A 57,671-nucleotide genomic window follows, 5' to 3' on the forward strand; every position below is an offset into this window, starting at 1 on the left:
AAAAAACCGATCAAATACATAAAAACATACTGTTTTACCTATTCATTGTTTTCACGTACTATGCATCTATTGAAAGAATTTGGATGCATTGGAGTAAAAACAGATGTTAGATCAAAACATTAAAACTCAATTAAAAGCTTACCTAGAACGTTTAGAAAGTCCAATCGAATTAGTTGCTGCTTTAGATGAATCAGATAAAGCTGCCCAAATTAAAGAATTAGTAACTGAAATCGCTGAGCTTTCTGACAAAGTGACTGCACGTTTTGACGGTAACAATACACGTCGTCCAAGCTTTGGTGTGGCTAAAGCAGGTGAACAGCCTCGTGTGTTCTTTGCAGGCTTACCAATGGGACATGAGTTTACATCTTTGATCTTGGCTCTGTTACAAGTGTCTGGCTATGCACCTAAGGTGTCAAATGAAGTGCTTAACCAGATTAAAGGTTTAAACCTCAAAGCCAACTTTGATGTATTCGTATCACTTAGCTGTCATAACTGTCCGGACGTGGTACAGGCGCTTAACCTGATTGCCATTTATAACCCGAACACTACAGCAACTATGATTGATGGTGCTTTCTTCCAAGACGAAGTGGAACAACGCAAAATCATGGCTGTACCAATGGTGTTCCAGGACAATGAACACATTGGTCAAGGTCGTATGACGCTTGAAGAGATCGTAGCAAAACTTGATACCAACTCGGCTGAAAAAGATGCAGCAGCACTCAATGCCAAAGATGCCTTTGATGTATTGGTGATTGGTGGTGGACCTGCAGGTGCAACAGCAGCAATCTATGCAGCACGTAAAGGTATTAACACCGGTATCGTGGCTGAACGCTTCGGTGGTCAGGTCATGGATACCATGGACATTGAAAACTTCACTTCTGTGCAAAAGACTCAAGGTCCTAAGTTTGCTGCCGAGATGGAAGCACATGTTCGTGAATATGATGTTGATATCATGAACCTGCAACGTGTCAGCAAAATCACGGGTGCCAACCAAACTGCAAATGGTCTGGTTGAAGTTGAACTTGAAAACGGTGCAAAACTTGAATCGAAAACTGTGATCCTTTCAACAGGTGCACGTTGGAGAGAAATGAATGTACCGGGTGAAGCTGAATACCGTACCCGTGGTGTAGCGTACTGCCCGCACTGTGATGGTCCACTGTTCAAAGGTAAACGTGTTGCCGTGATTGGTGGTGGTAACTCAGGTGTGGAAGCGGCAATTGACCTTGCAGGTATTGTTGAGCATGTAACTCTGGTTGAGTTTGACACTAAACTTCGTGCAGACCAAGTGTTGCAAAACAAGTTAAACAGCTTGCCAAACACCACAGTAATTATGAATGCCTTAAGCACAGAAGTATTGGGTGACGGTTCACAAGTAACCGGTCTTAAATATAAAGACCGTGCGACTGATGAAGAGCATGTGGTCGAGCTTGCAGGGATCTTTGTACAGATTGGTTTACTTCCAAACACTGACTTCTTGAAAGAAAGTGAAGTTGAGTTAACTAATCGTGGCGAGATTATTGTCAATGACCGCAACGAAACCAATGTAAAAGGTGTATTCGCTGCAGGTGACTGTACAACTGTACCTTACAAACAAATCATTATTGCTACAGGTGAAGGCGCTAAAGCATCACTCTCTGCGTTTGATTACATCATCCGTTCTGGGCAATAAAACTGGTTAAATCCTGTTATTGAGCGAAAGCCTAGCATTGCAAAATGCTAGGCTTTTTTAATGTTGAAGTTACAACTTTTTAACAATTTTTGATCTTTATTAATCAGTTACTTTATGTTTATATTTTAGACATCCATAATTTTGGATGCCATGAATTAGAAGGAAAAACACAATGAATAAATTACTTGTTGCTTTAGGTCTTGCTGCGACTGTTGCCCTTGTTGGTTGTAATAAAGAGAAAGCTCCAGAAACTGGTGCGACTACAGGTGAACATTTAGAAAATGCTGCTAAACAAGCAACAGCAGATATTAAATCTGCTGGTGACAAAGCTGCGAGCGATATTGCAACTGCTACAGACAACGCTACAGCTAAGATTGATGCTGCTGCTGACCATGCTGCCGATACTACTGCAAATGCTGCTGCACAAACTGAAGCGACTGCGCGTAAAGCAACTGCTGATACAGCTCAAGCTGTTGAACATGCAGCTGCTGATGTAAAAGAAAAAGCTCAACACTAAGTTATATTCAATATTAAAAAAGCCCCTATTGATTAGGGGCTTTTTTAATGCATCTAAAAGCTTATGAAATTAAACCTTCATCACGCATCGCGATTTGTACAGATTGACGTTCTGCAACTTTATTACGTAGTGCAATAATATTTTTATATGGCGTTAGATCATGCTCAATTGAATTTGACCAATTTGTTAACACAAATAAGTATGCATCAGCTGGACCAAAATTATCATTTACCAAATAGTCATAATCTGACTCAGCCAGATAATTATCGATATATTTTAAAAGACGGTCGATTTCAGCGTAAGCTTTGGTTTTTTCTTCGCTTGTTAACGGTGCGCCAAAAAATACTGCATAGGCGTCATGTAATTCAGAGTTCAAATAACCCAACCATTCCAACACTTTCGCACGGCCTAAGCCTGAAGGAGGAATCAAATCTTGTTTAGGATCATGCTGAGCAAGAAACGGTAAAATCGCCACGTTTTCCGTCAAAATCAAACCTGGGTTAATTTCTAAAGCTGGTACATAGCCCTTTGGATTAATTTCGTAATAATCTGCACCTTTTTCTGTTTTATGTGTTTTTAAATTTACTCGTTCTAAATCAAAATCAACATTAATTTCATTTAAAATAATATGTGCAGCTAAAGAACATGCGCCTGGCGAATAATATAATTTCATATCTGATCCTTCTTATCTTACATTAACGTTTTAAATTGCTTCTAAAAAACCTGCAAGGTTTGTACAATTCCTTAATTGTAAAAAAGCGTAAATTTATAAATTACTTACACTACCTAATATTCTTGAAAAAGTTTGACCTTGCAAGTTGTCTTGCGTGACGATTGTTTAAAATATGATAAAACACATTCCCATCACGCATTTTTTACCGTTAATTACGTTTAAAAAGTTGGCTAATCCATTCCACTAATTGGTTTAGGAAATCCAAAATAGGATTTTTGTTGCCATTATCAGGATGACTTGAACCTTTACCATTTAAATCTAGATCGACAATGACAGGATCATGGTCCGAAGAACGATAAGCATCTTCACCATAAAACAGAGCCTTTTGCTCATCAGTTTTATATTCTTCGTTGTAATCTAGAACAGTTGGTTCATCTGCATTGATATGCCAAGCAAAAGTACGCACTACTTTTGGATATAAATCTGCATCGGCAATTGCATGGTCTAAGTTACCCGCTCCCCCATTACCATTTGCATCACTTGCCACACCAAACACATAGCTATATGCCTGAGCGCCTTGTCCAACCTTAGCATCATTGAGGAGAACCTTATAGTTAGCTTTTTCAAAAGCTAAAATTGGTGCTTCTTTTGCATAGCTATTCATGTCTCCAACGAGTAAAGCATTTTGCTTAGGAACTTGAGTTGGATTTTTCGCTAGCCACTGCACAATTTGGTCAACTGCTTTCACACGGGTTGGATTCCAACATCCTTGACCATCATTTTGATCGGCATCAGTAGAGTTCGCATCTACTCCAGTACAACCTTTTGACTTTAAATGGTTTGGAATAACGGTAAACGTTTTATTACCACGAACAGCTTGGAAAGTTTGTGCTAAGGTTGTTCGGTTTTTATCACCCAAATCAAGCACAACAGGTTTGTTTAAAGGCTTAACACGCTTGCTGTTATAAATAATCGCAACAGCAATAACATCACCACCTAAACGATCCAAATTTTCAGGAATAACATATTTCCAATCAGGACCTAATGCACTGGTTAAATGAGCAATTGCGCTGTTTGGACCATAACCATTATTAGCAATTTCCATCAAACCGTATACGTCAGCATCAATCGCTTTTAATGCACTCACAATTTTACGGTGCTGTTTATCAAACTCTGCTTGTGTGTTTGCACCACGCTCTGTTGGGAAACCTGTTGCACCATTGTCATAGTTCAAAACGTTAAATGAAGCTACACGAATATGATTGGCATTTTTTGTAATGACACTCTGGCGTGGATTTGTTTGAGTAACAACTTCTGGTTGCGTACGTCCAAGCACTGGCTGTACTCGCCAACCATTAAAACGATACTCTAAAATCCCTTCAACATTTTTAAGCTGATAGCCAGAACGCAATGTATTGGCAGCACTAAAATTTGTTGGTAACCATGGCGTACGGTTTTGATTGTTATAACCATCATCAAAGATAATTTTCGATAATAAATTTTTCTGAGCTAAAGCTTTCGCTTCTGGCGACAAGGCAGGATATAAGTTGGTTGGAATATATAAACGGCCTAAACTTAACGATAACTCACCATAACGACCGTAATTATAGTTTTCACTTACCGTTAAAGTCTGAGGTAATTTAACCAACATCCCTTGATAGCGCTGTGGAGAATTGGTTGAACCGCCTGTTAAGCTGGTAAATGGTAACTCTAGACTAATTGGCTGAACCTGATTTGCCATATTAGTATTACAGGTCTGAATATCTTGTTGTAATTGGTCGATCTGTAGTTGATTTTGATAGCTTGTTAAACGACCACGTAAGATGACCTCATCACCAACTTGGCCACCTTTTACCGTGCTGCTATTTGGTATATAAACAAAAATGGCATTGCTTACATTTGCACGTGCTTTAGTGTCAGGTGTTTGAACATAAAAGCCTGAAAAACCATTAGCATAACGATAGTCAGCAGTAATTACGCCACGTACTGTATAGGTTTGATTTTGTGTTGAAGATGCTAAATCGGCAATTGGTGTATCTGAGCTTGAACAACTGACCGTTTGCACAGGCGGTTGAGTAGTCGAACCCGATAGATTTGAAAAATCATTTCGGTTTGCCCATGCTGTCCACGAGTGGTCCAAATCAAATGCTGCGGTTGGGTCAATACTTAAAGCTGGATTTTCAGTTTCAATACGCTTAAAACTATTTCCTAAACTTGAAACGGCTGTTCCCCAACCTGTCTCTGGTCGTTCACCAATACGCCCAAAACGATCGACAGGTGTGCCTTTATAAACGAGTACAACTGCATCATCACCATTAAAAGATAATGCAGCAACCTGATTTACTTTACTACCAAGTTCAGTTTGTAGCTCCGAGCGTCCCACTAAAAACTTCTGCTTACTCGCAAGTGTACCTTGTAAACGGAAAGACACCGTTTTTGCAGTGCCACCATTATTAAACTGTTGAATCTCATAATCGGCTAAGTTAACTGTAGAACCATCCGGGTTATAAATCTCTAAACCCTTTTTATTACTACTACCATCAACATACTGACTAAACATGAGCTGCGCCTGAGCAACAGAGCTATATGAAAATGCACCAAATGCACTTAAAAAAACCGAAAGTGTTCTTAACTGAAAAGTTTTCATGAGTAAAATTGTTCATGTGAGTTTTAATTAGTCTCTTAGATTAAATATTGATCATGACATCTACATGAAGAAAAACACCGAAATATTTGACTTGACCACCTGAAGACTTAAAATACCGCATTTGAATTTCAATATTGCCAAGGTTATGTCGATCGATCAGTTAGAAACGCAAATTGCAGACTTAGACAATTTGCCTGAACACCGTGAAATTGTGACGTTTATGCGTCGTTCAGCACCACTTAATACGTCTCAACGCACGGCATTAGAACAACATCGCGATTTAATTTTGGAATATCCTGTTGGTGACTTACGTCAACACTTTGAACATCCAGAGCGCCCTTTAACTGTTGAAATCGGTTTTGGGATGGGCCGCTCTTTAGTTCTTATGGCTAAAGCAAATCCTGAACGTAACTATGTAGGCATTGAAGTACACGTACCTGGTATTGCCCAATGTTTATATGAAGCAGGTATGGCGGAACTTAAAAACTTACGTGTACTCGATGCAGACGCGATTCAAGTTTTACGTGAAATGCCAGACAACAGTATTAACTGTGTACAACTTTACTTCCCAGACCCTTGGCAAAAGAAACGTCATTTCAAACGCCGTTTTGTTATTCATGAGCGTATGCAACTGGTTGAACAGAAACTTGAGCTTGGTGGTACCTTCCATGCAGCAACAGACTGGGAACCGTATGCAGAATGGATGCTTGATGTACTAGACAACCGTCCAAACCTTGAAAACTTGGCGGGTAAAGGCAATAGCTACCCTCGTCCAGACTGGCGCCCAGTGACTAAGTTTGAACGCCGTGGTATTGAGTCGGGCCATAAGATTAATGACTTTATCTTTAAAAAGATTAAGTAAATAATATAAAAGGCTTAGTAATAAACTAGGCCTTTTCTTTTTAATATCAAAAATAAACATATATCTTATCTATTCTATTTCCACTTATTAATTAATGATTGCCAATCTAAACGAATCTAGCTATTTATAGAGACTGGTACTTGCCATACTAAAAATTACTAAGGACAACACATGTTAAAAATTTTAGGGCGTGATAACTCCATTAATGTTCGCAAAGTCTTATGGCTGTGTGAAGAATTAAATCTTGAATATGAGAGAGAAGATTGGGGACGAGGCTTTCGCTCTGCTCAATCACCTGAATATTTACAATTAAATCCAAATGGTCAAATTCCTGTTGTTTTAGATGGCGATTTAGTCCTTTGGCAGTCCAACAGTATTATCCGTTATCTCGCCAATGCTTACGATAAAGAGCATAAGCTTTACCCTACTCAAGCAAAAGAAAGGTTCTTTGTTGACTAGTGGCTTGATTGGCAAGCGATCGAGCTAAATAACAGCTGGACTTATACGATTATGTCTCTACTTAGACATTCACCAGATCATCAAGACCCTAACTTATTGCAACAAGGTATTGAGAACTGGAATCATCATATGCAGATTCTTGACCAACAACTTGCAAAAACTCAAGCCTATGTTGCAGGTACTGAGTTTACTCTAGCGGATATTCCAATTGGTCTATCCGTACAACGCTGGAAGGCCACTCCTTTTGACCACCCAACACTTAAACATGTCGACCAATATTTTGAACTGTTAAATCAGCGTGCTGTCTTCTTAAAATGGGGCAATAACGGCGAACCTTAATTTTTAAATAAGCTTTAAGCCGAGTGATGGCGCTTCACGATGCCATCACTTAAAAGTTGATAGACCTGTTTTAAATCATCCCGTTCTGCTTGGGCTAATAACCCCTGATGCATTGCCAAAATATTTTGGTCACCCCTTACCGCAGGCCCAGTTTGCATTTGTTTCGGATCATTTTCAGTGGCTTTTTTTGCTGTTTCCACAATTAATGGATAAAGCAAGCTAAAGTCGACTTGTTCTGCATCCACAATCTGTTTAGCCATATCAAAACAGTAGTTACTAAAATTACAAGCAAACACAGCCGCTAAATGTAAAGTTAAACGTTGTTTTGAAGTGTATTGATATACTCGATTACTTAGGCTATTTGCTAAATCAGAAAGTATTACTAAATCATCGTTATTGGTCGCCTCTACAAATAATGGTGTGGCTTGCCAATCGACGTCTCTTTCAAAACTAAAAGTCTGTAAAGGATAAAATACCCCAGCTTTTTTATGAATATTACTAATAACTTCAATATTGGTACTACCCGAAGTATGAACCATAAGCGTTTCTGGAAATAACGCGTGTACTTGCATTGCAAGTTCACTAATAGCACTGTCTGAAACAGCTAAAATAATTAAGTCACTCGCTTGAAACTCTTGAAGAGACTGACATGCTTTTGCTTGAATTTGTTCTGCAAATTTCTGGGTTTTCTCAAAATCACGCGCATAGACTTGTGCGATGTTATGCCCCTTAGCCAAAAGTGCCTTTGCCAAATGAAAAGCAACACGGCCACTTCCTAACAAACTGATTTTCATACCAACCCAACAATATTGATGTTTATAAAAAAAGCTTCTCAAAATGAGAAGCTTTTTTCAAATCAGAATTCAATAAAATCAAACTTTTTTGTGAATCTATTGATTATTGAGCTACTGAAAACTCAATACGACGGTTTTTAAAGCGTCCTTCTTCAGTTGTGTTTTCTGCAACAGGGTTTTCTGAACCATGGCCTTGGGCAACAAGTTTAGATGCATCTACGCCTTTAGAAACCAAGTAATCTACAACGGCTTGAGCACGGCGTTGAGAAAGTGCTTTATTGGCAGCAGCATTACCTGTTGAGTCTGTATGACCACCTACATTTAATTTCACACTAGTCACTTTATTTAACAGTGTTGCAGCTTGGTCAAGAATGGCTTTATTGTCTGCTGGAATTTCACTTGAACCACTCGCAAAGTTAATGATTTGCAAGTTAAGCGCTTTAACTAGAGCATTTACATCTACATTGTTCGGGTCAATTGAGCCTAAAGCAGTTTGTGAAGCAGTTAAGCTATTACTTACAGATTGCTCAGCTGTTTGTGGTGCAGCTGAAACAACTTCAGTATGAGGAACGAGTGCTTTTACTTTTGCAGTTAAAGCTTCTAAAGCTGCGGCATCACCTGCTTTCAAAGTGATTTTGTCACCAACCCATTCTAAAGACGCGTTTGGAACTCCTTTTAATGCACCCAGGACACCTGCTAACGCATCTTTATCGGTAAATGCAGCAGCATAAGTTTGACTGGTATCAACATTACAGTCTTTAGTCCCTGAAAGAACTTTTTTAACTTGCGTTTGTAAAGTTGCCAAGAAGCCCTGATCACCAATGCCTGCCTGACATTGACTTACTGCCCCTTTATCGTCCGTACTTAAAGTTAAAGTAGCAGGTGCAGCTGCTGCGGCCGCTACACCACTTGCAGGAGTAGTCTCGGGTACAGGTGTAGCTTCTTTATGCTGGCAAGAGCGCCATAACCAAGCAATTAATAAACCAAGAATAATAAGCGCAATAATCGGTAAGAAACCACGAGATTTACCAGTCGTTTCCGTTGCCGCTGCAAGCGGAGGTGCAGTTGATGTTGTTACTGATGATAAACCCGCACCAATACCCAATGGAGCTAATAAGCCGACTGCCCACCCTGGTAAATATGAACGAATCGTTTCCGCATGTTGACGTAAATAGTTCACAATGCTTTGTTGATCGCTTCCAGCGACTTCAGAAATCGTATTAAGACTGGGTTTGATCGCACTATTGAGTGTACTTTCAATCTCGGCAGATGGTGCAGTGCCACTTAGGTGTGTTAGTACCGTATTTTTAATTTGGTCATTATGAGAAAAAAGATCGGATAATGATGGAGCTAAACTGTTTTTTAACTGTCCAATAAGATCAGGTTTAGCAGCTAATAATGAAAGTAAAATTGGATAAAACTTAGAGAGCGCGTTAGTTTTTTCGCCTAGGAATCCATCCTGATTATTCAATATTGTTGATGATACTTTTTCTTTAAGCAGTTCTATAGGGTTTATCGACATTGTTTATTCTCCCGAATCTTATACGTCGTAACCAGCAATTTTTTGATTATTCAAATACTTCTCTTTGCTGATAGTTTTTTATTCTAATGCGCTCGAAATCTTTTGTTGTCTTTTAAATAATTTATATACAATTTTCCATCTAGTATTTACAAAACAGGCAGATCATTATGATCTGCCTATTTATATTTTGAATAAGCTTTTAACTGTTAGAACTATACAGCAAAAGTCTGTATCACTTTACCAGTAAGGTTTTGACCCAGTAATGGCGTGTTTTTTCCTTGAGACAAAATAGTGTCTTTAGTTAACGTCCAGCTTAGTTCAGGATCGACTAACACCCACCCAGCTTCAGCTTGCCAACGCGCAGTCATGTTTGCTACCTGTGCAGGAGCACTTGTTACTTTAGTAACCCACTCAAGTGGCTCAAATAAGCCTTCATTAATGAGTTGGATACCTAGAGCTACATAAGTATCAAATGCAGTAATACCAGGTTGGGTTTCAGCAAATGGAGCCATTTTCGCTGAACTGCTTAATGGTTCGTGATGCGTACAAATTGCATCAATTACACCTTGTTTTAAACCTTGGCGTAAAAGCTCTTTATCTTGCTCAGAACGTAATGGTGGACGAACATGTGCAAGTGAGTTAAAGCCATCCGTTAATTGTTCAGTTAAATGTAACTGGTGCATTGCGACGTCGGCAGTAACAGGTAAACCTTTCGCTTTTGCTGCACGAATTAATTCAACCGACGCACCGCAAGATAATAAGCCAAAGTGAGCTTTGACACCTGTCGCTTCAATCATAAGCAGGTATTTAGCAATCGCTACAGTTTCAGCAATTGCCGGAATCATTGGTAAACCTTGACGCGATGCGATAAAGCCTTCATGAGCACAGCCATCTTTAGCAAGTTGCGGTTCTTCAGCATAGAACACGACTGTTAAACCAAGACCAGCGGCATACTCTAATGTACGAACAACAACATCATCATTTTCAAAAGCAGCATTTGCATTTGAAACAGCAGTACCCCCCCCCTTTTTAAGCCCTGCCATATTTGCTGGTTGTTTACCATTTAGGCCTTGGGTCTGAGCACCAATAATATGCAGGTGAATACCGCCGTCGTGCCAAGCCTTTTCAATCAAACCATGAATGAGGGCACCATTGTCTTGCACAATTGGCTTTGAGTCTGGTGGGGTAATCACGTGCAAAATACCATTGGCACGTGCAGCCTTTCCTTCAGACTTAAGCGTACCATGCTGCTGTTGACCCGGTTCACGTAAACGTGCACACAAATCAACCATGGTCGGCATTAACCATTTGCCTTGCCCATCAATAGTTTGTTCAACTTGTTCGACTGGAGCAACGAGCTTACCGTCTTGAATATATACAGTTTGTACGCTATCTGTTTTTTGGATTGGGTCTAACACACGTACATTTTCAATTTTTACAATACTCATGTGATCCATTCCTTACAACGCAATCGCTTCAATTAAACCTTGTTCTTGCAGTTGCCCTTGCATAGACAACGCCAGTACAGCCATACGAACTGCAATACCGTTAGTAACCTGTTTTAAAATCACAGACTGGTCACCATCGGCAATACTCGAATCAATTTCTACACCGCGGTTCATTGGTCCCGGATGCATAACAATACAGTCCGGTTTAGCTAAACTTAGGCGCTCTTTGTTTAAGCCATACATTCTATAAAATTCAGATTGCGAAGATAACGCTGGTGAATCAATACGCTCATTTTGAATACGTAGCGCAATAATCACATCACAACCAGTGACGCCTTCATCCATGTTATTGAACAAACGAACATGGTCACCGTATTCTGAAAAGCCAACTGGTAATAATGTATTTGGTGCAATTACACGAATGTCTTTACATCCAAGAGTTTGAAGTGCAGCCACATCTGAACGTGCCACACGGGAATGTTTAATGTCACCAATAATCGCAACACTCAAATCTTCAAATGGTTTTTTCGTCTCACGGCGAATTGTGAGCATATCGAGCATCGCTTGCGTTGGATGGGCATGACGTCCATCTCCGGCATTAATAATTGCGACTTTTGGACATACATCTTTAGCAATGAAATGTGCAGCACCCGAAGATGAATGGCGAACTACAAAAATATCGGCAGCCATTGCTTCGAGGTTCCAAAGTGTATCTCGTAAAGTCTCACCTTTTGACGTGCTTGAACGTGCTATATCAATGTTTAATACATTGGCAGACAAACGTTTTGCTGCTGCTTCAAAAGTAGTACGGGTACGTGTGGAGTTTTCAAAGAAGAGATTCATCACCGTCCGTCCTTCTAAAAGCGGGCGGTTAATTAAATTATTATTATCGTCTAAAAAGCTTTGAGCGGTATCTAAAATCTTAGTGAGGTTTTCTTTTGAAAGGCCCTCAATCGTTAAAAAATGTTTTAAATTTCCGTCTTGATTGAGCTGAACCTGGCTCGGTTGATGCAATGCTGCAATATGCATAATGGATTCCTATGGGTCGAATCGCGAAAACGTGCATAGTGTAGCTGAATTCCATCTTTTTCGCAGAAGAACTTTACAGAATAAGACCCTAAATTGACCAGAAAATTTAGGGCCATGCCGAAATTACCTTAAAGCACCAATATAATGGTGCGGAACTTGTGCCCGATAAATGTCTTCAGCCGTGATTTCTTTTTCTTCGTTTAACTGAACATTTTCCGCGATTTGTTTTTGAGGAAGCTCTGGTATGGTGTCAGTCAATGAATTTAATCGTTCAACATAACGTTTTAATTCATCGTCATCTGTTTCCAAAGCCAGCGCTATTACATACTTTGCGTAATCTTTATTTTGGACCACATACAATGCATCTATGACCCGTCCTGTGACCCTACGCATACGCACATATATTTGTGTGGACACTGAAAAAGCTTCCGCATTGGCTACAAAACCATTCCCCATCATATCTTTCATTTATATTCCCCTATGCTTTCAAATCATAAAATTGGTTAAAAACCATTTAATAAATAAGCTTTACTCATAGAGGTTTAGCAAAATACATACCAGTTTATAGGATTTAAGCTTTAAAAATCAGTTTATTGGTTGCCAAGTGATAGGTTGCAATAATTTAAAAACCTTTACACATCAAAATAAGTTAAACTTTGCATCGTTAATATTTATATGTTTTGGTCAATCGAGTTTATGAATACCTCTTTACGTTTAAACCACTATTGGATTACTTGTGCTGATGGTTTAGAAAGCCTCTTACAAGAAGAAATAGAACAGCTTGGCACCAAAGTGACAGAACGTAAAGCTGGACGTTTAATCATTGAAGGAACACTTGAACATGCTTATCGTATTTGCATGTGGTCACGTCTTGCCTCTCGTGTTTTACTTCCAATCCATACTTTTGAACTTGAACATACACATGATGCACGTGATGTAGCGGAAGAGCTTTACGAAGGTGCAATGAGCTTTGACTGGTCACTTATTTTTGCACCACAAAGTACCTTTGCTATTCGCTTACATGCAGAGCGTGAAATTAAAGTTAATACCCAATTTGCAACGCTTAGAGCAAAAGACGGTGTAGTCGATTCCTTTATGGAAGCTGTGGGCCGTCGTCCAAGTATTGATACTAAACAACCAGAAATTACGTTATATGTACTTGCTGGCAAGACTGAACATACTTATTGTCTAGATTTATCTGGTGACTCATTACATAAACGCGGCTACCGTCGTTACATGACAGATGCACCGATTAAAGAAAACCTAGCTGCCGCAATTTTACAAAAAGCCAAACTTAAAGAACGTAATCCAGAGCTTGTATTCGACCCGATGTGTGGTTCAGGTACATTTATCATTGAAGCATTAATGATTTTAACTGACCGCGCACCTGGTCTTGTTCGCCGTTTTGGCTTTAATGGCTGGCATGGGCATGACCGTGAACTTTGGCTTTCTCTCAAAGCTGAAGCAGCAGAACGTCATGAAAAAGCTCTTGAGCAACCACTACCTAAGTTCTATGCGTTTGATGCTGACTGGGAAGCTGTAAAAGCAACTCGTGAAAATATTATTGCAGCAGGCTTTGAAAAGCTATTAGGCCAAATTCAAATTGAAGAACGTACTTTAGCTGACTGGCCAGATTTTGCTGCTGAAAAGAAAACAGCTTTTATTGTGACTAACCCTCCATATGGCGAACGTTTAGGTGATAAAGCATCAAATCGCTCTCTTTACTTAGGGTTATCGGCACTTTTACAAAAACATTTCCCAAATCAATATGCAGCAATTATTGCAGCTCAAATTGAACAAGCAGATGTTTTAGCTTTTGAAGCGCCTGAAACTTTACGTTTAATGAATGGTAAGTTACCAATTTACATTCGTTTCGGTGCAATCAAACCAGAAAAAGTAACACAGCCATTCTTAGCAACTTGGCAAGCTCAACCAGTTGAAATAGAAGAAGCTCAAGATTTTGCGAACCGTTTGCAAAAAAATATGACTGCTTTGAAAAAATGGGCTACTAAAGAAAATATTTACTGCTTACGTTTATATGATGCTGACTTACCTGACTTTAACGTCGCTGTAGATTTATATGGCGATCGCTTACATGTTCAGGAATATGCGCCACCAAAAACAATCGATCCTGAGAAAGCAAAAAAACGTTTTAATTTAGCGCTTGCTGTAATTCGTGCTGTTACCGGTTTAAACCGCGATGCCATTTTTATTAAGACACGTGCTCGCCAGACAGGTACTAACCAATATACGAAACAAAGCACAGCTTCAAAACGTTTTATCGTTCAAGAAGGTAAGGCTAAAATTTTAGTAAACCTGACTGACTATCTTGATACAGGTTTATTCCTTGACCACCGTCAAATGCGTCTACGTATTGCTCAAGAAGCTCGTGGTAAACACTTCCTGAACTTATATAGTTATACATCTACAGCCAGTTTACATGCGGCTTTAGGCGGTGCTGCAAGTACTACAAGTGTCGACTTATCGAACACGTACTTGAGCTGGTCTAAAGAAAACTTCGTTTTAAATGGTTTAACTGTAGATCATGCAGATGAACAACACATGTTCTTTGCAAGTGACTGTTTTGAATGGTTAAAAGAAGGTCACGAACAATACGATCTTATCTTTATTGACCCTCCTACCTTCTCTAACTCTAAAAAGTTCTACGGTACTTTTGACGTACAACGCGACCATGTTTCTCTTATTAAACGTGCAATGAACCGTTTAACAAGTGAAGGTACGCTTTACTTCTCAAATAACTACCGTGGCTTTGAGATGGATGAAGAAATTGAAGCGCTATACGACGTTGAAGAAATTACGTCTGAAACAATTGGCCCCGATTTTAAACGTAATCAAAAAATCCACCGTGCATGGAAAATTCAGCATTTAGGATTGAACTGATATAAATTTGGCGGGAAGTTATCATTACTTTACGGTAATGATAACTTCACCATGTACATTCTTTGGCTCAAACTCATAACGTGTAAAGCGGTCCGCTCGGTCTGGTAGTGCAACCATTTCTAATTTTTTCTTTTCTTTAATATCTATTACCTGATTTTGTTTTTGTTCTTGATAAGGTGATAACACACTCGACCTTAGTGAGTTCCAACGAACTTCTTGCAAATAGTTATCGCCTAATTCTTTGCGAGCTTGGTGCTGCTCTATTTCAGTTTTTTGTGCATCATCTTGAGCCTTAGCAATAATGACGGGTAAAGATGTGGTTACCGCACCTGTTTGAGTGGCTAGCGCACTTTCTGTCATTGGTTGTGCTGCCCAGGCATTTGATAATAATACAAACACCCCGTTCAAAACTCCCAGCATATACCCTTGCTTATTATTCATTACCTACTTCCTAAAATTGTTATTGTTCGTTATATGAAATCAAACTAGCAACTTTTTAACCTTGTCGCAATGTTATAAAGAAACTTCCCGATAATTAGCATTGATCATTTTAAAATCTGAAATTCTTCACAGGCTTTTTGTGAATATTCAAGTATTTTTATAGATTGTTATCTCAGACTTGCACCATAACTCCACATCCCTTACTGTGATTTTATAATGTATTTGTATTTAGATTTATTCATAAATAAACACCATACGAGGTGGAATAATGCTTCAGCAATGCTGTCAATTATTAGAAGATCTTCAACTTAAAGTTGCATTTATTGAAAGTGCCAGTTCAGGTTACTTAACCAGTCAGTTTTCGATTCATAAAAATAGTGGTGCTGATATTTTACTGGGCGGATTAGTGAGTTATGACCCCAGTATTAAAATCAGTGTTTTAAAAGTTGATCCAAAGTTAATCGAAACCTACACAGCAGAATCACCACAAGTAACTGAAGAAATGTGTAGGCTTGGTCAAACCCTATTTCAACAAGCCGATATTATTGTAAGTTGTACAGGTTTACTCAAACATGGCGGAAGTGAAACCACGGAAAAACCTGTAGGTACTTTTTTTATTTGTATTTCTTATCTAGGACGTATTTATCATTACCATTATTTTTTATCAGGGCATGCCGAACAAAAACTTAAAACTCTCACGCAAAAAGTGGCAGACTCAATTATTGCGCTTATATCTTCAAATCAGCATAAAAGTTAAATATAAAAAAAGAGAATATGTTTCCATATTCTCTTTTCGGTTTTAGCAGAACAAACTTAGCTGAGTTTCATTTTATCAAAGACTAAGTGACCATGCTCACCTTTAACTAAAATGGTATCACCTGCAACAAACTCACCTGACAAGATTTTTTGAGCCAAAGTGTTTTCAACCTGTTGTTGAATTGCACGTTTTAATGGACGTGCTCCGTATACAGGATCGAAACCAGCATCAATCAATAAGTCAAATGCACTGTCATCTACAGTTAAGCTCATATCACGATCAACAAGACGTGAACGTAAACGATCTAACTGAATATCTGCAATACCACGAATCTGTGCTTTTTTGAGTGAATGGAAAATCACAAGCTCATCAATCCGGTTAATAAATTCCGGACGGAAATGCTGACTTACCGCATTCATCACGACTGTACGCACTTCATCATCAGTTGCACCTTCGCCAAGCTCACGTACATCTTGTGAACCCAAGTTCGATGTCATCACAATAACCGTGTTTTTGAAGTCCACTACTCGACCTTGTGAGTCGGTTAAGCGTCCGTCATCCAACACTTGGAGCAAGATATTGAAAACATCTGGATGCGCTTTTTCAACCTCATCAAACAACACCACGCTATATGGTTTACGGCGAACAGCTTCGGTTAAAACACCGCCCTCTTCATAACCTACATAGCCCGGAGGCGCACCAACTAAACGGCTGACAGAATGTTTCTCCATGAATTCACTCATATCGATACGAATCATGGCATCATCACTATCAAACAAGAAGTTAGCTAAAGCTTTAGTTAACTCAGTTTTACCAACACCCGTTGGTCCTAAGAACAAGAATGATCCGCTAGGACGATTCGGGTCAGACAAACCAGCACGCGAACGACGTACTGCATTCGATACCGCAACAACTGCTTCATCTTGTCCTACAACACGGTCATGCAAGAACTCTTCCATATGAAGGAGTTTTTCACGCTCGCCTTGCATCATTTTCGCAACCGGAATACCCGTTGCAGCACTAACGACTTCGGCAATTTCATTTTCAGTCACTTTAGTACGAATGAGTTTTGGCTCTTCGTTTTCTTCAGCAACTTCGTCTTGCTCAAGCTGTTTTTGCAATTCTGGAATAACGCCATATTGTAAACGTGCTGCTTCGGCCAAATCGCCTTCACGCTGAGCTTTCTCAAAAGCAATACGTGCTTTATCAAGTTCAACCTGAGCTTGTTTAGTGCCTTCTACCAAAGTTTTTTCAGATTTCCACACTTCTTCGAGATCGTTATATTCTTTCTGAACTTCAGCGATCTGTTTTTCAAGATGAGTAACTTCGGCCTTACTGCCTGCATCTTCATCTTTTTTCACCGCTTCCAACTGCATTTTCAACTGGATTAAACGGCGATCGAGCTTATCAAGTGCTTCAGGTTTAGAGTCAATCTCCATTTTGATACGAGAAGCTGCCTCATCAATCAGGTCAATCGCCTTGTCTGGTAATTGACGGTCTGTAATATAACGATGAGACATTTTCGCTGCTGCAATAATCGCTGAGTCTAAAATTTGTACACCATGGTGAGTAGCATACTTTTCTTTTAGACCACGTAAAATCGCAATGGTATCTTCAACGCTTGGTTCATCAACCAGAACTTTCTGGAAACGACGTTCTAAAGCGGCATCTTTTTCAATGTATTGACGATATTCATCTAAGGTTGTTGCACCCACACAGCGCAGTTCACCACGAGCCAACGCAGGTTTTAACATATTACCTGCATCCATCGCGCCGTCACCTTTACCAGCACCAACGAGTGTATGTAACTCGTCAATGAATAAGATGATTTCGCCTTCGTGTTTCGCCAAATCTTTTAAAACAGCTTTTAAACGTTCTTCAAACTCACCACGATACTTAGCACCTGCAAGTAATGAGCCTAAATCTAGTGATAAAACACGTTTATTCTTTAAGCCTTCTGGCACTTCACCATTGACAATACGCTGTGCTAAGCCTTCAACAATAGCGGTTTTACCAACACCCGGCTCACCGATGAGTACAGGGTTGTTTTTTGTACGACGTGACAAGACCTGAATAGTGCGTCGAATTTCATCATCACGTCCAATGACCGGATCAAGTTTCCCTGATAAAGCCCGCTCAGTTAAATCAATCGTATATTTATTAAGTGAGTCACGTTGGTCTTCGTGATTATTACTCATGACTTTGTCACTACCTCGAATATGTTCAATTACTTTGCGTAAGCTGTCGGGAGTTACACCTACGGCACTTAAAATATTTTTTGTTTCGCCAGTTTCTGCTAAGCCTAATAAAACCCAGTCAGTCGACAAAAATTCATCGCCAGCTTTTTGCGCATATCGATCTGCCAAGTTAAGCGCTTTAACTGCTTCAGGGTTTAAATTGACATCACCCGTCGGGTTAGCAATAGTCGGAGCATCTTTTAAAGCCTGCTCTAGCTTTTGTTTAAGTTCAGGTAACCGTGCACCTGCTTGTTGCAACAAACTAATATTGGACGGCTCTTCTAATAAGGTACTCAAAATATGAATACCTGCTATAGCCGTATGGTCTTTACCCATTGCTAAGGATTGAGCATCTGAGAGGGCTTGCTGCAAGCGGTTCGTAAATTTTTCAAATCGCATTCTTGTTATTCCTCACAACAAATTCGTACTTGTGTAATAGATGGGAACACTTTTTCGGATTTCAAATAATTTTTTATATATTTTTCATGATCTTATAAAAAATACTATGAGCAAAACTCGATTATAATATGGGTTTGTTTTGTATATATTTCAAGTACACTTCAGCTACATTTTATTAAATCGCTTAAATATTTATATTTGGTTTCGTCTGTTCCACTCTTTTCACAAAGTCTTCATTGAGAATTCCAAAAATAGGAATTAATTTATTAGGCTAATTCCATCCTGTTTTTGAAATTAAAATGCGTTTAAAACATATTATATTAACAACTTGTCTTTTTAGCTCGACTCTAGCAATAGCAGAGTTACCCCAAGACTCAAGAAGACCCGGTGGAATTGCAGTCGTTCCATTATCGACCGATATTACTCAAGTCACTTTTCAACATAAACCCGTTTTAATCAGTCAAGAAGGCCATCAACGTTATGCTGTAGTAGGTATTCCATTATCTACACCACTCGGCAGCATTCAGCTTGATACCAATAAAGCGCCTATTCAAATAGAAGTTAAGTCTTATCCTTATGCTGAGCAAAGGATTAAAGTTACCAATCAAGACTATGTGAACCCCAACCAAAGTCAATTAGACCGCTATGCTCAAGAAGCGAAAGAACAAAATGAGGTTTATAGTTCTTTCACAACAAGTTCATGGCAAAGCTTGCCTAAATTTATACGTCCAACTTCGGGAAAATTTACCAACTCTTTTGGAAGAAAACGTTTCTTCAATGGTGAAGAACGTGCACCTCATTCAGGTCTGGATATTCCAGCACCAATAGGTCAAAAAGTAGTTGCTCCAGCAGATGGTGTAGTCGTTCAAACAGGACACTATTTCTTTAATGGACAAACTGTATTAATTGATCACGGCCAAGGCTTAATTAGCATGTTTTGCCATTTAAGCGAGATAAAAGTAGAAAAAGGTCAGCGTATCCATCAAGGTGAAGTACTCGGCTTAGTCGGTAAAACAGGCCGTGTAACAGGACCACATTTACATTGGGGAATGAGCCTTAACAATGCTCGGGTAGACCCTCAACTTTTTTTAAATCCAGCTCATTAATTTAAAGCTTTACGAAAGTACTTTGGCGCCTCGACATAACCTTCTCTTAGGTAAAATTGATGCGCTAAAGGCCTTTGCAATCCTGAGTGCAGTTCCATCCGGTCACAACCACGTTGCCTTGCCAACCGTTCTGCTTCTTGTACAAGCAAATGCCCCACTCCTTTACTACGCATATTCTCGTCAACACACAAATAACATATTTTGGCAAAGTCCCCTTTTAAGGCAATTTGCGGAATAAAATAAAGTGATAAAACTCCATATACATTTAAATCGTCGGCTGCGACCAATGTAATTGCGTTAGAATCTTTACTTAATCTTTGGAATTGCTCCTCAATCAATCTTAATGGCTGTGAATATCCCATTTGTTTCAGTAAGTGACATATGAATTCGGTATCCTTTGATTGAGCTAAACGAATATTCACCCAACATTCTCCTTTTATTTTTTGAATTGTTCTTATCATAAAAAAAGCCAACATGACTGTTAGCTTTTCTTTTCAGGTGTTCCACATAAAATTATGCAGCTTCAATAATCTCAAAATCGTGGGTAATTTCTACGCCACCATCAGAAAGCATTTTACTTGCTGAACAATATTTTTCAGCTGATAGCTCTACTGCTTTTGCAACCTGTTTTTCTTTTACGGCTTTACCTGTCACTACAAAGTGCAAATGAATTTTAGTGAAAACGGCTGGAATTGCATCTGCTCGCTCAGCTTTAAGCTGACATACGACATTCGTCACATCTTGACGAGATTTCTTTAAAATAGTCACAATATCAAACGAAGCACACCCACCAAGTCCCATTAATATCAATTCCATAGGACGTGGTCCACGGTTTTCGCCACCATACTCAGGTGAGCCATCCATCACTACACTATGACCACTCTCTGATTTCGCTTCAAAAGCAACATTCTCTAGCCAATGTACACTTGTTTGCATTGCAACTACCCAAAAAAAATTATAAATTTAAGCAGGGTCTGTTGACATTTCATCTATGGATTGCGTAATAGCTAAAAATTAATCCAAATAAAAACGCAAAACACAGACAAGGGCAATCCTTTGTCCCGTTTTGTAAAAAAGTTTGTTAAATTTCAGCCAAAATCTGAGGTGCGATTTAAGCATTTTAGGTGCAGCGCAAGACCAGATTTTTTTGTGCGTTTCGTTGTTAAGCTCTATTTATTTAGAATGACTAAATTCCATAGTTCTTGCTTCGTAACGTCTAGAAAAATCGTCTTATGTCGCAACCATCTGTGAAATGTCAACAGGCCCTTGTTTTGTACACTAACATAAAATGAGTTGATAAGGAATTTCATCTCTTCTGTGTAATAGCTCATCTCGAGCTTGTGTGAATTGTTTACCCTATTCGGAACATATCAAGCATGACTTCAAATTTTTCACAACTCAGCACAGATGCTTTATCTCCGGGGCAACTACCTGAATCCGTTAAAGCATTGTTAAAGCGTGCTCACATCAACAGATATCCAAAACGAACCACAATTGTTGATGCCGGAACAGAGTCAAAATCTTTATATTTAATTTTAAAAGGCTCAGTTTCAATTATTTTACGTGAAGATGATGAGCGTGAAATTGTTGTGGCATATTTGAATCCTGGTGACTTCTTTGGGGAAATGGGGCTTTTCGAACCGAACCCTCAACGTACAGCTGAAGTTCGTACCCGTGATGTCTGTGAAATTGCAGAAATTTCATATGACAACTTCCATGAACTGAGCAAACAGTATCCAGATCTCAGCTATGCCGTTTTCGCGCAACTTGTTCGTCGTTTAAAAAATACAACTCGTAAAATGACTGACCTTGCCTTCATTGATGTGTCTGGTCGTATTGCGCGTTGCTTAATCGACTTATCTTCACAACCAGAGGCAATGATTTTGCCGAATGGTCGTCAAATTCGTATTACCCGTCAAGAAATTGGACGTATTGTCGGTTGTTCACGAGAAATGGTTGGCCGTGTATTAAAGACCTTAGAAGATCAAGGTATGATCCAAACCGATGGTAAGGCTATTCTTATTTTTGATGCATCATTAGAAGAAACTCCTGTCACTGACGAAGACTATGATGACGAAGAATAATTATTCGTAATGATTTAATAAAGAGCAAACTTCGGTTTGCTTTTTTTATATGCAACAATGAGTTAATACACAAAGCTTACAAACTATTCTGTTTTTATGATTTAAGTTGAATACATATTTTCCGTTAGGCTAACTTAAAATTTCTCAAGGATTTCGCAGTATGCAATTCAAACCACTTGGTCACACTGGCATTAACCTTCCAGAAATTTGCTTAGGTACTATGACATTTGGTGAGCAAAACACTCAACAAGAAGCTTTCGAACAACTCAATTACGCTTTAGAGCACGGTTTATATTTTTGGGATACGGCAGAGATGTATTCCGTACCCCCTAAACCAGAAACATATGGTGCGACTGAAACCATTTTAGGCAATTGGTTTGCACAACATGGTCAACGTGACAAAGTATTCCTTGCTTCAAAAATTGCAGGTCCCGGCTTTGGTGGAACTCATATTCGAGAAGGTCATACCAAGTTTAATAGTGAACATATTTCACAAGCGATTGATGGTTCTCTTAAACGCCTCCAAACAGACTATATTGATCTCTACCAATTACACTGGCCAGAACGTCATACCAACTTTTTTGGCACGCTCGCTTATGGTAATCAGCAGGCCCAAAATGATTATGATACTACTCCCTTAGAAGAAACATTACTCGCTCTTCAAAAAGAGATTAATCGAGGACGTATTCGTTATATCGGCTTATCTAATGAAACGCCTTGGGGCACTATGAAGTTTTTACAGCTTGCTGAAAATTTAGGTGTAAGTAAATTTGTGAGTGTGCAAAACCCCTATAGCCTGCTTAATCGTACTTATGAAATCGGTATGTCTGAGATTGCTAAATATGAAGATGTAGGATTACTTGCATACTCTCCTCTTGCTTTTGGTTACTTAACTGGTAAGTTTAGAAATGGGGCACGTCCTGCGAATGCTCGCGTTACTCTATTTCCACGCTTTAGTCGCTATAGCAATCCACAAAGTGAATGGGCAACGGAACAATATGCACAGCTCGCTGAAAAGCATGGTTTAAGCCTGACTCAATTGGCTCTAGCCTTTATTAAACAGCAATTCTTTGTGACAAGTACAATTATTGGTGCGACTAGCTTAGATCAGCTCAAAGAGAATATTCAGGCTTTTGAAATTGAGCTTTCACCAGAAATTTTACAAGGCATAGAAGCTATTCATGTACAACAGCCTAATCCTGCCCCTTAAAAACAAAAAAACGGATGCTTAAGCATCCGTTTTTATACTTATATTAAAGTTTTAAAACTTATCTACGGCCATTATAAATAGCTAATGCTGCAGGTAAGTTTTTACGCATATCATTAATACGCTGAGCGTTAGATGGGTGAGTAGACAAGAAAGATGAACCACCAGCACCTTCAAGTTTGTTCATTTTTTCCCAGAGGGTAATAGCAGCATTTGGGTTATAACCTGCACGTGCCATTAACATTAAGCCCCCTTGGTCAGCACGGCTCTCTAAACTACGCGAATATGGTAAGCCCACCCCTACTTGCGAACCTAGTTGTGCAGCAGCCGCTCCTAATTGGTTAACGTTACCACCACCTGCATAGCTTAAGCCAATATTTAATGCCAAATCAGTTAAAGCTTGTGCGCCAATTTTACTTTTAGCATGCTCTTCTAAAGCGTGCGTCATTTCGTGGCCCATAACAGCTGCAATTTCAGCATCCGTTAGGTTGAGCTTATTCACAATACCTGTGTAGAACACGACCTTACCACCTGGTGCAACGTAGGCGTTAACAGTATCTGATTTCAGTACAGCCAACTGCCAGCTAAATGGCTGCCCTGTTTGATTTACTTGGTCAGCATAAGGTTTTAAACGGTTGAAAACAGCATTAATACGGCTATAGGTACTTGAACTTGTATCTAAAGTCCCTTTAGCACGTGCTTCCTGCACCATTTTAGTAAAACCTTGTGCAGACTGCGCATTTAATGTTGCTGTATCTGCCCCAGCCATGTCAGCCATTGTTGCGCAACCAGAGATTGTTACAACACCTGCAGCACACAAGCTTAAAAAAAGTTTCTTATTCATCAACATGGGTCACCTAAATCTTAAAAAAACTGTTTATTCTTTTGCACTTATTATAAGAAATAGCACATAAGCTTTGAATCTCTCATTTCTTCACGATCATAGTATTTATGTAACGATCAAGCAGATAAAGTCATCAAATAAATCCAGAACAGTAAACATATTATATTTAGGACAAGATAGACATGGCTTAAAGGCTTAACTTTCTCTTCAAGAGAGGGACTTGTCCTTTTCCATAAGAGATAACTGTTTTGTATAAAAACGACCGGAATTAAGACACAAGCAATCAAAACAGAAAGACTCATAAATGCTGTCATGAAGAAGTCAGGGTTATAATTTTGGCCATAAATGACTAACATAGCTAACGTTGGCGAACCACCGATCGCAAACAAAAAAGAATAAAAAATGGTTTTTGAAATAGTGGGTTGCAATTTCATTTTAGTTCATCATCCATGACATCACTTATATTTCTGTTTTAATCTGAATTAGACAAAACAGAAACTGCACTTTAGTCGGATATAAAAAAGCCCCCTTTTTCAGGAGGCTTTTATCATCTTTGCAAATTAAGCAGAGAATGGGTGACGTAAAACAATTGTTTCTGCACGGTCTGGACCAGTTGAAACGATATCAATCGGACATTCGATTAATTGTTCAATACGTTTTACATAAGCCAAAGCATTTGCAGGTAATTGGTCAATGCTAGTTAAGCCAACAGTTGACTCGCTCCAACCCGGCATAGTTTCATAAATTGGTTTCAAACATTCAAAAGAAACCGCATCAGAAGAACCTACACAACCTGAATCAGTATTTTCATAACCTACACAGATTTTCACTTCTTCTAAACCGTCTAAAACGTCAAGTTTAGTCAAGCAAATACCTGAAAGTGAGTTAACATCTACAGAACGGCGTAAGATTTCAGCATCAAACCAACCACAACGACGTTGACGACCAGTAGAAGCACCAAATTCATGACCTACTGTACCCAAGTGTTTACCAATTGGGTCACCAGAATCAGTTGCTGCATCGTAAACTAATTCTGTTGGGAATGGACCTGCACCTACACGTGTTGTATAAGCTTTAGTGATACCTAATACATAATCAAGATGTAAAGGCCCCATACCAGAACCAGAGCTTACGCCACCAGCAGTTGTATTTGAGCTAGTCACATACGGGTAAGTACCGTGGTCGATGTCTAAAAGTGAGCCTTGAGCGCCTTCAAACATTACAGGCTTACCTTCTTTGCGGTAGTCATGTAACACTTTAGTCACGTCAATCACTAACGGAGCAAGCACTTCACGCCATTCGTTGCAAAGAGCCAACACGTCTTCAAATTTAACTGCTTCTACGCCGTAGAACTGGGTTAATTGGAAGTTATGTAACTCAAGCATTTCTTGGAGTTTTTCTTCTAACGCTGCACCACCACGAACAAGGTCAGCAACACGCACTGCACGGCGAGCTACTTTATCTTCGTAAGCAGGGCCAATACCACGACCTGTAGTACCGATTTTAGCGTTACCACGTTTCTTCTCACGAGCCTGATCAAGAGCAATGTGGTTAGGTAAAATAAGAGGACAGTTTGGAGAAATACGTAGACGTTCCTTAACTGGAACACCCTCAGCTTCCAAAATTCCCATTTCTTCAATTAATGCTGCTGGTGAAAGCACCACACCATTACCAATTAAGCACAATACGTTTTCACGTAAAATACCTGATGGAATGAGGTGTAATACAGTCTTTTTACCACCTACGACAAGAGTATGACCTGCGTTATGTCCGCCTTGATAACGTACTACCGCAGCCGCTTGATCTGTGAGCAGGTCGACGATTTTACCTTTACCTTCGTCGCCCCATTGGGTACCAAGTACCACAACATTTTTGCCCATAATAGCCTCATTACATCATGCTGTTAAAATTGGAAACCATCAGTAAAAACTTACCGCTGGCGTTTAAATCTTTTCAATATTCCATTGACCGTTTTGCAACACGAGTTGATGTGTCGCATAAGGAATAGAACCTAAATTATCATTACCTAACAATTGGACTACACGTAAGCCTTCTGAACGTGCATTTGCGATTGCTTTAAGTAAATCTGCATCAGTACCTTTAGGTGCCACTACAGTTTCAATTTCGGCAAACTGATTTGCACCTAAGGCATATAAATCACAACTGAAACCAGTAGCAGGACGTGCACGACCGAAGTGTTCACCAATACCATCATAACGGCCACCTTGCGCTAAAGGTGCAGCACGGTTCGGTGCATAAACTGCATACATCAAACCAGTGTGATAGTGGTAACTGCGAAGTTCGACAACGTCAATTCCAACATTAAGTGCTGGCCAACGGTTTTTAATTTGTTCAAGTGTAGTTTTGAGCGCATTTAATGCAGCATCAAATTCAACATCTTTTAAAATATCTGTACTTAAATGAGTTTGTAATGCTTCTAAATCACTTGCATAGCGACCAAGTGCATAAAAGTCTGAACCCATATTTAAATTTTGAGTAAATTCAGCTAACTCAGGTAATGCTTTTCTTTGATAAAGATCAGATAACTCATGCTCTTCATTTTTAGAAAGTCCGGCATATTTTACTAAGCTACGAAATAAGCCTACATGCCCTAGGTCTAAATGTGCACCTTGCAATGTATAAGCATTTTCAATGAGCCCAAGCATTACATCGACCATTTCAACATCAGCTTCAATACTATCGTGGCCATATAGCTCTGCACCTAATTGTAAAGGTGCGCGAGTCGCATTGAAATTTTGTGGTTTTGTATGTAATACAGTCCCTGCATAACAGTAACGTGCAACCCCTTCAACAGGTCTTACATGTGCATCAATACGTGCAACTTGAGGCGTCATATCAGCACGGATACCGAGTAAACGGCCTGAAAGCTGATCAATCACCTTAAAAGTTACTAAATCCAGGTCTTGATTTGATTCTGATAATGAAGACAACGATTCGATGTATTCGATAAATGGTGTATATACCAGTTGATAACCTCTTACTGAGAGGAAATCTATAGCTTCACGGCGAAGTTTTTCAATGACTTGCGCCTGTTCCGGCAATACATCTGCTACCCCGTCAGGCAGCAACCATGTCTCTGAAATGGTCATATTTCAAGCCTAAAATCTGATCAACGTGGAACGACCCCACATAAAAAAATCGGGAACACACCCGATTTCTCTTAGTGTAGCATGATACTTTGTGCCATGCACCTGACAATTTGCATAAATCTTTCTGAATAAACTCTAAAGTCAAAAAGAAGATTTAAACAATTAATAATAAAATTTAATACCTTACTGCGCTTTGCTTATATCATAATCAAAAGTTCTTCAACCAAAGAATGGGCCAATATCTGAACTATCGCCTTGTTTCCAGTTAACCAACCTTAACTGCTGAACAGCTTTCCTAAGTTATTTCAAATTTAGAAAGAATCACACAAGTCTAATAATCGATTTGCATAGCCCCATTCATTATCGTACCAAGCAAATACTTTAGCTTGATGCCCAACAACCATAGTTTGAGTTAAATCAACAATAAGTGAATAAGGCGAATGATTAAAATCACTTGAAACGAGTGGCTCATCAGTCACTGCCATAATTTCCGCATAATCTGTTTGAGACGCCTTAATCAACAATTCATTAATATGATGAACAGTAATCGGAGATTGTGCGATAAAAGTTAAATCAATGGCAGCCACATTAATGGTGGGAACTCGAATTGAATAGCCATCAATACGGTCTTCCATTTTAGGCATTACACGTTTTAATGCACCAAGTGCACTAGAAGTAGTTGGAATAATATTTTGACCAGAAGCTCTGGCACGACGTAAATCACGGTGCGCATGGTCAAGCACAGACTGATCTGCTGTTACGGCATGAATTTCTGTCATGAGCGCAGTTTCAATCCCAAATGCATCATCAATGATTTTTACTAACGGCACTAAAGCCTGTGTCGTACATGACACACTTGATATGATTTGATCAGACGCTTTCACATCGGCATGGTTAACGCCATAGACAATTGCAGCATCGACATGGTCAAAAGGTGCAGCCCCGATAATGACTCTTTTTGCCCCTGCTTCTAAGTGGCGGGTTGCATCAGCATGAGAACGGAACAAACCTGTACATTCGAGTACAACATCAATTTGCAAGCTTGCCCACGGTAAAAGTTCTGGCTGTTTTTGCTGTAAAACTTCAACTTTCAAATTTCTTTGGTTAGATTGAATATTTAAATAAATCTTTTCATTTTCAATCGCTATGTCAACTTTGCCATTAAAACGACCATGGGTTGAATCATATTTAAATAAATGCACTAGTGTCTGTACATCTGCTATATCGTTAATCGCCACGATTTCAAAATGAAATTGTTTCGGGCTTTCAAACCATGCACGTAAAACATTACGTCCAATCCGGCCAAACCCATTAATGGCGATACGTTGCATGACCTATCCTTATCTACAAAACCAGAAACGAAAGAAGGCATATAGTAAAACACGTGAAGGCCAATTGAATATAGATTTTTAGCCAAATCACAGTTTTGTAAGATATTCCCTCTAAAATCGTTGGTTCGGTGGGGTTTTTCCGTTACAATTTAGCGTTTTTTAAAAATAAGCCCCGTATCACATGCAAGATTTGTGAACAAACAAACTTGTGGTGATGCTTTTAGCCAAATTCGAAAATATGGAGTGACTTGGTTGTGAGTACTCGTTTAATGACATCTGCTGAAATTCGTGAAGCATTTTTGCGCTACTTTGAAACGCAAGGGCATACACGTGTTGCATCGAGTTCTCTTGTTCCTGCCAACGACCCAACTTTATTATTTACAAATGCTGGGATGAACCAGTTTAAAGACTGTTTTTTAGGTCTTGAAAAACGTGATTATGTACGTGCAACAACATCACAAAAATGTGTACGTGCAGGCGGTAAACACAACGATTTAGATAACGTCGGCTATACAGCTCGTCACCATACATTCTTTGAAATGTTAGGTAACTTCTCATTTGGTGACTATTTCAAACGTGATGCACTTAAGTTTGCTTGGGAGTTTTTAACCAGCGAACAATGGCTAGCTTTACCGAAAGATCGCTTATATGTAACGGTTTATCATACAGATGACGAAGCTTATGACATCTGGAATAAAGAAATTGGTTTAGCTCCAGAGCGTATTATCCGTATTGGTGATAACAAAGGCGAAAAATACGCATCAGATAACTTCTGGGCAATGGGTGATACAGGTCCTTGTGGTCCATGTTCTGAAATTTTCTTTGACCACGGTGATCACATTTGGGGTGGCTTACCTGGTTCTCCTGAAGAAGATGGCGACCGTTTCATTGAAATCTGGAATAACGTTTTCATGCAGTTTAACCGTACTGCTGATGGCGTACTTCACCCTCTTCCAGCGCCATCTGTAGATACAGGTATGGGCTTAGAGCGTATTTCTGCAGTATTGCAACATGTTAATTCAAACTATGACATTGACCTGTTCCAACACTTATTAAAAGCTGCTGCAAACATTATTGGTATTGAAGATGAAGGTCAGCCTTCTTTACGTGTTGTTGCAGACCATGCGCGTTCTTGCTGCTTCTTAATTGCTGATGGTGTAAATCCAAGCAATGAAGGACGTGGTTATGTATTACGTCGTATTATTCGCCGTGCTGTTCGTCATGGTAACAAGCTTGGTGCAACAGGTACGTTCTTCTACAAAATGTTGCAACCATTAATTGAAGTGATGGGTCAGGCTTACCCTGAGTTAGAAGCTCGTCGTGATGTGATTGAAGCAACTTTAATTCGTGAAGAAGAACAGTTTGCTAAAACACTTGAGCAAGGCTTAAAACTTCTCGAAGGTGAACTTGCTCAGTTAAAAGATAAAACTATTCCAGGTGCGACTGTATTTAAACTTTACGACACTTATGGCTTCCCGACAGACTTAACGGCTGATATTGCACGTGAACGTGGCTTTATTATTGATGAAGCCGGTTTTGAAGTTGAAATGGCTGCACAGCGTCAACGTGCACGTGATGCTGGTAAGTTTGCAGTTGACTATAACAGCATTGTAAAAGTCGAAGGCGAAACTCAGTTTGACGGTTATATCAACACAACTGGTCAAGGTCAGATTGTAGCGATCTATAAAGATGGCGTGCAAGTTGACGAAGTTTCTGAAGGCGACGAAGCACTTATTGTTTTAAACCAAACTCCTTTCTATGCTGAAAGTGGTGGTCAGATTGGTGATACTGGTATCTTCAAAAATGAAACAGGTATTTTTGAAGTTCAAGACACTAAAAAGTCTGGTGGTGCCTTTGTTCATCAAGGTATTGTGACTGTTGGTAACCTCAAAGCAAATCAAAATGTAGAAGCGATTGTTAAAGCAGACATTCGTGAAGCTACTGCGCGTAACCACTCAGCAACCCACTTGTTACATGCTGCCCTTCGTCAAATTTTAGGTTCTCATGTACAACAAAAAGGTTCTTTAGTTGCAAGTGATATCTTACGTTTTGACTTTGCAAATGACCAACCTGTTTCATTTGAACAATTACAACAAGTTGAACGTCTCGTAAATGCTGAAATCATTGCCAATACTCCAGTGACGACTGAGCTTCTCGACATTGAAGCAGCAAAAGCAAAAGGCGCAATGATGCTGTTCGGTGAAAAATACGGCGATGAAGTTCGTGTACTTTCTATGGGTTCAGTTATTGATGAGAAAAACTTCTCAATCGAACTTTGTGGCGGTATTCACGTAAAACGTACAGGTGATATTGGTTTATTCAAAATCACTTCTGAAGGTGGTGTAGCTGCTGGTGTACGTCGTATTGAAGCAGTGACTGGCACTAAAGCATTAGAAGTGGTACAAAAAGCTGATCATGATATTCAGCACATTAATAGCTTACTAAAAGCACAGAAAGACCAAACAGTTGAGCGTGTACAAGCCAATGTAGAATTGGTTTCTGCATTACAAAAGCAGATTGAACAGCTCAACCAGAAATTGGCAAACTTCCAAGCGGCTGATTTGATTGACCAAGTTCAAACCATTGCTGGTCGTCAAACGCTTATTACTACTGTTCAAGGGGTTGATGCCAAAGCGCTTCGCAACTTACATGACAGTGTAAAATCAAAATTAGAGAACGCAGTGATTGTGTTAGCAGGTGTAGAGGGTGACAAAGTCAGCCTGCTTGCATCAGTCGCGTCACAATACACTGCAAATCTAAAAGCAGGTGACATCATCAAACATCTAGCAACTGAACTAGGTGGTAAAGGTGGTGGTAAACCTGACTTAGCACAAGGTGGCGCGCCACTTAACGAGAAGTTTGGACAAGTGATCGCAGCATTGCCTGCATGGCTTGAACAAAAATAAGACTTCACTTTTTGTGTAACTGACCCTGAAAAGCCTCTCAGGGTCATGGCTTATATGGAACAACTATGGCATTAATCGTTCAAAAATATGGCGGTACTTCTATGGGTACCCCCGAGCGCATTTTAAATGTTGCTCGTCGTGTGAAGCGTTGGCATGATCACGGTCACAAGGTTGTTGTGGTCGTATCTGCAATGAGTGGTGAAACAAACCGCTTACTTGCCCTCGCTAAAGCCATTACCGAAACACCTGACCCACGCGAGTTAGACCAAATGGTTTCAACCGGTGAACAGGTGACGATTTCCATGTTAGCTATGGCACTTAATTCGATTGGTGTGGAAGCTAAATCCTATACCGGACGTCAAGTCGGTATTAAAACTGACAGTGCATTTACCAAGGCGCGTATTGAGTCGATTGACACAGATGTCATGACCAATGACCTAGATGCAGGCCGTGTTATTGTAGTTGCAGGCTTCCAAGGCTTTGACGCTAATGGAAACACAACTACTCTAGGACGTGGTGGTTCAGATACTTCTGGTGTTGCGATTGCTGCTGCACTTAAAGCAGATGAATGCCAAATCTATACTGACGTTGATGGTGTTTACACTACAGATCCTCGTGTTGCTCCTAAAGCGAAGAAAATTGATCGTATTTCTTTTGAAGAAATGCTAGAAATGGCATCATTAGGTTCAAAAGTTTTACAAATTCGCTCAGTAGAATTTGCCGGAAAATATCAAGTTCCTTTACGCGTATTATCAAGCTTTGATAATGATGACGACGGCGCATTTGACGACGAATTTAAAGAAAATGTAGGTACACTCATTACTACTGAGGCAGAAGACACTATGGAACAGCCAATCATTGCAGGTATTGCTTTTAACCGTGACGAAGCAAAATTAACGATTTTAGGTGTACCTGATGAACCAGGTATTGCTTCTAAAATTTTATCACCAGTAAGTGATGCCAACATTGAAGTGGACATGATAGTCCAAAATGTTGAAGAAGATGGCACAACAGATTTTACGTTTACTGTAAACCGTGTTGATTTAGCGAAAGCTGAAAAAATCTTAAATGAAACTGCCAAAAATATTGGTGCACGCGAAGTTTCAACACGTGACGATATCGTAAAAGTTTCGATTGTTGGTGTGGGTATGCGCTCACACGCTGGTGTAGCAAGCAAGATGTTTACTGCCCTCGCAGACGAAGGCATTAATATCCTTATGATCTCAACATCTGAAATTAAGGTGTCTGTCATCATTGATGAGAAATATCTTGAACTTGCAGTTCGTTGCCTACATACCGCTTTTGGTTTAGATCGCGAACACGGTGAAAGCAGCGCCCGCGCTTAATTTTACCAACCGGTCAAGAATTCATTAAAAAATGTTTACTTGTCCGACAATAATCAAAGAAAACACAGAGCCGCTATAGTTTTTTTTATAGCGGCTCTGTTATATTAAACGGAAAGTTTTTTGGCAGAGATTATCAAAATATGACTTTGTTCTCATATTTCTGTTAGAATCTGACTGAAAACTGAGGTTGAGCTTTTTATTTGGGTACCAATATTGCAGTTTTAAGCGTTTAGCAAGGAGATAAACATGCTGATTCTGACCCGCCGTGTCGGGGAAACATTAATGATTGGGGATCAAGTCAGTGTTACTGTGCTTGGCGTCAAAGGAAACCAGGTTCGAATTGGTGTGAATGCGCCAAAAGAGGTTTCTGTTCATCGCGAAGAAATTTATCAACGTATTCAACATGAACGTGCAATGCATGAACACCTTCAACATCTTGATCAAGATTATCAAGTTTCATATGAAGATGATAATTATGCACAGAAAAACTTCAATCGTTAGTATGAAGTTATTCTCTCCCTAATTAAAGCGACTTTATAGTCGCTTTAAATTTTTTGGGAGTATATAAATTTATAGCCCTAATGCACGTTTTACAGGTGCATAACTACGACGATGCTGATCGATTACCCCGTGAGCTGCAATCGCTTCAAAATGCGCTTTAGTTGGATAACCCTTATGTTTGGCAAAACCAAATAATGGATATTGCTGATCTAATTCAGTCATTTGGCGATCACGTGTAACTTTTGCCAAGATACTCGCGGCACTAATCTCGGCATGGCTCGCATCCCCTCCGACAATCGCTTCACAAGGAATAATGATGCCTTTTGGAATTTGGTTGCCATCTACAATGACTTTTTGAGGCTGTGTTTTTAGACCATCCACGGCACGTTGCATAGCCAAAAAAGTTGCTTGCAAGATATTCAGCTCATCAATCTCTGCATGGGTAGCTTCTGCTATTGACCATGCCAAAGCTTTTTCCTGAATTTCGATAAACAACTTTTCACGTTTCTTTTCAGTTAATTTTTTAGAATCGTTTAATCCTAAAATTGGATTGTTCGGATCTAAAATAACAGCTGCAGCAACAACTGAACCCACTAGTGGGCCTCGCCCCGCCTCATCTACGCCTGCAACAAACATGTATACTCCAATAAAAAAAGAGGCCGATCAATATGAGTCAGCCTTCTTTGAAACTCAAATTATTAATTACTTTTGCAAAGCTTCTGCTACACAAGCGTTTACAGTATTAGAGACAACCTGATTTACAACTGTTGCACGTGCCGCAGGGTCAAGTGCAGCAGTAGCCAAATCAACTGCTGTAACACTGTTTGGTGCCTTTTCACTTACGCAACCACAAACATTAGTTTGAATACTATCACGTTGTTCAGCAGTCATAAGCTTGGTTGCTGTTTTCCATGCAGCAACATTATTAATTTCTGTAATACATTTCGCGTTTACAGCCACTTTTAATGCAGTCATGCCTAACTGTTGAGTTGCTGTTTCTGTAGAACCTGCACCAGGCGTGGTCGCACATGCCGTTAAAGCTAAAACAACTGGTGCCATAGCAAGCATCAATTTTTTCATCATTTTTTCCTTTGATCGAACGTAAGCAGCGCGTATTTTGCCTAAACTTGTGCTTAGAAGAAACAAATAAATTGATGCATTTGTGCAATCTAACTCTGTTATTTTCCAACTCAAGTTGACTATGTTTCTTCAATTAAAGCGTTCTGTTTATAGCACGCTCCGTTACGAGAACAACATTTCTCAAAATCAACCCTTTCTCATAAAATCTAGCACTAAAATGACAAAAAAATAGGGTCTTTTATGCCTGCCTCATCCTCTCAATACTACACCCGTACTGCACAGATTCTGCATTGGGTCATGGCAATCATTTTCATTACCGCTTGGGTGATTGGCTTTTATAGTGGAAACTTTTTAAGTTACGATGCTGATGGTAGCTTTAAAGGTGATGTCATTACACTACATAAAAACATTGCCACAACCATTATTTTTCTAGTAGTTATTCGCCTTTTCTGGCGTTACACCCACCCAGCCCCACAGCTCCCTGACACCATGTCACCCACTATGAAAACCCTAGCTCACATCGGACATTTATTGCTTTATGTGATTTTAGTGGCTTTACCTGTGACAGGATGTTTATTTAGCTGGAGTGCTGGTCATCCTGCCCCTGTTTTATATTTATTTGAAATTCCACGTTTAGTACAAGATAACCCCGAGATATTAGCGATTGTTAAACCATTACATATTTATATTTCGTGGTTTGCAGGTTTACTTATTGTTGGGCATGTTCTGGCAGCTTTAAAACATCACTTTGTCGATAAAGATAATGTTTTAAACAGTATGACCAAACAGCCTAAATAAATTCTATGTTAAAAAAACCGCCTATCACAGGCGGTTTTTTTATTTAGATTTTTTGGATTTCTGAAATCCACTTTTGCTTCTCTTCATCTGAAATGAAAGAGGCTTCAAAAGAGTTAATTGCGAGTTGCTTCAACTCATCATTAGTTAAATCTAAGGCCTGCTGAATAGCAATAAAGTTATCATTCATATAACCGCCAAAATATGAAGGATCATCCGAGTTAACAGTCACATGTACGCCTTTTTGTAAAAGACGGCGGATGTTGTGATCTTTCATATCCTTAACGACACATAGCTTTAAGTTACTTAAAGGACAAACCGTTAATGGCATTTTTTCGTTAATTAGACGAGCCATTAATTGTTCGTCTTCTTCAGAACGCACGCCGTGGTCAATACGGTTTACTTTGAGCAAGTCTAAAGCTTCCCATACATATTCAGGTGGGCCTTCTTCGCCCGCGTGAGCCACGATTAAGAAACCTTCCTCACGTGCCTTAGCAAAAACACGTTCAAACTTAGCTGGTGGATGGCCTACTTCACTTGAATCAAGTCCAACAGCAATAATGTCTTCTTTAAACGGTAAAGCTTGTTCAAGCGTTTCAAATGCAGCTTCTTCGCTTAAATGGCGCAAGAAACACATAATAAGCTGAGAGCTAATATCAAATTTGGTTTTTGCGTCAGCACATGCACGTCTAAGACCATTGATCACCGTTGCAAACGCAATACCACGGTCGGTATGAGTTTGCGGGTCGAAGAACATTTCTGTATGAACGACACGATCTTCTGCACATTTCTCAAAATATGCCCATGCTAAATCATAAAAATCTTGCTCATGAACAAGAACATTTGCACCAGCATAGTAAATATCTAAAAATGATTGAAGATTATGAAAGTTATAAGCTTGCTTTACTTCTTCAACAGATTTGTAAGGAATCTGAATCTGATTACGCTGTGCAATAGCAAACATTAATTCAGGTTCAAACGTCCCTTCAATATGCACATGCAACTCGGCTTTTGGTAAGGCCTGAATCAGCTCGACTTGATTCATATTAACTCCACATCTAAAGAAAAAAGGGTGTGGTAAGCACACCCTTCTATAATTTCCTTCTTATATCTCTATCACTAAAATAGTTCTAGAAGGAAATTATGAAAAATCATATTAACCGCCAAAAGCGATAAATTTAAATACCCAAAGAGCAGCAATAATCCATACCATGTATGGAACAGTTTTTGCCTTACCTGTGAATAATTTAACTAATGCATAGCTGATGAAGCCCATAGCAATACCATCTGCAATTGAGTATGCAAATGGCATAAATACAATCGTTAAAAAGGCTGGAACAGCTTCTGTAATATCATCCCAATCGATGTGAGTGATCCCTTGGATCATGAGTACACCAATGAACAATAAAGCTGGAGCTGTTGCAAAACCTGGCACAGATTGAGCAAGAGGTGCCAAGAATAAACAGCAAATAAATAAGAAAGCGACCACTACTGCAGTTAAACCTGTACGTCCACCTGCTGCTACACCTGAAGCCGATTCAATATATGGCGTGGTTGATGATGTACCTAATGCTGCACCAGCAACAATTGCAGTAGAGTCAGCAAATAATGCTTTTTTCAAACGTGGCAATTTGCCATCTTTTAAAAGGCCCGCACGGTGTGAAACACCTACCAAAGTACCCGTACTGTCAAACAAGTCAACAATAAAGAATACGAAGATCACACCCACCATACTTGCAGTAAACAGACCTTTAAAGTCCATTTGCATAAATGTTGGTGCAATTGAAGGAATCTGCCCTACTACACCTTTAAATTCATTTAAACCTAAAGCAGTCGCAATTGCTGTCACCACTAAAATACTAATAATGATGGCACCACGGACTTTAAGCTGATGTAAAACAACAATAAGTAAAAAGCCAAATAAAGCCAGTAGTACAGTAGGTTGTTTAATATCGCCCAAACCCACTAATGTTGCTTTATTTGCAACAATAATTCCGGCATTTTTTAGCGCAATAAGCGCCAGGAATAAGCCAATACCACCACCTATCGCAAATTTAAGCGACATTGGAATTGCATTAACAATCGCTTCACGAACTTTAAAGAAGCTGATTGCAAGAAATACAACGCCTGAAACAAAAACAGCAGCTAAAGCTGTCTGCCATGGCACTCCCATACCCATACATACCGAATAGGTAAAATAAGCATTAAGCCCCATACCCGGTGCTAAGGCGATTGGATAATTGGCAATAATACCCATCACTAAACAACCGATTGCTGCTGCCAAACAGGTCGCAACGAATACGGCGCCATGATCCATGCCGGTTTCAGATAAAATGAGTGGATTGACAATGATGATGTAACACATCGTTAAAAACGTAGTTACACCAGCAAGAACTTCTGTTCGAAACGTGGTTTTATTGTCGCTTAACTTAAATAAACGCTCTAACCAGCCTGCCGAAGAATTGGGCGCCGCCATAAGTAGCCTCTATACAAAATCTGAGCTGTGGAATATGTACTTCTATGTAGGTATCTGAGCAATCTTGTTTTTCTGATCAGATCTCTAGACAAAAATCTTCAATAGACGAAGCAACAAATATGCCACTCATTCGATTTCTGCTGTCATACACAGAAAATAGCCACAGCTCCTCTTGAAACACAAAAAAGCTGCATAACCCCTATGCAGCTTTTTTACTATACGTTCAATAAGTTTAACAGATTCAAAAGCAACATGATCAAAATTTATGAAAAGATATGATCAATGGCACAGTTTTTAAAGCAAATAATAATGACTACTTTGCTTAGAAAAACACTTTTTTATCGCTAATATATTTTTGCAAATTATATGAAGCTAAATTGCTATGACTAATACGATTAGGATTGCGCTCAATTGTTTGCAAATTTTTTTCAGCTTCCTGAATAATCCTCATGAGCTCTTGATGTCTTTTATTTTGGGTATCTAAATACGCCCAGTACCCTAGTACAAACACGATACTCACACACAACACTATTAATACTTTATTGATCATTATTATTATCTCTATGTTTTTAATGTTAATGATCTTAACAAAAAATAACCAGTTTGTGAATATTTTCACATTTATTTACAATAATTATTAATCACTCAAAATATTGATATAAAAAATGTTTTCTAATTTGCAATTTTAAAAAAGAGTAAAAAATAATACTTTTCACTTAAAAATTCATTTTTAAAAATAACTATATTTTTTTAACAAAAACTTATATAGCCTTATTCACCTACTTTTATTTTTAAGTATATTTAAATTTATTTTTCAATTTAACTTCATTAAATTATTTGTCGAATTTTAATTCATTGTTCAATCTATTAAATAATAAAAAGCCCATTTCAATAAATTAAAATGGGCTTTTATAAAGTCATTAACCAGCAACTTCTTCAGCTTTAGGTTTTGCCTTTATCAAATCAGCTTCATAAATCACATCATATTCTTCTAACTTTAAATGATGTAAACGCTGTTTAAGCTTTTTTAACGACCATGGCCATGCCGCGAAGTTGCGACCATTTGCATCGAGATAGTAACTTTTACATCCCCCGCTATTGAATACTGTGGTTTGTAGATGTTTTTGTACCAAGTCGTTGTGCTTTTTAATCACTTCTGATTTCACTGAAAGCTTAGCAATACCTTTTGCCTTCATTTGTAGCAAACCATCTATAATATATTGCAGTTGTGCTTCGGCAAGACCAATAAATGAGTCATAGACCAAAACATTTGGCCCAAGCATAAGAAATGCATTAGGTACATTTTCAATATTGGTTCCTAAGTAAGCTTCTGGTGAAGAGTCTTTCCAAAGCTCAGCCAAACATTCCCCTTTTTCGTTATGTACACGTTTACCAATAGGAGGATGAGACACTTCAAATCCAGTACCCCAAATAATCACATCAACTTCGTGGCGTTCACCATTGGCAGCAATCACCGTATTGCCTTCAACTTTAACTAGACCATGTGGAATAAGCGTGGTATTCGGTGCTTGTAATGCTGGATAATAATTATTGGCAAATAAAATACGTTTACAGCCAATATCAAAATTAGGCGTTACGTTTTTACGCAAGACTGGATCTTTAATTTGCAGCTTTAACAATTGTTTTGCAGCAAAATTGACAGGCTTTAAAGCTTTTGGATTGCGTAAGCCAAAATTAATGACATTTAAAGTACCCGCCACAGTCTGTCGCCAAGTCGCTTGAATAGCTGGATATTTGGCAATGACAGATTTACTCAACTCGCCCAAGTCCGTATCGGGCTTCGGTAGTACCCAAGGTGCTGTACGTTGGAATACAAACAACTCTTTGGCTTTAGGTTGAATTTGTGGCACAAACTGAATAGCAGATGCACCAGTACCAATTACAGCAATGCGTTTTCCAGTTAAGTCATAGTCATGGTTCCATTTTGCCGAATGGAACATTTCACCAGTAAAGGTATCTAAACCTTCAAGACGTGGTATCTGGGCTTCAGTAATTGGACCTGTAGCAAATAAAACTGTTTTAGCGATATACAAACCAGAGCTTGTCTCTAGCTTCCAGATATTTTTTTGGTTATCCCACTCTGCTTTTAATAATTCGGTATTGAATTCAATTAAGGACTCAATATCAAACTCACGACTAACATCTTCTAAATAACTTAAAATTTCCGGTTGGCGTGCAAATAAATGGCTCCATTTTGCACTTGGGGCAAAGGAGTAAGAATAAAGTGACGAAGGTACATCACAACCACAGCCCGGATACGTATTTTCACGCCAAGTGCCACCGACGCGGCTGGCTTTTTCAATAATTTTAAAATTGGTTAAGCCTGCTTCGTTTAGCTTAATTGCTGCAGCTAAGCCAGAAATACCTGCACCGACAATAAAAGTGTCATAAACATGTGCAACTTCTTGGGTTTTACGTGTGCGAGTATTTGTTCTAGGTTTAGTGACCATAATTTTTCTGCCTATACAAAATTTTATTTAAATAACTGATACGAAAGCCCAAGGAACTTTGCATATAGCGTTGGAGACGTTCTTTTCATAAGCCAGAATAATTTGGCGTCGATCTGTGGCGTGGTATAGAGCTGCCCTCGATCTAATCGATTTAATGTTAAAGCCGCAACTGCGTCACTGGTTGTCATGGCGTAGTTCATGAGTGCATGGTCTGCAAGCTTGGAATAACGGCCCGGAATACGACCATTTTTAATGATATTGGTAGGTACCAAAGTTGGGCACAGCACATTCACTTTAATATTGAATTTGCGTAGCTCGGCTGAAAGGGTTTCTGATAATGCCAATACACCGGCTTTCGTTACATTGTAGACACTCATTTCTGGAGCAGCCGTGTACGATGCTGCAGAAGCTACATTAATAATTGCACCGTAACCTAGTTTTTTGAGCTTCGGTACGAAAGCATGACAACCATGAATGACACCCCATAGGTTTACATGCATACACCATTTCCAGTCTTCCAAACTCATTTCATCAAATTTGCCACCTAGCCCTACGCCGGCATTATTAATAATGAGTGTTACTGGATGATCAAGTAACTGTTCTGCTTGATCAGCCAAAGCCTGTACTTGTTCTGCTTGCCCAACATCACACTGGACTGCAAATGCTTTTTGTCCAAGCTGTTCAATTAACTTTACAGTTTCTTTTGCAGCTTCTAAATTAATATCTGCACATACTACGTTGCCACCGCGCTTCGCCAGTTCAACTGCAAAGCTACGACCAATTCCACTGCCTGCCCCAGTTACGACCGCATATGCGTTTCGGCTAGGCTGGTCTTTCTTACCAAATAAAATCATAGTAAATCCTAAAAAACTTTAGGGAGACGGCAGTAATTTTCGTATTACTGCCATGACTAATACGCTTATGAAACTGCACGAACTGGTGGTGTAAATTCCTTCACAAAGTAAGGCGCTATAGCACCGCCCTCGTTAAGTAATTTGTTTTTGTAGTACTCAAGGTATTCGGTCGTGTCATGATCATTTGGGTGGAAGTTAGGACGTAAGTAATCAAAAATCTGGCCAATAGTGCTACCAAATACACCATCTTTTGGACTAAAAATTAAGTTGACGCCACGACGTGCATCTTTCCAGAATTTCTTAGTTAGCATTTCTTGTGGTTTACGTAGTACGGGTACAAATAAAGTTGCTGTTGGAATAAGTCCTAAAATAGTGATGAAAGCCATTAAAAAGCCGGTTGCACGTAACGGATAGTTACCGTTTAAAACCTGATAGACATCATAAGCAATGTCTTTATGCTCAGATTCTTCAAGCATATGCCACATCCATAACGCACGGCTTTTGGCATCGTCGGTATAATAGAAATTCTTTTCATGCTTCATCATGTATTCGGCAAGTACTGCCGTAAAGTGCTCAATACCCGCCATAAGTGAAAGCTTTAACGGCTGTGGGAATTTTAAAAATACATATTTAAAGAAGTTTTCACCTAAGAAACGGTAGAAATCGACCGGATATTCCAGCTCTTTAATTGCATCATTGAACTCATTATGCAATTTTGAATGGATGGCTTCTTGACCAATGAGAGAAGTAACTCGCTGTTTTAAAATCGGGTCTTGAATAAATTCACGGTGGTGACGAGCTGTTTCAATCACCAGATCTTCACCATAGGTCAAGAAAACCGAAAGCGTTGCAAAGAACAATGTTGCAAACTGGTTGTTGACGTAAAACTCGATATCAATTTCTTTACCATCAAATCCGATATTTAAATGGCGTATTGGGATAGTTCCTTTATTTGAGAAATCTATCTTTTGATACTGAGCTACAACTGATTTAGGAGAAATAATATTTCGGATAGCTTGAGCGACCATTTTTGACACCCTATAAAATTTGTTAAATACAAGGCAGCGTCGAATCAAACAGGTAAAGTTGTCTTTAGATTATTTCTTGCAATCTTTAACTGCTCTAGAACAAAAATTTGCTCAAATACCTCTGCCTTGCCATGTTTTATGAACCTAAGTGTTGTTAAGTTCACCAAATCAGATTAAATAGTGCGCTTGATGTACCACTCGAACAAGGACAAAAAAAGCCAACCTACTTTGAAACTTTTTGCCAACTTAAATATTTTTTGATTATTTCAAACAACTTATATAACCTACTCTTATTCATAATTATTTAAATAAAATACAATTGTCCTAAAATGATAAAAATATGGCTTTAAAAGATAAAAAATGAAATATTATGCCTACTCTTCCTCGTATCTCATATCAAAATTTCAGCGTTCCAAAAATCACACTAAGCTTTCTGTTTTTAGAGCTTTATTGCATAAATGAAAACGATAAACTGCATTCAGAGAAAAAAATTGGATGAGGAGAATAAATCATGTTTGATATGCGTTTATCTCATGAGCGTGGTGCAGCACATCATGGCTGGTTACAGTCAAAACACACGTTTTCATTTGCAAATTATTGGGACCCGAAACAAGTCGGCTTTTCAGATTTGCTTGTGATTAATGACGATACGGTTGCTCCATCAAAAGGCTTTGGTACTCACCCTCACCGTAACATGGAAATTATTTCTTATGTGCTTGAAGGTGCGTTAGAACATAAAGATTCAATGGGTACAGGTTCGGTTATTGTGCCTGGTGATATTCAGTTAATGAGCGCAGGCCGTGGGGTTGCACATAGTGAATTTAATCACTCTGCTCAAGAAAACGTGCACTTCTTGCAAATTTGGGTGGTTCCAAATGAAGTGAACACAACACCGGGCTATCAACAATTGCATATTTCCGAGGAAGACAAACGCGGTAAATTGCACTTGATGATTTCACCAAAAGGTGGCGAAAAAACTTTATCCATCAAACAAGATATTAATATTTATTCAGGTCTTTTTGATGGTGAAGAAACAGCAGAATTTGCAATTCCAGAAGGTCGTTATGTTTACCTACATGTGGCAAAAGGCCGTATTGATGTAAACGGTAAAACCTTTAATACAGGTGATGCTGCACGAATTCGTGATGGAGGCAAGTTATCATTTACTAATGGTAACAACGCTGAAATTCTGATTTTTGATATGCGACCGGAAGAAATTCCAACCATGCCATAATCAACAAAAAACACCTGCGAAATATACGCAGGTGTTTTTTTATGTTTATTAAAAAGAAAAATTATGAATGGTCTTCCGAGCGTGCCATTTCAGTGTTGATATAACTCATGATCATAGTTGTTAACCCTTGCACCATTTCATCAAAACTAATAAATGGGTTAGGTAAAATAAGATGCCTTGCTACGTTAAAAATACCGCTATTAATACAAATATAGGTAATTACAGGTAAATTATTAATTTTTAAATATTTAGGATTATGCATCATATATTTCATGATGACTTCCATTAAAGCCTGTTCAATTTTTGGAATATATTTGTCGTATTGCAACTCACCTGCGTAACGTAAAACGGTTAAGTAACGGTCATTATTTTTCTTTAATAAATCACTGAACGTATAAAAAATCATTTCAATGACAGGCTCTAACTCCAACTCTAAAATTGTGGGGGTTAGCTCTTTAATCATGTCGAGAATTTCACTCACAAAGTAGTGATTCATCGCATCATAAATTTCTTCTTTATTTTTAAAATACTCATAGAGAGACCCCACACTCACCCCTGCAATTTCCGCAATATGACGTGTGGTGGTACCACTTGGTCCATGCAAAGCTACGGCAATAAAACCTGCTTCAATAATGGTATCGACCGTGACTTTGGCTCGTGCCTGACGGGGGTTTCGCGTAGACATATTTTCTTATTAATAATCCGAACATAAGCTCAGGTTAGCATGTAATTTAGCCCTACCCTAATAAAAAAACAAAATCTGAATAGTTGTCAAATTTCATAGAGTAATTTTTATAGGAGCATGGCTAAACATACTTATGAGCTCTTTTATTATCAGGTAATTATTTTTAAATAAATTTAAATTATTTAAATAAAAATCAATATATTAATAAATTAAAAAATTATTTTTGTATTCTATTTATGCCTTAGATGTGAGCTTATAAAACTTAAAAAGTTACCCGAATTGAATCCGAACATAAACTCAGATTAACATGAAAAAATCCAAAAAGAGGTTGATTCATTTTATCAAGTTCCCCTCTTTTTCCGTTATTCAGTCAAATAATCAAACAAATAACGGAGCAACATCACCGTAGTCAGTAAGCAGACAAAATGCTTTTTGAAAATGGAATTTACAGTGCCCTGTTGGAAATCAAAGCTTTTGGCTTTCGACGTAGCTGCACTATCACTGATTGATCTGAAGGTGTCGCCATGATCTCGACCACAGTTAAAAAATCACTAAACAAACTCAAATTTTACCGTGAAATTGGGTTACCAGATTTTGCCAGTAAAGGATCTATTCCAATCCGTCATTTAAATATCGGGTTTGATGGTAAAGAGATTGATGTTGAATTCTATATGAACAATCAATTTGCCACCTTGTTTTTTGCTACGCTTTCAGTATTTCTAACCTATGGTGAAGATTTGGTGATCGAGACTGCCCGTCACCACCGTGAATTTATTCAAGACCCAGTGTTAAAACAGCGTGTTACTTCCCTTATTGGTCAAGAAGCGATTCACTCTAAGTTGCACAATGAATATAACGATGCACTTAAAGATGTTGAGTATCCTGTCGATTTATACCGTTTCTTGGGCGAGAACTTCTTTAAATATGTGTTCTTAAAATTCCCACAACCGCTTAAATTATCGATGATGGCTGGTATTGAGCATTTTACAGCGGTACTTGCCGAATACATGATGAAACATGAGAAGAACTTTTACTATTCAGACGATGCCAAAAGCCGTGCACTATGGATGTGGCATATGCTTGAAGAATCTGAGCATAAAGATATTGCTTATGATGTTTATCAATTACTCAATGGTAGCTACCCACTACGAGCTTCTGGCTTCTTCTTAGCTTTCTTTACTATTTTAGGTTTAATCCCTGCGACTACCTTGTTTATTCCTGTTTTAAGAAAACCACAGGAAATGCTGACTAGAAAATTCTGGAAAGATGCTCGCCGTGGTGTGGGACTTATCTTTGGTCCAAAAGATGGCGTATTCGGTAGCACGATTGGCCAAATTTTCGATTACTTACGCCCTGACTTCCACCCAAATGATCATGACACCACTGAATATCTAGAGTACTACAAAGACAAATTACTGAACGAAGGAGGTGCAATTGCGCCTTACTTTGTGAAGGAATTTCCCCCGCCTGTACGCTTGTCTTAACTGGCTTGCAACCAGTCACTCAATGGCTGGTTTTCCTTAAATCTATTTCGGGATGAATCATGATTCTATTTGGCAAAAAGAAAGTTAAACCAAGCCAAAAAGCTTATGCTGTTGTGACTGGCGCAGGCAGTGGAATTGGACGGAGTTTTGCAATTGAACTGACAAAACGTGGTGGTAGCGTAGTGTGTGCAGATATTAATTTAGAAGCCGCAGAAGAAACGGTAAAGCTTCTTGAACAAGAAGGCGCTAAAGCTTTTGCCATGCGCTGCGATGTGGGTAATGCAGAGCAAGTGAACCACCTAGCTGAAACTGCTGAAATTTTACTTGGTCACCCTGTGAGCCTTGTCATTAATAATGCAGGTGTAGGTTTGGGTGGGAAGTTTGATGAACTCAGTCTAGAAGACTGGAACTGGGTCATGAATATTAACCTTTGGGGTGTTATTCATGGTTGCCATGCATTTGTACCAAAGTTCAAAAAACTAGGTTACGGCGCGATTATTAATGTAGCTTCTGCTGCATCGTACACTGCCGCTCCAGAAATGACCGCGTATAACGTAACGAAAGCGGGCGTTCGTGCGCTATCTGAAACACTTTCGGCCGAACTTCGTAAATTTAACATTAAAGTCAATGTGCTCTGCCCGACCTTGGTGCCTACCAATATCATTAAAAATGGCCGTATTCCGGGTCGCTATTCCAAGCTTGCAGACCATGCACTCATGAACTACGCACTCACCACAAGTGACGATGTCGCCAAACTCACACTTAACCGTCTTGATCAGGATGAGCTTTATACCATTCCTCAAATCGACGCGAAGTTGTTCTGGCTCATGAAACGTGCATCTCCAAGCTTGTATACCAAATTCCTTGGTACATCGTACAAATTATTTAAATAAGAAATTTTATAGGTAGTACCCATATGACTGCTCAAATGAAAACAAATGCATCAGCAAAAAAAGCTGTCAATTCGCCTAGCCATATTTACGATACCTTTATTGTGGGCGCCGGAATTTCCGGTATTGCTGCAGCAATTCGTCTCGACCAAGTGGGCTATACCAACTACAAAATTATTGAAAAAGCAGCACGTGTAGGTGGTACTTGGCGTGAAAACACCTATCCAGGCTGTGGCTGCGATGTACCTTCAGCTCTGTATTCTTACTCATTTGCCCCAAGTGCAAAATGGAGTCACTTATTTGCACGCCAACCGGAAATTTTAAGTTACTTAGAAGATGTAAGTAACGAGTTTAATATCACGTCTAAAATTGAGTTTAACAACGAACTGCTCAATGCTGCTTGGGACGAAACACGCCATTTATGGGTACTTGATACAACTAGTGGTCAATATCTATCGCGAACTGTTATTTTTGCAACAGGCCCAATTACCGAAGCACAAATTCCACGTCTTGAAGGTTTAGATACCTTTACTGGTGAAATGTTCCATTCGGCAAAATGGAACCATGACTATGACTTAACTGGAAAACGGATTGCTGTAATTGGTACAGGTGCATCTGCCATTCAGTTTGTGCCACAAATTCAGCCTAAAGCCAAAGAGTTGTTTGTATTCCAACGTACAGCACCTTGGGTACTGCCAAAACCAGATACCGACTTGGGCGAGTTGAGTAAATCCGTCATTGCCAAATATCCAGCGATTCAGGCAAGCTGGCGTAAAAGTGTAGCGCTAACGCTCAATGCAATTAATTTTGGTTTACGTAACCCACTTGCGCTAAAACCAGTAAATGTACTCGGCAAACAATTACTTAAACTTCAAATTACAGACCCTGAATTACGTAAAAACGTAACACCTAATTTTGATATTGGTTGTAAACGTATTTTGTTTGCTAACAATTACTACCCTGCACTACAAGCACCGAATACCACGCTTATTCCACATGGCTTAGTTAAAGTTGAAGGCAATACGGTGATTGCAGCTAATGGCGAACGCCACGAAGTTGATGTGATTATTTGGGGCACCGGGTTTGAAGTATCTCACCCGCCAATCGGTAAACGTGTGTTTAATGAAAAAGGACAACGTTTAAATGATTTATGGAAAAACACTTCACCAGAAGCTTACTTAGGAACCAACATTGAAAATGTACCAAATGCATTCTTAGTTTTGGGACCAAACGTACTGGTTTATGACTCGTTTATTGGCTTGGCAGAAGCACAGCTCGACTATATTGTAGATGGCTTGCTAAAAATTAAAAACAAAGGGATTAGCAAACTAAATGTTAAGTCTGATGTGATTAAAAAGCACAACGACTTGGTACAAAAGCATCTGCAAACCACTGTATTTAATAGTGGTGGCTGTAAGAGTTATTACCTTGATGCTAACGGTCGCAACTTTGCAGCATGGCCGTGGTCATTGAAAAAGCTGAAACAACGCTTGAAAAAACTAGATTTGAAAGATTATGACGTCATATATCAAACGTCAAAAACACATTAATTTGTAATTTTGACCAAATCAGTTGTAAGTAATAGGCAGTGTATTTTTGTTTTTGATAAAATACACTGCCTTTTTCATTATATCTTCAAGAAATAAAAGAACAGGTTAAAAATGAAAGAAGGTCAATCAAGCCGTACTGCCGAAGCCGCCGCTGCCTTACGCGCAAATCACTTTAAAAATACGACAAACCCTGTATTTTCAGACCCCTATGCTTTTGAAATGACCAGTAAGGGTTGGAAAAAGCTTTTATCTACTCCGCTCATTGTTAAATTAATGAATTCTCCCCTTTTAAACCGCACCTTAGGTTTATTGAGTGGGCAGGTTGTGGGCCGATCACGTTATGCTGAAGACTTACTTAATCAGGCTGTTCAACACAATATTGAACAATATGTTTTGGTTGGAGCGGGTTTAGACTCTTTTGTATTACGTGAGTCACAACATTACCCAACTTTAAAAATTTTTGAGGTCGACCATCCTGATACTCAAGCTGCGAAACAATCCAAACTCAAAAAACTAGGAAATATTCCTACTACTGTTGAATTTGTTGCTATTAACTTTGAAAAAGAATCTATCTCTGAGGCGCTTGCCCGGAGTCACTATGTACGAAAAGCTCCGGCTTTCTTTTCTTGGTTGGGTACTACTCATTATTTAAAACCGGATACTACACTGCAAACTTTAAAAAGTATTGCTGAGTTTGCTGCAAACGGTAGCGAAGTAGTACTCGACTATTCAACCGATTTTCAGGAGCTAAACGGCATTGAGCGACTCGGGAGTATAGGTGTTGCACAGTTTACCCATTTACTGAAAGAACCTTTATTAGGCCAATTTAAACCTTCAGATTTACACAAAGCTGTAGAAAACATGGGCTTTGAAGTGGTCGAAGACCTATCAGGTGAAGCTATTACTGAACGTTATTTTTATAAGCGTGCCGATAATATACGCCATACATCAGCGACGCGCTTATTGCATTTGCGTTTGAAAAAATAAAGATACTTGGATTATCGGTTATTTAACCGCATGGCATGAGGTGTTTTCCCATGCCATCTTTTATAAGCATGAATAAAGCTGGCAGGCTCTGCATAACCTAACCATTCGGCAATTTGCTCAACCGAAGCTTTTGGTAACGCCAAATATTGCTCTGCTAAAACCTGTCTAACCTCTTCACGAATTTGGATAAAAGTCATTCCCTCTAATGACAAGTGACGGCGCAGGGTTCTTGTATTTAAATGCAGTCGATCAGCCACTATATCCATAGATGGCATTTCCCCACGCGTACTCATTAGCTGTTGTTGCACTAAGTTTGTAAATTTATTTTGTGATTGGCGTTTTTCTAATATTTGACGACATTGTTCTTCGGTTGTATGTAAAACTAGATCATTCGCCATAAGTAGCTTCTGGTCTACTTTTTGCGGATCAAGAATCACAAAACTTTTAGCTGCGCCAAATTCCGGCATAACCCCAAATAAATTCCAATAAGGCTCTGCATCGCCTTTAGGTTGAAAAGAAAAAGCCAAATATTGGCAAAAATTATCCTGCACCAAATCTCGCTGTACCGTAATGAGTGCAGCCGCATCGCGTTCAATAATGAATTGACGCACTGAAGATGGGATATCTTGCTCATCAATTTCGATACGGATTCCTTCTGGTGTATCCGATACCTCAAAGCGAGTAAAAGCAAAAGTTAAAGTGAAATAGGTTAAAGCCAAATCTAGTGCTTCGCGAATGCTGGCGCTACTCATCAGAGCCATACCTAATGGCCCAAATGTGGTGAAATGATAGCGTGTGCCCACTTCTAAGCCTAATGTCGGTCTGTCTCCTAGTTGCTCAACCAAGTTATGAATCAACTGTAATTCCTGATGGCCTGTCACCACCATATTAGGGTCAAGTAATTGTTGTTGGCTAAGCCCAGTTCCTTTTAAAATCGTCTCATAAGAGATGCCTGATTCCATCGCGAAATCAGCCATTAACCGAACACTATGTACACTGCGTTCAAATGCCCATGCATACTTCACTGTATCGCTCAGAATGTCCTCGAATCACAATATTTTGTCCTCATCCATCCTCTAAATCAAGTTAATAAACGTCTATTCTGCATACAGGAAATTGCGATTTTTTCGCTCACTGTTTTTAAGGATTTTAGAGCAGCCTATGTTTAATTCGTCGTCTAATTCAAATAAAAATGTACGCATCGCCATTATTGGCACTGGCTTTGGTGGTCTAGGACTTGCCATTCGTCTCAAACAAGCAGGTTTTGAACAATTTACTCTATTTGAAAAAGCTGCCGATGTAGGTGGTGTCTGGCGTGACAATACTTATCCGGGCGCTGCATGTGATGTGCCGTCACATCTTTATTCTTTTTCTTTTGAACAGGAACTTGGTTGGAAAAATCGCTACGGGACCTCTCAAGAGATTTATCAATATTTACGTCACTGTGCCGATAAATATGACCTTCGCCCGCACATCAAATTTAACACTGAAATAGCCAGCGCCGAATTTGATGCGCTGCAAGGTGTATGGCACATCCAAAGCACAACTGGTGAACAGTTTGAAGCGGAGTTTCTGGTTGGTGCTGTAGGCCAACTAAACCGCCCTGCCTATCCAAAACTTAAAGGCATTGAAAACTTCAAAGGTAAGGCATTTCACTCCGCACGTTGGGACCATGACTATGACTTAACTGGCAAACGTGTTGCGGTCATTGGCACAGGCGCAAGCGCGATTCAGTTTGTACCCGAAATTGCAAAACAAGTGGCTCATCTAGACGTTTATCAACGCTCGGCACCGTATGTCATTCCTAAACCGGATCGGGTTTACCAACCTTTAGAGAAAAAAGCTTTCCGTAAACTGCCGATCTTGCAAAGTCTGGACCGTGCTTTGCAATATGGTCATCATGAAATTCGCCTACTTGCTTTTACAACTTCACTCAATGAAATGCCTTTGGTGGAATATTTATTCCAGCGCCACATTCGAAAAGTTGTTAAAGATGGAAAGTTACGTCACCGCTTAATGCCGGATTATCCAATTGGTTGTAAACGTATTTTAATTTCTAACCACTGGTATGAAACACTGACTCAACCTCATGTTGATGTGATTGATACAGGCATTCAAGAAATTACCGAACATGGCATTTTAGACATGGAAGGAAATCTACGTGAAGTTGATGCCATTATTTACGGTACAGGTTTTACGGCGACTGAATTTATGGCGCCAATGCAAATTACTGGACTTGATGGTCGCACCTTAAAAGAAACATGGAAAGATGGTGCTGAAGCTTATTTAGGCCTGACAGTAAACGGATTCCCTAACTTCTTTATGCTGTATGGGCCAAATACCAACCTCGGGCATAACTCAATCGTTTATATGATTGAAAGTCAGGTGAATTATATTTTAGATGCGCTGCGCACTACTTTGAAAAATAACCTGCTGTTCACCAACATTCGTGCCGAAATTCAACACGAATTTAATCAAGATATCCAAGAGAAAATGAAAAAAACGGTGTGGGCGCAAGGCTGTACCAGTTGGTACCAAACTGCTGATGGTAAAAATACCAATAACTGGCCGGGTTTCACTCTTGAATATCGTCAACGCACTCGTCGCTTTGACATTGAAAACTACACCCAGGTGTCGGCTATTTCTTAAATAAGCTTCGCCATAGGAAATGAGAAAAATAAACGGAGAATTTTATGAAGTCTTTTAAAAATAAAGTCGCAGCTGTGACAGGTGCGGGTTCAGGTATTGGACAAGCAATTGCCATAGCACTCGCTAAACAAGGCTGTCATCTGGCACTTTCTGATATTAGTGAAGCTGGGTTAGCCAAAACAGTCGAACTGTTAGCACCCTATTCTGTCAAAGTCACCACTCAAAAAGTTGATGTCGCTAAACGTGATGAAGTTGCAACTTGGGCAAAGGCAGTTGTAGATGGGCATGGCCAAGTTAACCTGATTTTTAATAATGCTGGTGTCGCAATAGGTAGTACAGCTGAAGGTGTGAGCTACGAAGATCTTGAATGGCTCATTGGTATTAATTTTTGGGGCGTGGTTTATGGCACCAAAGAATTTTTGCCTTACTTAAAGCAAAGTGGTGATGGGCATATTATTAATATTTCCAGTATGTTTGGCTTAACAGCTCAACCGACCCAAAGTGCTTATAACGCAAGTAAATTTGCCGTCCGTGGTTTTACTGAATCATTGCGCCAAGAACTTGATATGCAAAATGCTGGTGTGAGCGCGACTTGTGTGCATCCGGGTGGTATCCGCACCAATATTGCCAAAGCTGCCCGTATGAACAATAGCGTCCAGTCTTTAGGAATGGACCCGCTAAAAAGCCAAGATGCTTTCGATAAATTACTTCGCACCCCTGCTGATGATGCAGCTCAACAAATTTTGGAAGCTGTTCGTAAGAACCGTCGCCGTTTACTTATTGGAGCCGATGCAAAAGCCGTTGATGTGATTCAGCGTATTCTTCCGCAAGGCTACCAAAAGATTTTTGCAACCGCGACTGCTTGGCAAACTCGACTACTTAATAAGTCAGCAAAATAAAAATAGTGGTCAGCATACTGTTGATTTTCAGAGATGCTGACTAATCTCACCTGCTTAGTATGAGTGCTTATTATGAAGCAACTTCTCGCATGGACCATTCGTACCACACTACGCCCAGCTTTATCTCCTAAAACGCCAGTGAAATTACAACGTTTTTGTAGCGATGCGGCTAGTGCTATTGTGCTTGGACCACGTGGTTATCAAACTAAAAAGCAAAATATTGCTCAAGTACCGACAGTTCATATTCAGCCTAAAACGACCAAATCAGGGCTTGGCATTTTGTATTTGCATGGCGGTGGCTATGTAGTAGGCAGCTCAAAAAGTCACACGAAGCTTGCGGCTCAGATCGGGCAAGCAGCTCAGGCACAAGTCTGGTTAGCTGAATATCGCCTAGCCCCAGAACATCCAAGCCCTGCTGCTATTGAAGATAGCATTGCAGTCTATAAGGCTTTACTTGCTCAAGGACAAGATCCGAAAAAACTTGTGATTGCTGGTGACTCTGCCGGTGGCGGCCTGAGCTTAAGTACCGTTATTGCGCTAAGGAACGCAGGTTTACCTTTACCAGCGGCATTAGTTTTACTTTCACCTTGGGTTGACTTAAGTCTTTCAGGAAGCACGCTAAAAACTCATGCTGCTCAAGATGCAATGCTCTCAGAAAACTGGTTAGTTTGGTGTGCAAAAAACTATTGCGGCCAAAAATCGGCAACCGATCCGACCTGCTCCCCACTTTATGCTGACTTAACCGGATTACCACCGGTTCTGATCCATGTTGGTACCGAAGAAGTTTTATTAGATGACGCAAAACGTCTTGCAGAACAAGCCGAAAAATGCGGTATTCCGACTACATTTAAGATTTATGACAAAGTCGGGCACGTTTTTCAATTCCATGCAGGTATACTAAAAGAATCCGATGACTCAATTAAGCGCATTGGACAATTCATTGATAAACATATGCAGTCAATATAAAAAATATCACTAGACAGGAGCCTTTGGCATGGCATCAAACAATTATGACTATGATTATCTCATCATTGGTTCAGGCTTTGGCGGTAGTGTTTCTGCCTGCCGTCTCACCGAAAAAGGCTACTCAGTTGCTGTAATGGAAATGGGGCGTCGTTGGAAAGCTGAAGATTTTGCTAAAAATAACTGGAACACACGCCGCTGGATCTGGCGTCCGGGTATGAAACTTTTTGGTTATTTCAATATGCGGTTTTTTCGCCATGTCACTATTATTTGCGGTAATGCCGTAGGCGGTGGCTCAATTACCTATGCCAATACCCTGCTCGTCCCACCCGAACACATTTGGGATGAAGGCACTTGGGCAGATGCTGCAGACTGGAAAAATGAAATGCCGCAGCACTATGCCGAAGCAGAACGTATGCTTGGAGTGACTGACAATAAAATACTTGGCCCTGCCGATCACATGTTAAAGAAAATGGGTGAAGCGGTAGGTGTAGGCCATACCTTTAAACCGACTCGTGTTGCAACCTTTTTTCCTCCCGAAGGCGAAGAAGGTGGAAAGACTTATCCAGACCCTTATTTTAACGGTGAAGGACCAGATCGTGGCACCTGTACAGCATGTGGTGGCTGTATGACAGGTTGTAAACACAATGCAAAAAATACTTTAGATAAAAATTATTTGTACTTTGCCGAAAAAAATGGTGCCAAGGTTTATGAAGAAACCAAAGTGGTTGATGTTAAACCGCTCAATGGCAAAGTCGATGGTAGTGATGGTTATGAAGTCACGACTGAATGCTCAAGCTCCTGGTTTAACAAACAACGTCGTACTTGGCGGGTTCGTAACGTAATTTTCTCGGCATCTTCTTTGGGCACCCAAGAAATGCTATTCCGCTTAAAACAATCTGGTTCTCTACCAAATATTTCTGATGATTTGGGTAATCGGGTGCGTACCAATGCGGAGTCTATCTTAGGGGTTCGTTTCTTTGATAAAGATGTCGATATGAGTAAGGGCGTTGCGATTGGTTCAAGCATCTATATTGACCATGACACTCACATTGAAGCGACTCGCTATCAAAGTGGTTCCGATGCTATGGGTCTCATGTGTACGTATATGGCAAAAGGTAAACCAGGTTGGACACGTATTTTTTATTGGTTATGGGTACTCATTAGCCATCCACTTATATTCTTACGTATGAGCAACCCTGTTGGTTTTGCACGTCAAACCTTAATTTTCTTAGTAATGCAAACTGCCGATGCCTCAATTAATATGCGTTTAAAACGCAATTGGTTCTGGCCTTTTGGCAAGGTTTTGTCTAGTGAAGGGAAAAAGCTTCCTGTTTATATTCCACAAGCCAATACCTTTACTGAAAAAGTCGCCAAAATGTTTAATGGTCATCCAATAACGACTATTACCGAAATTTTATTTAATGTGCCTTTTACTGCCCACTGTATGGGAGGCTGCGCGATCGCATCTAGCCCGGAACAAGGTGTAGTCGATGGTAAAAATCGGGTGTTTAACTATAAAAACTTATATGTTGTAGACGGCTCTATGTTGGGTGCCAATTTGGGCGTTAACCCAAGTTTAACTATTACTGCTCTCGCTGAACGTGCAATGTCTTATATTCCGGCTAAACACACTTTGGATGAACAACCAGACTATCCAATAACGGAAGAAACCATAGAGATCACGAAAGCTTCTGCCTAAACTAGCAAGTTGTTTTATAAAAAAAGCCTATTTAAAAATAGGCTTTTTTTATTTAGTTTTTTTAAATTACATCGCTACCGTTTTAGCACGAGCTGCATGCAATTTTTTATAACTCTCAATTAGACGTAAATGGCGATCAAGTCCTTCTAGTTTCATGCTTGTTGGTGTTAAACCATAGAAACGAACGCTACCGTCGACAGAACCTAATACCGCATCCATTCGTGTGTCACCAAACATACGGCGGAAGTTAGTCAGGTAGTCTTCAAGCTCTAGTTCTTCATCTAATATTACTTCAAGTACCACGTTCATACATTGATAGAACAAACCACGCTCAACGGTGTTGGTGTTATATTGTAAGTAAGTTTCGACAAGCTCTTTTGCTTCTTCAAATTGTTGTAATGCAACATAAATGAGCAATTTCAGTTCTAAAATTGTGAGCTGTCCCCAAACTGTATTGTCATCAAATTCGATGCCAATGAGTGTGGTAATTTCAGTGTAATCGTCTAGCTCACATTCCTCTAAGCGCTCAACCAACGCCTCAAGCTGTTCATCATCCAAACGATGCAGATTTAGAATATCTTCACGGAATGCAAGTGCCTTATTGGTATTGTCCCAAATCAGATCTTCAACAAGATAAATTTCTGAATAATCAGGAACTAAAATACGGCAAGCGGTCGCACCTAAGTGCTCATAGACTGCCATATACACTTCTTTACCCATCTCTTCGAGAATACCGAATAAAGTTGCAGCTTCTTCTGCATTCGACTCTTCGCCTTCGCCAGAAAAATCCCATTCAACAAAGTCATAGTCAGATTTAGAGCTAAAGAAGCGCCAAGAAACTAAACCGCTTGAGTCAATAAAGTGTTCAACAAAGTTATTCGGCTCAGTCACTGCATTACTTTGGAAAGTCGGTTGAGGTAAATCATTTAAGCCTTCAAAACTACGGCCTTGAAGTAATTCGGTCAGACTACGTTCCAACGCAACTTCAAAACTTGGATGCGCACCGAAAGATGCAAACACCCCACCCGTACGCGGGTTCATTAAAGTCACACACATTACAGGGAACTGACCGCCTAATGATGCATCTTTAACTAATACAGGAAAACCTTGCTCTTCTAAGCCTTTAATACCAGCCACAATACTTGGGTATTTTGCTAATACGTCTTCAGGAACATCTGGAAGTGCAATTTCACCTTCTAAAATTTCACGTTTTACAGCACGTTCAAAAATTTCAGACAAACATTGAACTTGAGCTTCTGCCAAAGTGTTGCCTGCACTCATACCATTACTTAAGTACAAGTTTTCAATTAAATTTGATGGGAAATATACAACTTCACCGTCAGACTGGCGCACAAAAGGTAGCGAGCAAATGCCACGCTCTATATTGCCTGAGTTAGTATCATATAAATGCGTGCCAAGTAACTCATCATCTGGGTTATAAATCTCAAGACAATATTCATCTAAGATTTCTTTAGGTAATTCACCATTTGGACCCGGTTTAAACCATTTTTCATCTGGATAATGCACAAATTCAGCATTGGCAATATCTTCACCCCAGAACTGGTCGTTATAGAAGAAGTTACAGTTTAAACGCTCAATAAACTCGCCCAAAGCAGATGCCAAAGCACTTTCTTTAGTGGCACCTTTACCATTGGTAAAGCACATCGGAGACTGTGCATCACGAATGTGTAACGACCATACATTTGGAACAATATTACGCCAAGACGCGATTTCGATCTTCATGCCCAAATTTGCCAAAATAGCAGACATATTGGCAATGGTTTCTTCTAATGGTAAATCTTTACCTTGAATATAGGTATGGTTTTCTGAAGTTAAGCTTGGCAATAACAATGCTTGTGCATCTGCATCAATGCTTTCAACTTCTTCAATAATAAATTCAGGACCCGTTTGAATCACTTTTTTAACAGTACAACGGTCAATCGAACGTAAAATCCCTTGGCGATCTTTCTCTGAAATATCGGCTGGTAATTCAATTTGAATTTTAAAGGTTTGCTTATAGCGGTTTTCAGGATCAACAATATTATTTTGCGATAAACGAATATTATCGGTTGGGATATCTCGAGCTGCACAATACACTTTTACAAAGTACGCTGCACACAATGCTGATGATGCTAAAAAGTAGTCAAATGGGCCCGGTGCCGAACCGTCACCCTTGTAGCGAATTGGTTGATCGGCAATTACCGTAAAGTCATCGAACTTAGCTTCCTGTCGAAGATTGTCGAGATAATTAACCTTGATTTCCATGCTGGCACCTAAATATTTTTATGTGTCAGCACAGACACATAAAATTCTAAATATTGAAAAATAAGCCGAATCACAGCGAAGAAATTGACTTAAAAAAATGAGAGATTAAAGCCATGTGTTTAATGAACGACTCAATGGGCTTTAATAAGATTGGCGGTATTATAGATTGATTTTGTGAAGTTGATAACTAAAGTTAAAACATTGATGGTCACAATGTTTTAACTTGTCTTGAATTTAGTTAAATATTAACCATTAAAATTTAAAGGTGTAATCAACATTCAAACGCGTTTCATTTGCCGAGTGGAAGGTCATATTCGTTGGCATATCATTACGGTAGTGAGAAAAGCGGGCCCGCACTCCTAAGCCTTTTAATTTACCTTCAGGAATTTTATAGCCCAAATCAAACTCCATCGATTCTTCTTTAAAACGCTGATCGCCATATTGCAGTAAATCAATGTTTTCGCCTTTTGCATAGCGAGTCATAAAACGCAGTCCATTTAATGAAACATCACCTACCCGCGCATTTTTAA

The 57,671-nt window shown here is 39.4% G+C and carries 49 protein-coding genes and 1 pseudogene (1 of these 50 running past the window's edge); 22 read left to right on the forward strand and 28 right to left on the reverse strand.

Going from position 1 to position 57,671, the window contains the following annotated elements; translation table 11 throughout:
- The first annotated feature begins 103 nt into the window (after positions 1–103).
- Complete coding sequence (ahpF, locus tag J678_RS17045) at positions 104–1,669, forward strand: alkyl hydroperoxide reductase subunit F (RefSeq protein WP_004887595.1); 1,566 nt, start codon at positions 104–106, stop codon at positions 1,667–1,669.
- 172 nt (positions 1,670–1,841) lie between these two features.
- On the forward strand, positions 1,842–2,186 hold the full coding sequence (locus J678_RS17050; protein ID WP_002156827.1) for a hypothetical protein: 345 nt from the start codon (positions 1,842–1,844) through the stop codon (positions 2,184–2,186).
- A 61-nt stretch (positions 2,187–2,247) separates the two neighbouring features.
- Here J678_RS17050 and J678_RS17055 read toward each other — a convergent pair whose 3' ends face one another.
- Together J678_RS17055 and J678_RS17060 are read right to left on the reverse strand one after the other, a co-directional pair.
- Positions 2,248–2,859 carry a glutathione binding-like protein gene (locus tag J678_RS17055; protein WP_002156856.1) on the reverse strand — a complete coding sequence of 204 codons (612 nt, stop codon included), beginning with the start codon at positions 2,857–2,859 and terminating at the stop codon, positions 2,248–2,250.
- Positions 2,860–3,067: 208 nt separating this feature from the next.
- Positions 3,068–5,506 carry an ExeM/NucH family extracellular endonuclease gene (locus J678_RS17060; protein ID WP_017393674.1) on the reverse strand — a complete coding sequence of 813 codons (2,439 nt, stop codon included), beginning with the start codon at positions 5,504–5,506 and terminating at the stop codon, positions 3,068–3,070.
- Between the two features lie 145 nt (positions 5,507–5,651).
- Here J678_RS17060 and trmB point away from each other — a divergent pair, with 145 nt between their 5' ends.
- Positions 5,652–6,368, forward strand: coding sequence for a tRNA (guanosine(46)-N7)-methyltransferase TrmB (trmB, locus tag J678_RS17065; RefSeq protein WP_017393673.1), 717 nt, complete (start codon positions 5,652–5,654; stop codon positions 6,366–6,368).
- Positions 6,369–6,539: 171 nt separating this feature from the next.
- Positions 6,540–7,166 (forward strand): annotated as a pseudogene (locus tag J678_RS0104375) (glutathione S-transferase family protein).
- Between the two features lie 14 nt (positions 7,167–7,180).
- Here the strand turns inward: J678_RS0104375 and J678_RS17070 are convergent.
- From J678_RS17070 to J678_RS17090, 5 genes are all read right to left on the reverse strand, one after another.
- A complete protein-coding gene (locus J678_RS17070; protein ID WP_017393672.1) occupies positions 7,181–7,960 on the reverse strand; it encodes a Rossmann-like and DUF2520 domain-containing protein in 780 nt (259 codons plus the stop codon).
- Positions 7,961–8,063: 103 nt separating this feature from the next.
- Positions 8,064–9,482 carry an OmpA family protein gene (locus J678_RS17075; protein WP_004709830.1) on the reverse strand — a complete coding sequence of 473 codons (1,419 nt, stop codon included), beginning with the start codon at positions 9,480–9,482 and terminating at the stop codon, positions 8,064–8,066.
- 212 nt (positions 9,483–9,694) lie between these two features.
- The gene (locus J678_RS17080) at positions 9,695–10,930 is read right to left on the reverse strand and encodes a dihydroorotase (protein ID WP_031997207.1); all 1,236 of its coding nucleotides are present in this window, start codon (positions 10,928–10,930) and stop codon (positions 9,695–9,697) included.
- Between the two features lie 12 nt (positions 10,931–10,942).
- Positions 10,943–11,959 (reverse strand): aspartate carbamoyltransferase catalytic subunit, encoded by a 1,017-nt coding sequence (locus J678_RS17085; protein ID WP_002156826.1) that lies wholly within the window; start codon positions 11,957–11,959, stop codon positions 10,943–10,945.
- A 123-nt stretch (positions 11,960–12,082) separates the two neighbouring features.
- On the reverse strand, positions 12,083–12,427 hold the full coding sequence (locus J678_RS17090) for a hypothetical protein (protein WP_017393670.1): 345 nt from the start codon (positions 12,425–12,427) through the stop codon (positions 12,083–12,085).
- 228 nt (positions 12,428–12,655) lie between these two features.
- Here J678_RS17090 and rlmKL point away from each other — a divergent pair, with 228 nt between their 5' ends.
- Entirely contained in the window at positions 12,656–14,860 is a 2,205-nt protein-coding gene (gene rlmKL, locus J678_RS17095) for a bifunctional 23S rRNA (guanine(2069)-N(7))-methyltransferase RlmK/23S rRNA (guanine(2445)-N(2))-methyltransferase RlmL (RefSeq protein WP_017393669.1), read from the forward strand.
- A gap of 24 nt (positions 14,861–14,884) precedes the next feature.
- Here the strand turns inward: rlmKL and J678_RS17100 are convergent, their stop codons facing one another.
- Positions 14,885–15,301: a hypothetical protein gene (locus J678_RS17100; RefSeq protein ID WP_004709837.1), complete on the reverse strand. Its 417-nt coding sequence runs from the start codon at positions 15,299–15,301 to the stop codon at positions 14,885–14,887.
- 268 nt (positions 15,302–15,569) lie between these two features.
- Here J678_RS17100 and J678_RS17105 point away from each other — a divergent pair, with 268 nt between their 5' ends.
- On the forward strand, positions 15,570–16,058 hold the full coding sequence (locus J678_RS17105; RefSeq protein ID WP_017393668.1) for a CinA family protein: 489 nt from the start codon (positions 15,570–15,572) through the stop codon (positions 16,056–16,058).
- A 56-nt stretch (positions 16,059–16,114) separates the two neighbouring features.
- On the opposite strand, the gene clpB is transcribed toward J678_RS17105, so the two are convergent.
- Positions 16,115–18,694, reverse strand: coding sequence for an ATP-dependent chaperone ClpB (gene clpB / locus J678_RS17110; RefSeq protein ID WP_002156879.1), 2,580 nt, complete (start codon positions 18,692–18,694; stop codon positions 16,115–16,117).
- A gap of 299 nt (positions 18,695–18,993) precedes the next feature.
- On the opposite strand from clpB, the gene J678_RS17115 reads away from it, so the two are divergent.
- Complete coding sequence (locus J678_RS17115) at positions 18,994–19,800, forward strand: peptidoglycan DD-metalloendopeptidase family protein (RefSeq protein ID WP_017393667.1); 807 nt, start codon at positions 18,994–18,996, stop codon at positions 19,798–19,800.
- Here the strand turns inward: J678_RS17115 and J678_RS17120 are convergent.
- Together J678_RS17120 and J678_RS17125 are read right to left on the reverse strand one after the other, a co-directional pair.
- Positions 19,797–20,222, reverse strand: coding sequence for a GNAT family N-acetyltransferase (locus tag J678_RS17120; RefSeq protein ID WP_025466154.1), 426 nt, complete (start codon positions 20,220–20,222; stop codon positions 19,797–19,799). The genes J678_RS17115 and J678_RS17120 overlap by 4 nt on opposite strands.
- A 91-nt stretch (positions 20,223–20,313) precedes the next feature.
- Positions 20,314–20,736 (reverse strand): OsmC family protein, encoded by a 423-nt coding sequence (locus tag J678_RS17125; protein WP_001195082.1) that lies wholly within the window; start codon positions 20,734–20,736, stop codon positions 20,314–20,316.
- 440 nt (positions 20,737–21,176) lie between these two features.
- Here J678_RS17125 and crp point away from each other — a divergent pair, with 440 nt between their 5' ends.
- Both crp and J678_RS17135 read left to right on the forward strand, forming a co-directional pair.
- Positions 21,177–21,884: a cAMP-activated global transcriptional regulator CRP gene (gene crp / locus J678_RS17130; RefSeq protein ID WP_002156798.1), complete on the forward strand. Its 708-nt coding sequence runs from the start codon at positions 21,177–21,179 to the stop codon at positions 21,882–21,884.
- A gap of 160 nt (positions 21,885–22,044) precedes the next feature.
- Entirely contained in the window at positions 22,045–23,094 is a 1,050-nt protein-coding gene (locus tag J678_RS17135) for an NADP(H)-dependent aldo-keto reductase (RefSeq protein ID WP_017393665.1), read from the forward strand.
- Between the two features lie 58 nt (positions 23,095–23,152).
- Here the strand turns inward: J678_RS17135 and J678_RS17140 are convergent, their stop codons facing one another.
- The 5 genes from J678_RS17140 to J678_RS17160 all read right to left on the reverse strand — a co-directional run bounded on the left by J678_RS17140 (position 23,153) and on the right by J678_RS17160 (position 28,376).
- Positions 23,153–23,935 (reverse strand): M48 family metallopeptidase, encoded by a 783-nt coding sequence (locus J678_RS17140; protein ID WP_017393664.1) that lies wholly within the window; start codon positions 23,933–23,935, stop codon positions 23,153–23,155.
- A 116-nt stretch (positions 23,936–24,051) separates the two neighbouring features.
- Complete coding sequence (locus J678_RS17145) at positions 24,052–24,369, reverse strand: hypothetical protein (RefSeq protein WP_002156849.1); 318 nt, start codon at positions 24,367–24,369, stop codon at positions 24,052–24,054.
- A 126-nt stretch (positions 24,370–24,495) separates the two neighbouring features.
- Positions 24,496–25,815: an adenylosuccinate synthase gene (locus tag J678_RS17150; RefSeq protein WP_002156866.1), complete on the reverse strand. Its 1,320-nt coding sequence runs from the start codon at positions 25,813–25,815 to the stop codon at positions 24,496–24,498.
- A gap of 63 nt (positions 25,816–25,878) precedes the next feature.
- Positions 25,879–27,045 (reverse strand): ATP phosphoribosyltransferase regulatory subunit, encoded by a 1,167-nt coding sequence (locus J678_RS17155; RefSeq protein ID WP_004709852.1) that lies wholly within the window; start codon positions 27,043–27,045, stop codon positions 25,879–25,881.
- Between the two features lie 311 nt (positions 27,046–27,356).
- The gene (locus J678_RS17160) at positions 27,357–28,376 is read right to left on the reverse strand and encodes a type I glyceraldehyde-3-phosphate dehydrogenase (RefSeq protein WP_002156872.1); all 1,020 of its coding nucleotides are present in this window, start codon (positions 28,374–28,376) and stop codon (positions 27,357–27,359) included.
- A gap of 269 nt (positions 28,377–28,645) precedes the next feature.
- Between J678_RS17160 and alaS the strand changes: the two genes are divergently transcribed.
- From alaS to csrA, 3 genes are all read left to right on the forward strand, one after another.
- Complete coding sequence (gene alaS, locus J678_RS17165; RefSeq protein WP_004709855.1) at positions 28,646–31,282, forward strand: alanine--tRNA ligase; 2,637 nt, start codon at positions 28,646–28,648, stop codon at positions 31,280–31,282.
- Between the two features lie 65 nt (positions 31,283–31,347).
- Positions 31,348–32,628: an aspartate kinase gene (locus J678_RS17170; protein ID WP_001185176.1), complete on the forward strand. Its 1,281-nt coding sequence runs from the start codon at positions 31,348–31,350 to the stop codon at positions 32,626–32,628.
- Positions 32,629–32,874: 246 nt separating this feature from the next.
- Positions 32,875–33,129 carry a carbon storage regulator CsrA gene (gene csrA, locus J678_RS17175; RefSeq protein WP_000906487.1) on the forward strand — a complete coding sequence of 85 codons (255 nt, stop codon included), beginning with the start codon at positions 32,875–32,877 and terminating at the stop codon, positions 33,127–33,129.
- A 69-nt stretch (positions 33,130–33,198) separates the two neighbouring features.
- Here csrA and rnhB read toward each other — a convergent pair whose 3' ends face one another.
- Together rnhB and J678_RS17185 are read right to left on the reverse strand one after the other, a co-directional pair.
- Positions 33,199–33,765 carry a ribonuclease HII gene (gene rnhB, locus J678_RS17180; RefSeq protein ID WP_017393663.1) on the reverse strand — a complete coding sequence of 189 codons (567 nt, stop codon included), beginning with the start codon at positions 33,763–33,765 and terminating at the stop codon, positions 33,199–33,201.
- Positions 33,766–33,831: 66 nt separating this feature from the next.
- On the reverse strand, positions 33,832–34,209 hold the full coding sequence (locus J678_RS17185) for a hypothetical protein (RefSeq protein WP_002156817.1): 378 nt from the start codon (positions 34,207–34,209) through the stop codon (positions 33,832–33,834).
- A gap of 240 nt (positions 34,210–34,449) precedes the next feature.
- On the opposite strand from J678_RS17185, the gene J678_RS17190 reads away from it, so the two are divergent.
- Complete coding sequence (locus J678_RS17190) at positions 34,450–35,007, forward strand: cytochrome b (RefSeq protein ID WP_002156818.1); 558 nt, start codon at positions 34,450–34,452, stop codon at positions 35,005–35,007.
- Between the two features lie 43 nt (positions 35,008–35,050).
- Here the strand turns inward: J678_RS17190 and J678_RS17195 are convergent, their stop codons facing one another.
- From J678_RS17195 to J678_RS17215, 6 genes are all read right to left on the reverse strand, one after another.
- On the reverse strand, positions 35,051–36,049 hold the full coding sequence (locus tag J678_RS17195; RefSeq protein ID WP_017393662.1) for an adenosine deaminase: 999 nt from the start codon (positions 36,047–36,049) through the stop codon (positions 35,051–35,053).
- 111 nt (positions 36,050–36,160) lie between these two features.
- The gene (locus J678_RS17200) at positions 36,161–37,480 is read right to left on the reverse strand and encodes an NCS2 family permease (RefSeq protein ID WP_004888055.1); all 1,320 of its coding nucleotides are present in this window, start codon (positions 37,478–37,480) and stop codon (positions 36,161–36,163) included.
- Between the two features lie 322 nt (positions 37,481–37,802).
- Positions 37,803–38,030: a hypothetical protein gene (locus J678_RS0104380; protein ID WP_004709863.1), complete on the reverse strand. Its 228-nt coding sequence runs from the start codon at positions 38,028–38,030 to the stop codon at positions 37,803–37,805.
- Between the two features lie 370 nt (positions 38,031–38,400).
- Positions 38,401–39,951: a flavin-containing monooxygenase gene (locus J678_RS17205; RefSeq protein WP_004709864.1), complete on the reverse strand. Its 1,551-nt coding sequence runs from the start codon at positions 39,949–39,951 to the stop codon at positions 38,401–38,403.
- Between the two features lie 23 nt (positions 39,952–39,974).
- Positions 39,975–40,805: an SDR family NAD(P)-dependent oxidoreductase gene (locus J678_RS17210; RefSeq protein WP_004709866.1), complete on the reverse strand. Its 831-nt coding sequence runs from the start codon at positions 40,803–40,805 to the stop codon at positions 39,975–39,977.
- Positions 40,806–40,870: 65 nt separating this feature from the next.
- Positions 40,871–41,833 (reverse strand): metal-dependent hydrolase, encoded by a 963-nt coding sequence (locus tag J678_RS17215; protein WP_017393661.1) that lies wholly within the window; start codon positions 41,831–41,833, stop codon positions 40,871–40,873.
- 511 nt (positions 41,834–42,344) lie between these two features.
- On the opposite strand from J678_RS17215, the gene J678_RS17220 reads away from it, so the two are divergent.
- On the forward strand, positions 42,345–43,067 hold the full coding sequence (locus J678_RS17220) for a pirin family protein (RefSeq protein WP_017393660.1): 723 nt from the start codon (positions 42,345–42,347) through the stop codon (positions 43,065–43,067).
- A 61-nt stretch (positions 43,068–43,128) separates the two neighbouring features.
- Here the strand turns inward: J678_RS17220 and J678_RS17225 are convergent, their stop codons facing one another.
- On the reverse strand, positions 43,129–43,752 hold the full coding sequence (locus J678_RS17225) for a TetR/AcrR family transcriptional regulator (RefSeq protein ID WP_031959324.1): 624 nt from the start codon (positions 43,750–43,752) through the stop codon (positions 43,129–43,131).
- 524 nt (positions 43,753–44,276) lie between these two features.
- On the opposite strand from J678_RS17225, the gene J678_RS17230 reads away from it, so the two are divergent.
- The 4 genes from J678_RS17230 (at position 44,277) to J678_RS17245 (ending at position 48,663) form a co-directional block, all read left to right on the forward strand.
- Positions 44,277–45,236, forward strand: coding sequence for a metal-dependent hydrolase (locus J678_RS17230; protein ID WP_031956046.1), 960 nt, complete (start codon positions 44,277–44,279; stop codon positions 45,234–45,236).
- Positions 45,237–45,295: 59 nt separating this feature from the next.
- Complete coding sequence (locus tag J678_RS17235) at positions 45,296–46,129, forward strand: SDR family NAD(P)-dependent oxidoreductase (RefSeq protein ID WP_017393658.1); 834 nt, start codon at positions 45,296–45,298, stop codon at positions 46,127–46,129.
- Between the two features lie 23 nt (positions 46,130–46,152).
- Complete coding sequence (locus tag J678_RS17240; RefSeq protein ID WP_017393657.1) at positions 46,153–47,676, forward strand: flavin-containing monooxygenase; 1,524 nt, start codon at positions 46,153–46,155, stop codon at positions 47,674–47,676.
- Positions 47,677–47,787: 111 nt separating this feature from the next.
- Positions 47,788–48,663, forward strand: coding sequence for a class I SAM-dependent methyltransferase (locus tag J678_RS17245; RefSeq protein WP_017393656.1), 876 nt, complete (start codon positions 47,788–47,790; stop codon positions 48,661–48,663).
- An 11-nt stretch (positions 48,664–48,674) separates the two neighbouring features.
- Here the strand turns inward: J678_RS17245 and J678_RS17250 are convergent, their stop codons facing one another.
- Positions 48,675–49,688, reverse strand: a complete 1,014-nt coding sequence (locus J678_RS17250) for an AraC family transcriptional regulator (protein ID WP_025466153.1) — start codon at positions 49,686–49,688, stop codon at positions 48,675–48,677.
- Between the two features lie 136 nt (positions 49,689–49,824).
- On the opposite strand from J678_RS17250, the gene J678_RS17255 reads away from it, so the two are divergent.
- The 4 genes from J678_RS17255 to J678_RS17270 all read left to right on the forward strand — a co-directional run bounded on the left by J678_RS17255 (position 49,825) and on the right by J678_RS17270 (position 54,876).
- Positions 49,825–51,312 (forward strand): flavin-containing monooxygenase, encoded by a 1,488-nt coding sequence (locus tag J678_RS17255; protein WP_017393654.1) that lies wholly within the window; start codon positions 49,825–49,827, stop codon positions 51,310–51,312.
- Positions 51,313–51,356: 44 nt separating this feature from the next.
- Positions 51,357–52,211 (forward strand): SDR family NAD(P)-dependent oxidoreductase, encoded by an 855-nt coding sequence (locus J678_RS17260; RefSeq protein ID WP_004709879.1) that lies wholly within the window; start codon positions 51,357–51,359, stop codon positions 52,209–52,211.
- 72 nt (positions 52,212–52,283) lie between these two features.
- The gene (locus tag J678_RS17265; RefSeq protein ID WP_002156797.1) at positions 52,284–53,177 is read left to right on the forward strand and encodes an alpha/beta hydrolase; all 894 of its coding nucleotides are present in this window, start codon (positions 52,284–52,286) and stop codon (positions 53,175–53,177) included.
- Positions 53,178–53,205: 28 nt separating this feature from the next.
- Positions 53,206–54,876 (forward strand): GMC family oxidoreductase, encoded by a 1,671-nt coding sequence (locus J678_RS17270; protein ID WP_004888072.1) that lies wholly within the window; start codon positions 53,206–53,208, stop codon positions 54,874–54,876.
- Between the two features lie 66 nt (positions 54,877–54,942).
- Here J678_RS17270 and J678_RS17275 read toward each other — a convergent pair whose 3' ends face one another.
- The gene (locus J678_RS17275) at positions 54,943–57,141 is read right to left on the reverse strand and encodes an OsmC domain/YcaO domain-containing protein (protein ID WP_017393653.1); all 2,199 of its coding nucleotides are present in this window, start codon (positions 57,139–57,141) and stop codon (positions 54,943–54,945) included.
- Positions 57,142–57,393: 252 nt separating this feature from the next.
- Positions 57,394–57,671, reverse strand: partial view of an OprD family outer membrane porin gene (locus J678_RS17280; protein WP_017393652.1) — the 3' end only. 1,003 nt of this gene lie beyond the right edge of the window; the window shows 278 of its 1,281 coding nt (coding positions 1,004–1,281); the start codon falls outside the window, past its right edge; it ends in the stop codon at positions 57,394–57,396.

The sequence above is a fragment of the Acinetobacter sp. 1424608 genome (assembly GCF_000588255.1).
In the GTDB taxonomy this organism is placed as follows: Bacteria; Pseudomonadota; Gammaproteobacteria; order Pseudomonadales; family Moraxellaceae; genus Acinetobacter; species Acinetobacter nosocomialis.

Excerpts from the sequence above, each read along its gene's own strand:
- ahpF (WP_004887595.1), top strand. The coding sequence starts at position 104 with ATGTTAGATCAAAACATTAAAACTCAATTAAAAGCTTACCTAGAACGT.
- J678_RS17050 (WP_002156827.1), top strand. The coding sequence starts at position 1,842 with ATGAATAAATTACTTGTTGCTTTAGGTCTTGCTGCGACTGTTGCCCTT.
- J678_RS17055 (WP_002156856.1), bottom strand. The coding sequence starts at position 2,859 with ATGAAATTATATTATTCGCCAGGCGCATGTTCTTTAGCTGCACATATT.
- J678_RS17060 (WP_017393674.1), bottom strand. The coding sequence starts at position 5,506 with ATGAAAACTTTTCAGTTAAGAACACTTTCGGTTTTTTTAAGTGCATTT.
- trmB (WP_017393673.1), top strand. The coding sequence starts at position 5,652 with ATGTCGATCGATCAGTTAGAAACGCAAATTGCAGACTTAGACAATTTG.
- J678_RS17070 (WP_017393672.1), bottom strand. The coding sequence starts at position 7,960 with ATGAAAATCAGTTTGTTAGGAAGTGGCCGTGTTGCTTTTCATTTGGCA.
- J678_RS17075 (WP_004709830.1), bottom strand. The coding sequence starts at position 9,482 with ATGTCGATAAACCCTATAGAACTGCTTAAAGAAAAAGTATCATCAACA.
- J678_RS17080 (WP_031997207.1), bottom strand. The coding sequence starts at position 10,930 with ATGAGTATTGTAAAAATTGAAAATGTACGTGTGTTAGACCCAATCCAA.
- J678_RS17085 (WP_002156826.1), bottom strand. The coding sequence starts at position 11,959 with ATGCATATTGCAGCATTGCATCAACCGAGCCAGGTTCAGCTCAATCAA.
- J678_RS17090 (WP_017393670.1), bottom strand. The coding sequence starts at position 12,427 with ATGAAAGATATGATGGGGAATGGTTTTGTAGCCAATGCGGAAGCTTTT.
- rlmKL (WP_017393669.1), top strand. The coding sequence starts at position 12,656 with ATGAATACCTCTTTACGTTTAAACCACTATTGGATTACTTGTGCTGAT.
- J678_RS17100 (WP_004709837.1), bottom strand. The coding sequence starts at position 15,301 with ATGAATAATAAGCAAGGGTATATGCTGGGAGTTTTGAACGGGGTGTTT.
- J678_RS17105 (WP_017393668.1), top strand. The coding sequence starts at position 15,570 with ATGCTTCAGCAATGCTGTCAATTATTAGAAGATCTTCAACTTAAAGTT.
- clpB (WP_002156879.1), bottom strand. The coding sequence starts at position 18,694 with ATGCGATTTGAAAAATTTACGAACCGCTTGCAGCAAGCCCTCTCAGAT.
- J678_RS17115 (WP_017393667.1), top strand. The coding sequence starts at position 18,994 with ATGCGTTTAAAACATATTATATTAACAACTTGTCTTTTTAGCTCGACT.
- J678_RS17125 (WP_001195082.1), bottom strand. The coding sequence starts at position 20,736 with ATGCAAACAAGTGTACATTGGCTAGAGAATGTTGCTTTTGAAGCGAAA.
- crp (WP_002156798.1), top strand. The coding sequence starts at position 21,177 with ATGACTTCAAATTTTTCACAACTCAGCACAGATGCTTTATCTCCGGGG.
- J678_RS17135 (WP_017393665.1), top strand. The coding sequence starts at position 22,045 with ATGCAATTCAAACCACTTGGTCACACTGGCATTAACCTTCCAGAAATT.
- J678_RS17140 (WP_017393664.1), bottom strand. The coding sequence starts at position 23,935 with ATGAATAAGAAACTTTTTTTAAGCTTGTGTGCTGCAGGTGTTGTAACA.
- J678_RS17145 (WP_002156849.1), bottom strand. The coding sequence starts at position 24,369 with ATGAAATTGCAACCCACTATTTCAAAAACCATTTTTTATTCTTTTTTG.
- J678_RS17150 (WP_002156866.1), bottom strand. The coding sequence starts at position 25,815 with ATGGGCAAAAATGTTGTGGTACTTGGTACCCAATGGGGCGACGAAGGT.
- J678_RS17155 (WP_004709852.1), bottom strand. The coding sequence starts at position 27,045 with ATGACCATTTCAGAGACATGGTTGCTGCCTGACGGGGTAGCAGATGTA.
- J678_RS17160 (WP_002156872.1), bottom strand. The coding sequence starts at position 28,376 with ATGCAACGTATCGCCATTAATGGGTTTGGCCGGATTGGACGTAATGTT.
- alaS (WP_004709855.1), top strand. The coding sequence starts at position 28,646 with ATGACATCTGCTGAAATTCGTGAAGCATTTTTGCGCTACTTTGAAACG.
- J678_RS17170 (WP_001185176.1), top strand. The coding sequence starts at position 31,348 with ATGGCATTAATCGTTCAAAAATATGGCGGTACTTCTATGGGTACCCCC.
- csrA (WP_000906487.1), top strand. The coding sequence starts at position 32,875 with ATGCTGATTCTGACCCGCCGTGTCGGGGAAACATTAATGATTGGGGAT.
- rnhB (WP_017393663.1), bottom strand. The coding sequence starts at position 33,765 with ATGTTTGTTGCAGGCGTAGATGAGGCGGGGCGAGGCCCACTAGTGGGT.
- J678_RS17185 (WP_002156817.1), bottom strand. The coding sequence starts at position 34,209 with ATGAAAAAATTGATGCTTGCTATGGCACCAGTTGTTTTAGCTTTAACG.
- J678_RS17190 (WP_002156818.1), top strand. The coding sequence starts at position 34,450 with ATGCCTGCCTCATCCTCTCAATACTACACCCGTACTGCACAGATTCTG.
- J678_RS17195 (WP_017393662.1), bottom strand. The coding sequence starts at position 36,049 with ATGAATCAAGTCGAGCTGATTCAGGCCTTACCAAAAGCCGAGTTGCAT.
- J678_RS17200 (WP_004888055.1), bottom strand. The coding sequence starts at position 37,480 with ATGGCGGCGCCCAATTCTTCGGCAGGCTGGTTAGAGCGTTTATTTAAG.
- J678_RS0104380 (WP_004709863.1), bottom strand. The coding sequence starts at position 38,030 with ATGATCAATAAAGTATTAATAGTGTTGTGTGTGAGTATCGTGTTTGTA.
- J678_RS17205 (WP_004709864.1), bottom strand. The coding sequence starts at position 39,951 with ATGGTCACTAAACCTAGAACAAATACTCGCACACGTAAAACCCAAGAA.
- J678_RS17210 (WP_004709866.1), bottom strand. The coding sequence starts at position 40,805 with ATGATTTTATTTGGTAAGAAAGACCAGCCTAGCCGAAACGCATATGCG.
- J678_RS17215 (WP_017393661.1), bottom strand. The coding sequence starts at position 41,833 with ATGGTCGCTCAAGCTATCCGAAATATTATTTCTCCTAAATCAGTTGTA.
- J678_RS17220 (WP_017393660.1), top strand. The coding sequence starts at position 42,345 with ATGTTTGATATGCGTTTATCTCATGAGCGTGGTGCAGCACATCATGGC.
- J678_RS17225 (WP_031959324.1), bottom strand. The coding sequence starts at position 43,752 with ATGTCTACGCGAAACCCCCGTCAGGCACGAGCCAAAGTCACGGTCGAT.
- J678_RS17230 (WP_031956046.1), top strand. The coding sequence starts at position 44,277 with ATGATCTCGACCACAGTTAAAAAATCACTAAACAAACTCAAATTTTAC.
- J678_RS17235 (WP_017393658.1), top strand. The coding sequence starts at position 45,296 with ATGATTCTATTTGGCAAAAAGAAAGTTAAACCAAGCCAAAAAGCTTAT.
- J678_RS17240 (WP_017393657.1), top strand. The coding sequence starts at position 46,153 with ATGACTGCTCAAATGAAAACAAATGCATCAGCAAAAAAAGCTGTCAAT.
- J678_RS17245 (WP_017393656.1), top strand. The coding sequence starts at position 47,788 with ATGAAAGAAGGTCAATCAAGCCGTACTGCCGAAGCCGCCGCTGCCTTA.
- J678_RS17255 (WP_017393654.1), top strand. The coding sequence starts at position 49,825 with ATGTTTAATTCGTCGTCTAATTCAAATAAAAATGTACGCATCGCCATT.
- J678_RS17260 (WP_004709879.1), top strand. The coding sequence starts at position 51,357 with ATGAAGTCTTTTAAAAATAAAGTCGCAGCTGTGACAGGTGCGGGTTCA.
- J678_RS17265 (WP_002156797.1), top strand. The coding sequence starts at position 52,284 with ATGAAGCAACTTCTCGCATGGACCATTCGTACCACACTACGCCCAGCT.
- J678_RS17270 (WP_004888072.1), top strand. The coding sequence starts at position 53,206 with ATGGCATCAAACAATTATGACTATGATTATCTCATCATTGGTTCAGGC.
- J678_RS17275 (WP_017393653.1), bottom strand. The coding sequence starts at position 57,141 with ATGGAAATCAAGGTTAATTATCTCGACAATCTTCGACAGGAAGCTAAG.